At 73.1% G+C, this 55016-nt stretch carries 54 protein-coding genes and 1 pseudogene (2 of these 55 only partly in view); 21 read left to right on the forward strand and 34 right to left on the reverse strand.

From position 1 onward, the window contains the following. Nucleotides 1-348: the 3' portion of an adenosine deaminase gene (gene add / locus CRYAR_RS21500; protein WP_035865682.1), read on the forward strand. It extends 621 nt beyond the left edge of the window; the window shows 348 of its 969 coding nt (coding positions 622-969); its start codon lies off the left edge, out of view; it ends in the stop codon at nt 346-348. A gap of 244 nt (nt 349-592) precedes the next feature. Here the strand turns inward: add and CRYAR_RS21505 are convergent, their stop codons facing one another. Genes CRYAR_RS21505 through CRYAR_RS21520 form a run of 4 tightly spaced genes read right to left on the reverse strand, consistent with a single transcriptional unit; the run spans nt 593 to nt 5307 of the window. After that, nucleotides 593-1930: a phosphotransferase family protein gene (locus CRYAR_RS21505; protein ID WP_035854123.1), complete on the reverse strand. Its 1338-nt coding sequence runs from the start codon at nt 1928-1930 to the stop codon at nt 593-595. Further along, the gene (locus CRYAR_RS21510) at nt 1923-3086 is read right to left on the reverse strand and encodes an acyl-CoA dehydrogenase family protein (protein WP_035854134.1); all 1164 of its coding nucleotides are present in this window, start codon (nt 3084-3086) and stop codon (nt 1923-1925) included. The genes CRYAR_RS21505 and CRYAR_RS21510 overlap by 8 nt, the downstream gene beginning before the upstream one ends. Next, nucleotides 3083-4228, reverse strand: coding sequence for an alpha/beta hydrolase (locus CRYAR_RS21515; protein WP_035854146.1), 1146 nt, complete (start codon nt 4226-4228; stop codon nt 3083-3085). The genes CRYAR_RS21510 and CRYAR_RS21515 overlap by 4 nt, the downstream gene beginning before the upstream one ends. Further along, complete coding sequence (locus CRYAR_RS21520) at nt 4225-5307, reverse strand: homogentisate 1,2-dioxygenase (RefSeq protein ID WP_035854150.1); 1083 nt, start codon at nt 5305-5307, stop codon at nt 4225-4227. The genes CRYAR_RS21515 and CRYAR_RS21520 overlap by 4 nt, the downstream gene beginning before the upstream one ends. Before the next feature lie 156 nt (nt 5308-5463). On the opposite strand from CRYAR_RS21520, the gene CRYAR_RS21525 reads away from it, so the two are divergent. After that, on the forward strand, nt 5464-6027 hold the full coding sequence (locus CRYAR_RS21525) for a dihydrofolate reductase family protein (RefSeq protein WP_035854157.1): 564 nt from the start codon (nt 5464-5466) through the stop codon (nt 6025-6027). 3 nt (nt 6028-6030) lie between these two features. Here the strand turns inward: CRYAR_RS21525 and CRYAR_RS21530 are convergent, their stop codons facing one another. From CRYAR_RS21530 to CRYAR_RS21540, 3 genes are read right to left on the reverse strand one after another with little or no spacing between them, the layout of a single operon-like run. After that, nucleotides 6031-6951, reverse strand: a complete 921-nt coding sequence (locus CRYAR_RS21530) for an RNA polymerase subunit sigma-70 (protein WP_051570758.1) — start codon at nt 6949-6951, stop codon at nt 6031-6033. Nucleotide 6952: 1 nt separating this feature from the next. Beyond that, a complete protein-coding gene (locus CRYAR_RS21535) occupies nt 6953-7669 on the reverse strand; it encodes a VOC family protein (protein ID WP_035854163.1) in 717 nt (238 codons plus the stop codon). 16 nt (nt 7670-7685) lie between these two features. Continuing rightward, entirely contained in the window at nt 7686-8744 is a 1059-nt protein-coding gene (locus CRYAR_RS21540; protein WP_035854170.1) for a site-specific integrase, read from the reverse strand. 174 nt (nt 8745-8918) lie between these two features. Between CRYAR_RS21540 and CRYAR_RS21545 the strand changes: the two genes are divergently transcribed. Together CRYAR_RS21545 and CRYAR_RS21550 are read left to right on the forward strand one after the other, a co-directional pair. Continuing rightward, on the forward strand, nt 8919-9737 hold the full coding sequence (locus tag CRYAR_RS21545; protein ID WP_035854178.1) for a MerR family transcriptional regulator: 819 nt from the start codon (nt 8919-8921) through the stop codon (nt 9735-9737). Further along, the gene (locus tag CRYAR_RS21550; protein ID WP_051570759.1) at nt 9734-10339 is read left to right on the forward strand and encodes a hypothetical protein; all 606 of its coding nucleotides are present in this window, start codon (nt 9734-9736) and stop codon (nt 10337-10339) included. Before CRYAR_RS21545 ends, CRYAR_RS21550 begins: the two co-directional genes overlap by 4 nt. Before the next feature lie 8 nt (nt 10340-10347). Here CRYAR_RS21550 and CRYAR_RS21555 read toward each other — a convergent pair whose 3' ends face one another. After that, nucleotides 10348-10959: a TetR/AcrR family transcriptional regulator gene (locus tag CRYAR_RS21555; protein ID WP_035854189.1), complete on the reverse strand. Its 612-nt coding sequence runs from the start codon at nt 10957-10959 to the stop codon at nt 10348-10350. A gap of 88 nt (nt 10960-11047) precedes the next feature. On the opposite strand from CRYAR_RS21555, the gene CRYAR_RS21560 reads away from it, so the two are divergent. After that, nucleotides 11048-11947, forward strand: coding sequence for an NADP-dependent oxidoreductase (locus CRYAR_RS21560; protein WP_035854204.1), 900 nt, complete (start codon nt 11048-11050; stop codon nt 11945-11947). Here the strand turns inward: CRYAR_RS21560 and CRYAR_RS21565 are convergent, their stop codons facing one another. Next, nucleotides 11948-12616, reverse strand: coding sequence for an FCD domain-containing protein (locus CRYAR_RS21565; RefSeq protein ID WP_035854211.1), 669 nt, complete (start codon nt 12614-12616; stop codon nt 11948-11950). A gap of 25 nt (nt 12617-12641) precedes the next feature. Here CRYAR_RS21565 and CRYAR_RS21570 point away from each other — a divergent pair, with 25 nt between their 5' ends. After that, entirely contained in the window at nt 12642-13928 is a 1287-nt protein-coding gene (locus CRYAR_RS21570; RefSeq protein ID WP_425389398.1) for an MFS transporter, read from the forward strand. Nucleotides 13929-13987: 59 nt separating this feature from the next. On the opposite strand, the gene CRYAR_RS48145 is transcribed toward CRYAR_RS21570, so the two are convergent. Further along, nucleotides 13988-14854 carry a response regulator gene (locus CRYAR_RS48145; RefSeq protein WP_035854226.1) on the reverse strand — a complete coding sequence of 289 codons (867 nt, stop codon included), beginning with the start codon at nt 14852-14854 and terminating at the stop codon, nt 13988-13990. Further along, entirely contained in the window at nt 14851-16338 is a 1488-nt protein-coding gene (locus CRYAR_RS21580; protein ID WP_211247573.1) for a sensor histidine kinase, read from the reverse strand. Before CRYAR_RS21580 ends, CRYAR_RS48145 begins: the two co-directional genes overlap by 4 nt. A 174-nt stretch (nt 16339-16512) precedes the next feature. Between CRYAR_RS21580 and CRYAR_RS21585 the strand changes: the two genes are divergently transcribed. The 3 genes from CRYAR_RS21585 to CRYAR_RS21595 all read left to right on the forward strand — a co-directional run bounded on the left by CRYAR_RS21585 (nt 16513) and on the right by CRYAR_RS21595 (nt 20445). Then, nucleotides 16513-17211 carry an ABC transporter ATP-binding protein gene (locus CRYAR_RS21585; RefSeq protein WP_035854228.1) on the forward strand — a complete coding sequence of 233 codons (699 nt, stop codon included), beginning with the start codon at nt 16513-16515 and terminating at the stop codon, nt 17209-17211. Next, nucleotides 17208-19565 carry an FtsX-like permease family protein gene (locus CRYAR_RS21590; RefSeq protein ID WP_035854246.1) on the forward strand — a complete coding sequence of 786 codons (2358 nt, stop codon included), beginning with the start codon at nt 17208-17210 and terminating at the stop codon, nt 19563-19565. The genes CRYAR_RS21585 and CRYAR_RS21590 overlap by 4 nt, the downstream gene beginning before the upstream one ends. 70 nt (nt 19566-19635) lie before the next feature. Beyond that, nucleotides 19636-20445, forward strand: a complete 810-nt coding sequence (locus CRYAR_RS21595; RefSeq protein ID WP_063725743.1) for an alpha/beta hydrolase family protein — start codon at nt 19636-19638, stop codon at nt 20443-20445. A gap of 4 nt (nt 20446-20449) precedes the next feature. On the opposite strand, the gene CRYAR_RS21600 is transcribed toward CRYAR_RS21595, so the two are convergent. Next, nucleotides 20450-21208 carry a class I SAM-dependent methyltransferase gene (locus tag CRYAR_RS21600; RefSeq protein WP_035854250.1) on the reverse strand — a complete coding sequence of 253 codons (759 nt, stop codon included), beginning with the start codon at nt 21206-21208 and terminating at the stop codon, nt 20450-20452. Beyond that, nucleotides 21205-22878: a bifunctional NAD(P)/FAD-dependent oxidoreductase/class I SAM-dependent methyltransferase gene (locus tag CRYAR_RS21605; RefSeq protein ID WP_035854263.1), complete on the reverse strand. Its 1674-nt coding sequence runs from the start codon at nt 22876-22878 to the stop codon at nt 21205-21207. The genes CRYAR_RS21600 and CRYAR_RS21605 overlap by 4 nt, the downstream gene beginning before the upstream one ends. A gap of 67 nt (nt 22879-22945) precedes the next feature. Between CRYAR_RS21605 and CRYAR_RS21610 the strand changes: the two genes are divergently transcribed. Continuing rightward, a complete protein-coding gene (locus CRYAR_RS21610) occupies nt 22946-23527 on the forward strand; it encodes a helix-turn-helix domain-containing protein (RefSeq protein WP_035854272.1) in 582 nt (193 codons plus the stop codon). Here the strand turns inward: CRYAR_RS21610 and CRYAR_RS21615 are convergent. Next, nucleotides 23524-23883: a winged helix-turn-helix transcriptional regulator gene (locus tag CRYAR_RS21615; protein WP_035854278.1), complete on the reverse strand. Its 360-nt coding sequence runs from the start codon at nt 23881-23883 to the stop codon at nt 23524-23526. The two genes, CRYAR_RS21610 and CRYAR_RS21615, sit on opposite strands and share 4 nt — an antisense overlap. Nucleotides 23884-23938: 55 nt before the next feature. On the opposite strand from CRYAR_RS21615, the gene CRYAR_RS21620 reads away from it, so the two are divergent. Then, entirely contained in the window at nt 23939-24760 is an 822-nt protein-coding gene (locus CRYAR_RS21620) for an NAD(P)H-binding protein (RefSeq protein ID WP_035854280.1), read from the forward strand. Here CRYAR_RS21620 and CRYAR_RS21625 read toward each other — a convergent pair. From CRYAR_RS21625 to CRYAR_RS21640, 4 genes are all read right to left on the reverse strand, one after another. After that, nucleotides 24757-25542: a thioesterase family protein gene (locus tag CRYAR_RS21625; protein WP_211247574.1), complete on the reverse strand. Its 786-nt coding sequence runs from the start codon at nt 25540-25542 to the stop codon at nt 24757-24759. The genes CRYAR_RS21620 and CRYAR_RS21625 overlap by 4 nt on opposite strands. A gap of 7 nt (nt 25543-25549) precedes the next feature. Then, complete coding sequence (gene trpS / locus CRYAR_RS21630) at nt 25550-26563, reverse strand: tryptophan--tRNA ligase (protein WP_051570760.1); 1014 nt, start codon at nt 26561-26563, stop codon at nt 25550-25552. Between the two features lie 102 nt (nt 26564-26665). Then, nucleotides 26666-27766, reverse strand: a complete 1101-nt coding sequence (locus CRYAR_RS21635) for an epoxide hydrolase family protein (RefSeq protein ID WP_035854286.1) — start codon at nt 27764-27766, stop codon at nt 26666-26668. Continuing rightward, nucleotides 27763-28890: an FAD-dependent oxidoreductase gene (locus tag CRYAR_RS21640; RefSeq protein ID WP_035854288.1), complete on the reverse strand. Its 1128-nt coding sequence runs from the start codon at nt 28888-28890 to the stop codon at nt 27763-27765. The genes CRYAR_RS21635 and CRYAR_RS21640 overlap by 4 nt, the downstream gene beginning before the upstream one ends. 65 nt (nt 28891-28955) lie before the next feature. Here CRYAR_RS21640 and CRYAR_RS21645 point away from each other — a divergent pair, with 65 nt between their 5' ends. After that, nucleotides 28956-29450, forward strand: coding sequence for an FBP domain-containing protein (locus tag CRYAR_RS21645; RefSeq protein WP_035854290.1), 495 nt, complete (start codon nt 28956-28958; stop codon nt 29448-29450). A gap of 10 nt (nt 29451-29460) precedes the next feature. Here the strand turns inward: CRYAR_RS21645 and CRYAR_RS21650 are convergent, their stop codons facing one another. Genes CRYAR_RS21650 through CRYAR_RS21660 form a run of 3 tightly spaced genes read right to left on the reverse strand, consistent with a single transcriptional unit; the run spans nt 29461 to nt 30645 of the window. Then, nucleotides 29461-29751: a ribbon-helix-helix domain-containing protein gene (locus CRYAR_RS21650; RefSeq protein WP_035854295.1), complete on the reverse strand. Its 291-nt coding sequence runs from the start codon at nt 29749-29751 to the stop codon at nt 29461-29463. Then, nucleotides 29748-30026, reverse strand: coding sequence for a hypothetical protein (locus CRYAR_RS21655; RefSeq protein ID WP_035854297.1), 279 nt, complete (start codon nt 30024-30026; stop codon nt 29748-29750). The genes CRYAR_RS21650 and CRYAR_RS21655 overlap by 4 nt, the downstream gene beginning before the upstream one ends. A gap of 43 nt (nt 30027-30069) precedes the next feature. Beyond that, a complete protein-coding gene (locus CRYAR_RS21660; protein ID WP_051570761.1) occupies nt 30070-30645 on the reverse strand; it encodes a dihydrofolate reductase family protein in 576 nt (191 codons plus the stop codon). Nucleotides 30646-30732: 87 nt separating this feature from the next. Between CRYAR_RS21660 and CRYAR_RS21665 the strand changes: the two genes are divergently transcribed. Next, the gene (locus tag CRYAR_RS21665) at nt 30733-31692 is read left to right on the forward strand and encodes a GlxA family transcriptional regulator (RefSeq protein WP_035854301.1); all 960 of its coding nucleotides are present in this window, start codon (nt 30733-30735) and stop codon (nt 31690-31692) included. A 14-nt stretch (nt 31693-31706) separates the two neighbouring features. Here CRYAR_RS21665 and CRYAR_RS21670 read toward each other — a convergent pair whose 3' ends face one another. Then, nucleotides 31707-32351, reverse strand: coding sequence for a hypothetical protein (locus tag CRYAR_RS21670; RefSeq protein ID WP_035854306.1), 645 nt, complete (start codon nt 32349-32351; stop codon nt 31707-31709). 1341 nt (nt 32352-33692) lie between these two features. On the opposite strand from CRYAR_RS21670, the gene CRYAR_RS21675 reads away from it, so the two are divergent. Together CRYAR_RS21675 and CRYAR_RS21680 are read left to right on the forward strand one after the other, a co-directional pair. Further along, the gene (locus CRYAR_RS21675; RefSeq protein ID WP_035854312.1) at nt 33693-34211 is read left to right on the forward strand and encodes a DUF6624 domain-containing protein; all 519 of its coding nucleotides are present in this window, start codon (nt 33693-33695) and stop codon (nt 34209-34211) included. Between the two features lie 206 nt (nt 34212-34417). Next, nucleotides 34418-34987 (forward strand): GrpB family protein, encoded by a 570-nt coding sequence (locus CRYAR_RS21680; protein ID WP_051570762.1) that lies wholly within the window; start codon nt 34418-34420, stop codon nt 34985-34987. A gap of 57 nt (nt 34988-35044) precedes the next feature. On the opposite strand, the gene CRYAR_RS21685 is transcribed toward CRYAR_RS21680, so the two are convergent. The 4 genes from CRYAR_RS21685 to CRYAR_RS21700 form a co-directional block, all read right to left on the reverse strand. Next, on the reverse strand, nt 35045-35653 hold the full coding sequence (locus CRYAR_RS21685) for a dihydrofolate reductase family protein (protein WP_084700790.1): 609 nt from the start codon (nt 35651-35653) through the stop codon (nt 35045-35047). A 122-nt stretch (nt 35654-35775) separates the two neighbouring features. Further along, nucleotides 35776-37674 (reverse strand): ABC transporter ATP-binding protein, encoded by a 1899-nt coding sequence (locus CRYAR_RS21690; RefSeq protein ID WP_035854322.1) that lies wholly within the window; start codon nt 37672-37674, stop codon nt 35776-35778. Between the two features lie 204 nt (nt 37675-37878). Then, complete coding sequence (gene rsgA, locus CRYAR_RS21695) at nt 37879-38913, reverse strand: ribosome small subunit-dependent GTPase A (RefSeq protein ID WP_035854327.1); 1035 nt, start codon at nt 38911-38913, stop codon at nt 37879-37881. A 197-nt stretch (nt 38914-39110) separates the two neighbouring features. After that, on the reverse strand, nt 39111-39737 hold the full coding sequence (locus CRYAR_RS21700; protein ID WP_035854328.1) for a TetR/AcrR family transcriptional regulator: 627 nt from the start codon (nt 39735-39737) through the stop codon (nt 39111-39113). Between the two features lie 259 nt (nt 39738-39996). Between CRYAR_RS21700 and CRYAR_RS21705 the strand changes: the two genes are divergently transcribed. From CRYAR_RS21705 to CRYAR_RS21715, 3 genes are all read left to right on the forward strand, one after another. Beyond that, nucleotides 39997-40389, forward strand: coding sequence for a hypothetical protein (locus CRYAR_RS21705; RefSeq protein ID WP_035854331.1), 393 nt, complete (start codon nt 39997-39999; stop codon nt 40387-40389). A gap of 177 nt (nt 40390-40566) precedes the next feature. Continuing rightward, nucleotides 40567-41328 (forward strand): alpha/beta fold hydrolase, encoded by a 762-nt coding sequence (locus CRYAR_RS21710; RefSeq protein WP_035854336.1) that lies wholly within the window; start codon nt 40567-40569, stop codon nt 41326-41328. Between the two features lie 22 nt (nt 41329-41350). Beyond that, nucleotides 41351-41998, forward strand: coding sequence for a LysE family translocator (locus CRYAR_RS21715; protein WP_035854347.1), 648 nt, complete (start codon nt 41351-41353; stop codon nt 41996-41998). 60 nt (nt 41999-42058) lie between these two features. On the opposite strand, the gene CRYAR_RS21720 is transcribed toward CRYAR_RS21715, so the two are convergent. From CRYAR_RS21720 to CRYAR_RS21730, 3 genes are all read right to left on the reverse strand, one after another. After that, nucleotides 42059-43012 (reverse strand): sensor histidine kinase, encoded by a 954-nt coding sequence (locus CRYAR_RS21720; RefSeq protein ID WP_157017947.1) that lies wholly within the window; start codon nt 43010-43012, stop codon nt 42059-42061. Between the two features lie 53 nt (nt 43013-43065). After that, nucleotides 43066-44052 (reverse strand): malate dehydrogenase, encoded by a 987-nt coding sequence (locus tag CRYAR_RS21725; RefSeq protein WP_035854355.1) that lies wholly within the window; start codon nt 44050-44052, stop codon nt 43066-43068. A 136-nt stretch (nt 44053-44188) separates the two neighbouring features. Further along, entirely contained in the window at nt 44189-44578 is a 390-nt protein-coding gene (locus tag CRYAR_RS21730) for an ankyrin repeat domain-containing protein (RefSeq protein ID WP_035854360.1), read from the reverse strand. 132 nt (nt 44579-44710) lie between these two features. Here CRYAR_RS21730 and CRYAR_RS50275 point away from each other — a divergent pair. Continuing rightward, nucleotides 44711-48274, forward strand: a pseudogene (locus CRYAR_RS50275) (AfsR/SARP family transcriptional regulator). Beyond that, nucleotides 48271-49257 carry a pentapeptide repeat-containing protein gene (locus CRYAR_RS21740; RefSeq protein WP_035854364.1) on the forward strand — a complete coding sequence of 329 codons (987 nt, stop codon included), beginning with the start codon at nt 48271-48273 and terminating at the stop codon, nt 49255-49257. The pseudogene CRYAR_RS50275 and the gene CRYAR_RS21740 overlap by 4 nt, the downstream one beginning before the upstream one ends. Before the next feature lie 95 nt (nt 49258-49352). Here CRYAR_RS21740 and CRYAR_RS21745 read toward each other — a convergent pair whose 3' ends face one another. The 4 genes from CRYAR_RS21745 to CRYAR_RS21760 are packed head-to-tail and all read right to left on the reverse strand — an operon-like array spanning nt 49353 to nt 53446. Continuing rightward, complete coding sequence (locus CRYAR_RS21745) at nt 49353-50258, reverse strand: alpha/beta fold hydrolase (protein WP_035854374.1); 906 nt, start codon at nt 50256-50258, stop codon at nt 49353-49355. Between the two features lie 10 nt (nt 50259-50268). Continuing rightward, complete coding sequence (locus CRYAR_RS21750; protein WP_035854377.1) at nt 50269-51189, reverse strand: VOC family protein; 921 nt, start codon at nt 51187-51189, stop codon at nt 50269-50271. After that, nucleotides 51186-52028 carry a fumarylacetoacetate hydrolase family protein gene (locus CRYAR_RS21755; RefSeq protein WP_035854379.1) on the reverse strand — a complete coding sequence of 281 codons (843 nt, stop codon included), beginning with the start codon at nt 52026-52028 and terminating at the stop codon, nt 51186-51188. The genes CRYAR_RS21750 and CRYAR_RS21755 overlap by 4 nt, the downstream gene beginning before the upstream one ends. Beyond that, on the reverse strand, nt 52019-53446 hold the full coding sequence (locus CRYAR_RS21760; RefSeq protein ID WP_211247575.1) for an FAD-dependent monooxygenase: 1428 nt from the start codon (nt 53444-53446) through the stop codon (nt 52019-52021). The genes CRYAR_RS21755 and CRYAR_RS21760 overlap by 10 nt, the downstream gene beginning before the upstream one ends. Nucleotides 53447-53494: 48 nt before the next feature. Between CRYAR_RS21760 and CRYAR_RS21765 the strand changes: the two genes are divergently transcribed. Beyond that, on the forward strand, nt 53495-54256 hold the full coding sequence (locus CRYAR_RS21765) for an IclR family transcriptional regulator (RefSeq protein WP_035865722.1): 762 nt from the start codon (nt 53495-53497) through the stop codon (nt 54254-54256). 39 nt (nt 54257-54295) lie between these two features. Here CRYAR_RS21765 and CRYAR_RS21770 read toward each other — a convergent pair whose 3' ends face one another. Beyond that, on the reverse strand, nt 54296-55016 hold the 3' portion of the coding sequence (locus CRYAR_RS21770; RefSeq protein ID WP_035854384.1) for a response regulator. The gene runs 440 nt beyond the window's last position; the window shows 721 of its 1161 coding nt (coding positions 441-1161); the start codon falls outside the window, past its right edge; its stop codon occupies nt 54296-54298.

The raw sequence follows: 55016 nt of genomic DNA on the forward strand, positions 1-55016 counted from the left end.
GGGTTCCGGGTGGTGGAGGATCCGTCGTTGGTGGCGGCGGTGCGTGATGCGGGTGTGGCGTTGGAGGTGTGTCCGTCGTCGAACGTGGCGTTGGGGTTCGTGGGGTCGTGGGCGGAGCATCCGTTGCCGCGGTTGGTGTCGGCGGGGTTGGCGGTGACGCTGAACACGGATGTGCCGTCGGTAGTCGGTGCGACGTTGACGGGTGAGTTTTCGCGGGTGCGTGCGGTGTTCGGGGCGTCGGATGGGGAGTTGGCGGCGTTGGCGCGTGCGGGGGTGGATGCGTCGTTCGCGCCGGTGGCGGTGAAGGAGCGTCTGCGTGCGGGGATCGAGGGCTGGCTCGCGGGTTAGCCGGGTTCGACGCCCGCGCCTGCCGGTTCTCCACGGGGTTGCCGTACGCCGCGTCCGGAGCAGGCCGAATAGGGTGCCGGTGTCGTGCTCTCCCACCGGCTGGGTCTCGCGGCGTTCTGGACGGCACGGCTCGGGAGGTGGAGCGGCGGCGTCACCAGCCGCCGCCCCGCCCGACGTATTTCCCGTGCCAGGAGCACAGCGGCAGCGACAACGGCTGCCCGGGCGGCTGAGAGTACCGGCTCCCCTAGTCGGCGGGTTGGCCGAGGTAACGGGGGTTGGCGACGAGGAGTTTGTCGCGCAGGGTGTCGGCGATGGCGGTGGTGAGCGCGGGGCTGGTGTCGCCGGCGCGGGCGGCGGCGGCGAGCGCGGCGTCGTCGGGGAGGCCGAGGTGGGTGAGGCGTTGCCTGTGGCGTTCGGCGAGGGTGGGGCCGAGGAGGATTTCGCGGCGGGCGATCTTGAGGGCGTTCGCGGCGACGCGGGTGGTGTAGGTGTCGCCGAACTCCCCCGCGGTGAGCGCGTCGCCGAGGGCGGTGAGGAGGTGGCCGGCGTCGGGGGCGTCGTGCGGTGGGGTGGTGTCGGTGCGTGGCGCGGGGGCGCGGAGCACGTCGTCGGCGGGGTGGGGGGTGGTGTGGCCGAGGGCGAGCAGGAGGTCGTATTCGGCTTCGCAGACGCGGCGGCCGATGACGGCGTGTTCGAGGGTGTCGCGGGTGCGGTGGAGGTAGCCGAGGGCTTGGACGCGGCAGAGCAGCGCCCAGCGCAGGGTGCCGTACACCTCCCACCAGTGCAGTTGGGTGGTGGTGGGGGCCCAGCCGGCGATGCGGTGGTAGCCGGAGAGCAGGTGGTCGCGGGGGCCGAAGCCGCCGACGGGTGGGGCGGCGCCGAATCGCCAGGCTTTGACGCAGAGCCAGCCGAGGTCTTCGGTGGGGTCGCCGCGGTGGACCAGTTCCCAGTCGAGGACGGCGCGTAGTCCTTCGGGGCCGATGAGGACGTTGCCGTTGCGCAGGTCGCCGTGGACGACGGTGGCGGGGCGGGGTTCGGGTCGGTGGTGGGTGAGCCAGGTGAGGGCGAGTTCGACGGCGGGGCGGGGGGTGTCGTCGGCGTCGGCGAGGTCGCGGAGCAGGTCGAGTGGGTCGGGGTGGGTGAGGCCGGGGATGCGGTCGGGGTCGATGGTGTGGATGCGGGCGGCGAGCGCGCCGAGGGTTTCGGCGAGGGTGGTGCGTACGGCGGTGTAGGTGTCGTCGCGCAGGAGGCGTTGCGGGAGGGCTTCGCCGTGGACGTGGCCCATGAGCAGGTAGGGGTGTCCGGCGAGGGTGGGGCCGTCGTCGACGACGGTGGGGACGGGGACGCCGGCGGCTGCGGCGGCGCGGAGGGCTGCGGCTTCGCGGGCGAGGCCGTCGGGGGTGGCGCCGGGCAGGAGGTCGCGGCGGAGGACCAGGTCGCGGGTGTGGTCGCGGGTGTGCACGGTGATGCGGAGGGTTTCGCGGCTGGCGCCTCCGGTGAGGCGTTGGGGTGGGCCGGTGGTGACGCGTGCTCCCCAGAGGTGGGAGAGGCGTGCGCGGAGGGCGTCTTGGACGTCAGTCATCGGTGTCGCGCAGCCAGGGGGCGCGGCGGCCGTCGGCGAGGAGGCGGCGGGCGACGGTCATGCGGTGTACTTCGTCGGGGCCGTCGTAGATGCGTGCGTAGCGTGCTTCGCGGTACATCGCTTCGAGGGGGGTGTCGGCGGTGACGCCGAGGGCGCCGTGGACCTGGATGGCGCGGTCGATGACGTCGTGCAGGACGCGCGCGACCCAGAATTTGGCGATGGCGATCTGGTCGCGGGCGCGTCCGTCGTGGTCATAGGCGTCGGCGGCGTCGAGGACGAGGAGTCGGGCGGCTTGGATTTCGGCGGCGGATTCGGCGATGTAGCGCTGGATTTCGCCTTTCTCGCCGAGGGTGGAGCCGTGGGCGTAGCGGGTGCGGGCGCGGTCGAGCATGAGTTCGAAGGCGCGTTGGGCTTGGCCGAGCCAGCGCATGGCGTGGAAGATGCGGCCGGGGCCGAGGCGGATCTGGGCGACGTGGAATCCGCCGCCGCGTTCGCCGAGGAGGTGGTCGGCGGGGACGCGGACGCCGGTGAGGCGGATTTCGCAGTGGTCGCCGTGGGTGCTGCCCATGGTGGGGACGACGCGGACGAGTTCGAAGCCGGGGGTGCCGGCGGGGACGACGATCGCGGAGAGGGCTTTGTGGGCGTCGGTGCCGTCGGGTTCGGTGCGGGCGAAGATGGTGGTGAACGCGGCTGTGGACGCGCCGGTGGTGAACCATTTGTGGGCGTCGACGATCCAGTCGTCGCCGTCGGGGTGGGCGGTGGCTCGGATGAGGGTGGGGTCGGAGCCGGCGACTTCGGGTTCGGTGAGGCCGACGCTGGGCATGATGTCGCCGGCGACGAGGGGTTCGAGCCAGCGTTTTTTCTGGTCGTCGGTGCCGAAGCGGTGCAGCATGATGGAGTCCTGCATGGACACGGTGCCGAGGGCGAGCTGGCCCCAGGTGGAGCGGCCGATGTGTTCGTTGATGAGGACGAATTCGCCGAAGGAGAGGCCGCCGCCGCCGAGTTCGGCCGGGTGGCCGAGGGCCCACAGGCCGTGGGCTTTGGCGCGGTCTTTGAGTTCGCGGAGTGGTTCGCCGCCGCGGGCGGCGTTGAGTTGGGGTTCGGCGGGGATGACTTCGTCGTTGATGAAGGTTTTGACTGCGGCGCGGATGTTCATGCCAGACCTCGTTCGTTCAGCCAGTCGCTGACGACGCCGACTGCTTCGGCCAGGTGGGGGCGCTGGTCGGGGCCGGCGTAGTAGTGGGTGGCGCCGTGGACGGTGTGGAGGGTCTTGTCGGGGTGGGCGATGGCCTGGTGGAGGCGGTGGGTGTGGCTGGGGGTGCAGGCGTCGTCGGCGCTGTTGCCGATGAGGAGGGTGGGGACGCCGACGTCGGCGGCGGCGCGGATGCCGTCGCCGTGGGCGTGGTCGTAGCTCCATTGCGACAGCCAGGAGCGCAGGGTGGTGAAGCGGGCGAGGCCGACGGGTGAGTTGTTGACGATGCGGGGGTCGCCGAGGTAGCAGGTTCCGGGGCGGCGGTCGTTGGGGTCGATCGTGGGGTCGAGCCAGCGGGGGTCGGCCATGGTGCCGTGGACGACGAAGCCGCGTTCTTCGTCGGGGCCGAGTCGGGTGAGTTGGTCGTGGACCCAGGTGGTGATGCGCCGGTTGCGGGTGATCTGGGCGGTGCGGTAGGTGGCGAGGAAGTCGTCGCTGTACGGGGGTGTGACGTGGTGGCCGTAGAGGTCGAGGTGGGGGTCGCGTGCGGTGGGGTCGGTTTCGTCGAGGACGGAGGCGTCGAGCCATTCGGTGAGGGTGCCGTGGCGGCTGATGTGCGCGGCGAGCAGCAGCACGGCGTCGGCGGGGTGCAGGTCGAGGGTGGTGAGGTCGGGTGGGCCGCCGCCGGGTGGGGCGGTGACGGTGGGCCGGAGTGCTTGTTGCTGGTAGTACAGCGAGAGGGCGCCGCCGCCGGACCAGCCGGCGAGCACGATCCGGGTGTAGCCGAGGCGCCGGGTGGCGTCGCGGACGCACGCGCCGAGGTCTTCGACGACTTTCTCCATGATCAGGGCGGAGTCGACGCCCCGGTAGCGGCTGCCGCAGTAGATGACGTGGTGTCCGGCGCGGGCGAGGGCGGTGACCATGGGCAGGTAGGCGCCGCCGCCGATGGGGTGCATGAAGATCAGCGCGGTGTCGCTGGGGGTGGGGGGTTTGAGCAGATAGCTTTCGAGCGCGACGAGGTGTCCGGGGCCGCCGTAGGTGTCGCGGTGGGTGGCGGTGTCGGGGAACACCACCAGGTACGGGATGCGTTCGTAGTGGCCGTTCATGGGCGTGCGGCCAGCAGCGCGGGTGTGGGGGTGAGGCGCCGGCGGGTGTCGACGGCGATGATCTGCCATTCGACTCGGGTGTAGTCGGCGAAGCGGCGGCGGGCGCGTTCGCGGGCGGCTTCGGGGGCGCCGTGGTGGAGGCCTTGGGGGGTGTGGGTGAGCAGCCCGGGTGGGACGTCGACGCCGAAGACGCTGCCGCCGTGGAAGAACGCGATTTCGTCGTGGTCGGCGTTGCGGTGGTACCAGGGGTAGCGTTCGGTGCCGGGGACGGTTTCGGCTCTGCGGGGCAGGAAGTTGAGCACGGCGACGCCGGTGGCCTGCAGGAACAGGTGCACGGTGGGGGGCAGGTGCACGGCTTCGGCGGTGATGACGGTGTAGTCGGCGATGTTGAACGTGAACGGGAAGTTGTCGCCGCGCCAGCCTTCGGCGTCGCAGGGGTCGTGGGGGTAGAACAGGCTGGTGTGGCCGCCGTGGTGGTAGAGGCGCACTTCGTATTCGTCGCGGCCGTCGTCGTCGAGGGCGCGGGCTTCGGGGATGGTGACCAGCGCGGGGTCGAACGGGAAGTGGCGGCCGAGGGCACCGGCGGGTGGGGTGCGTAGTTCGTCGGTGGTGGTGAGCACGAGCGCGGTGGTGGGTTCGGTGGTGACCTGCCGGTAGGTGGTGGCTTTGGGCAGGTACACGTAGTCGCCGGGCCGGTAGGGCAGGTCACCGAATTCGGTGACGAACGTTCCGGTGCCGGTGTGGACGAAGTGCAGTTCGTCGCCGTCGACGTTGCGTACGTAGAAGGGGTGCGGTCGGGTGCGGGCGCTGACCGCGATGCGCACGTCGGGGTTGGTGAACAGTTCCAGGGGGGTGGCGGTGGGGTCGGTGGCGTCGGCGGGGCGGAGGGCGCCGAGGGGCAGGTCGGTGCCGGCGAGGGGCCCTTCGACGCGGTAGGCGGTGGGGTCGTGGCGCCGGTAGAGGTGCGCGGTGCGGCCGGTGAAGCCGGAGCGGCCGAGTTCGTCGTCTTTGAGGCCGTCGAGGTCGGCGTGGATGCGGCGGGGGGTGGTGCCGCGTCGTAGTTGGACGAAGGACTCCATCGCGGGCTCCTCCTGGCTGCGGGCCGTTCGGGCCGGTTCAGGCAACCACAGCCGACCGCGTGAGTAAACCGCCGTTCACAACTGGATCGGGACCGATGAGGTTTCCGCTCCGCGGCCGTCTATAGGGGTGCGATCGACTCACGAGAGGCTGGCACGATGCGGAAACTGATCTTCGGGATGAACGTGAGCGTGGACGGCTTTGTCGCCGCGCCGGGCGACGACCTGGGCTGGAGCGTGCCGAGCGACGAGCTGTTCGGGTTCTGGTCGGATCGGGTGGCCGCGACCGAGCTGGCGTTGTACGGGCGCCGGCTGTGGGAGGCGATGAACGGGCACTGGCCGACCGCCGATCAGCAGCCCGGTGTCCTTCCGGCGCACGCCGAGTACGCGCGCCGCTGGCGGGCGATGCCGAAGGTGGTGTTCTCCTCGACGCTGAGCGCGGTCGTGGGCAACGCGCGTCTGGTCGGCGGGGACGCGGTCGCTGAGATCTCCCGGCTCAAGGCCGGTGACGGTGGCCCGATGGACATCGGCGGCGCGACGCTGGGCGCGGCGGCCGCGCGGGCCGGTTTGATCGACGAGTACGTGCTGCTGACCGCGCCGGTGTTGCTCGGCGCGGGCCGGCCGATGTTCCCGGCGCTGGGGAGCTGGGTGAACCTGGATTTGGTGGAGACGCGGACGTTCCCCGGTGGGGTGGTGCTGACCCGCTACGAGACCCGGCGGTGACGCTCACAGGGCCGGGGGCAGGCCGAGCCAGGGTTTGCCGGTGGCGTCGAATCCGGTGAGTTCGGTGATCGTGGCGTCGACGACGTGCAGGGCCGCGACCGCGAACAGGCGGTGGCGCGGGTCGTCGGCGGTGCGGGCGTATAGCGCGGCGGCGGGCATGCGGTTGAGCGTCGTGGGTAGGCCGCGCCAGTCGTCGTGGCCGGGCCGGAAGAGCCCGTGGGCGACCCAGCCGTCCACCGCGTCGCGGGCGGTGACGCTCACCGTTGCCGGGTCGGGCAGCATGCTGAACCGCAGGTCGTGACGGAGCAGCGCGGTGAGGGCGTCGAGGTCGTTGCGTTCGTGGGCGTCGATGTAGGCCTTCACCGCGCCGCGCTCGTCGTCGGACAGGTCGTGGGTGGCGGGCCGGCGCCAGTCGAGGCGGCGTGCGGGCAGGTGCCCGCGCACCGTCGCCCGGGCCCGCTGCACGGCGCTGGTGACCGAGGCGACGGTCAGCGCGAGGGCGTCTGCGGTCCGCGGCGCCGGCCAGCCGAGGACGTCGCGCAGGATGAACACGGCCCGCTGCCGCGGCGGGAGGTGCTGGACGGCGACGACGAACGCCAGCTCGATCGTTTCCCGGGCCACGGCGGCGTCCTGCGGGTCCTCGGGGAGCATCCGGTCGGGGTAGGGCTGCAGGTGGGTCAGGTCGAACGGCACGGGGGTGCGTTTGTCGAGGAAGTCCAGGCAGGCGTTGGTCGCGATCCGGTACAGCCAGGTGCGCAGGGCCGCGCGGCCCTGGAACGTGTCGCGTTTGTGCCAGGCGCGCAGGAACGTCTCCTGTGTCAGGTCCTGGGCGTCGTCGTAGTTGGCGAGCATCCGGTAGCAGTGCACCTGCAGTTCCCGCCGGTAGGGCTCGATGCGTCGCGCGAAGGTGGCCTCGTCGGTCATCTCAGGCGGGGCCGAGGACGCAGAACTCGTTGCCTTCGGGGTCGGCGAGGACCGTCCAGGGCACGTCGGCGGGTTGCCCGACGTCCAGCGGGGTCGCGCCGAGGGTGTGCAGGCGGGTGACTTCGGGGGCCTGGCCGTGGAGGGGGTCGGGGAGCAGGTCCAGGTGCAGGCGGTTGGGGGTGTCGCCGACGTGGGAGCGGCGGGTGAACTCCAGGTCGGGGCCGGGGCCGCCGGTGAGCCGGGCGTGGTCGGCGCCGGTGTCGGCGGGCCGGCCGAGGGCTTCGCTCCAGAAGTGGGCCAGCCGGTGGGGGTCGGCGCAGTCGACGACGACGGCGGCGATCGGGCCGGTCCCCGGCCGGGCTCCGGGTCCGCGCACGCAGAACACGTTGCCTTCGGGGTCGGCGAGCACGGTCGCGCCGGGGTGGGTGTGGGCGGTGGGGGTCGCGCCGAGCGTCTGCAGGTGGGCGACGAGGGTGGTGTGGTGCTCCGCGGAGGTGGTGGCGAGCTCGAGGTGCGCGCGGTCGTGCACGGTCGTGGGGTCCTCGACCGGGATCAGGTCGAGGACGACCAGGTCGGGGACGGGCCAGCCGGTGCCGGGCGGGCGGACGCTGGTGCCGTGGCCGCTGAACACCGCCCAGCCGAGCGCGGCGGCCCAGAAGCGGCCGAGTGCGGCGTGGTCGCGTGCTTTGAGGTTGAACTGGACGAGCCGCAGCGCCATGGCGCCACTGTAGTTGTCACAGCACGCCGGACATCGGGTTGTTCTTCCAGCGGTCGACGTCGCGGATGTAGCGCAGCAGCACCGGTGAGCCGTCTTTCCAGCGGCCGCGGCGGGAGATCGACAGCAGGTCGTTGCCGGCGCTGTAGGCGGCGGTGGCGCCGCCGGCGCGCAGCGAGTGCGCGGACAGCGCGTCGGTGCTGACGCCGGCGCGGCGGGCGGCGTCGCGCAGGATGATGCCGACGGCTTTGCCGGTGAGGCGCCCGGTGCCGGGTTTGCCGCAGTAGCCGGGTTGGTGCGGGAGCCGGTCTTTCTTGTCGATCGGTATCCACAGCGGACCTTCGGCGGGGCGGACGGCGGCGAGGCGTTCCCGCCAGGCGCCGAGCAGCCGCACCGGGCAGGTGCGGGGGTGGGCGCCGTAGTGCACGGCGACGAGTTCACCGATGGCGTCCTGGTCGGTTTTGGACCAGCGGATCAGGACGTCGACGCCGTCGCGGGTGTCGGTGAGGTCGCCGAGGGTGTTGAGCGCGACCAGTTCGGAGCGGCGCACCATCATGCTGAAGCCCAGCACGATCAGCGCACGGTCGCGGGTGCCGGCGAGGGTGTCGGGGTCGCACGCGTCGACCATGGCGCGGAGGTCGTCGACGCTGATCGCGGTGGCCTGCCGGTCGCGGATGCCGCGGTCGCTGCGTTCGCGGCGGTGGTCTTTGACGACGCGGCGCGCGCCGAGCAGGTCGGGGGTGTCGGGGTAGCCGTTCTCGCGGTGTTCGGTGCGGATCGCGGAGAGGGCCCGTTCGATGGTGCGGGGCGCGGCGCTGCCTTTGCGGGAGCCGTCGTGCTGGAGGGCGCCGCCGAGCGCGAGGTAGGTGGCGTATTCGGCGGCGGTCTCGGCGGTGGCCGGGAGGGGGGTGCGTCCGGTGAGGGCGCACCAGCGGCGGAACGCGGCCCGGTCGGCGGTGTAGGCGCGGATCGTGTTGGGGGGAGTGGCGTTGGCGATGCGCCGGGCGGTCTCGGGGGAGATCGTGTGGTCGATGCCGGCGGGGACGAGTGTGTTCTCGACGGCCGCTATTTCGTTCACGCGTCGCTCCCCGTGGTGTTTTCCGGCGCCCCGCGAAGGTGCCAATAATTGCAGTCTATCGGAACCTTCATGTCCGTGGCTACGCCGGGATCCTTTTGTTCCGTTTCGACTTAACGTTTATGACGCAACGAATGCGCTTGACCTTGACGTGGCGACAAGGTTTCTACTGGGGGCATGCGGATCGGAGAACTGGCCGGCGTCGCCGGCATCACCACACGCGCGGTGCGCCACTACCACCGCATCGGGCTCCTCCCCGAACCCGCGCGCCAACCCAACGGCTACCGCGAGTACTCCCTGCGCGACGCCGTCGAGCTGTGCCGGATCCGGCGCCTGACCGACCTGGGACTCAGCCTCGACGAGGTCCGTGACGTCCTCGCCGACGACTCCGGGCGCGACCTGGCCGAGATCGTCGCCGAGCTCGACGCCGACCTGGCCCGCCAGCAGGACGAACTGCGGCACCGCCGGGCGCGGCTGGCGCGGTTGCTGCGTGAGGTGACCGAGGACGGGGCGCTCCCCGCGCACGCACCGGTCTCCGACGACCTGGCGGCGCTGTTCGGGCGGATGGCCGGCGTCGCGGCCGCGCACGGCGGGCCCGAGCCGGCGGCCGCCGCCCAGGAACGCGAGTTGCTGGCGCTGCTCGACACCGGCCTGCCGGTCGATCAGCGCGGGCCGCTGGAGGCGGTCATGGCCGCCGCGGAGGCCGACCCGACGCTGGTGGAGCGCGTGTACGCGGTGTACGCGCAGCTCGACGCGCTGGCCGGGGCGGCGGTGGACGACCCGCGGGTCGAACGGACGGCGGCGGCGATGGCCGCGGTCGTACCCGGGGAGGTGCTGGCCGGGGTGGCGCTGCCGGACGAGGACGAATTGGTGGGCCGGGACGGGTTCGTGGCGGCGTTGTTCGCCGAGTTCGCGCCCGCGCAGGCCGAAGCCGTGCGGAGCGCGATCTCCCGGATGCGCGCAGCGGCCGGTGCGGTGGAGAGGGGACCGGAATGAGGGTGGTTCTGCGGTTGGTGCGGCATGAGGCCGTGCTGCTCACCGACGTGGTCCGGTGGGTCGGTCGGCGTGGGCCGCGTGACGTGGGCCCCGGTGATCTCCCGGTGCCCTACGCCGGGGCGCAGGCCGCGCTCATGTACGGGCTGGCGTTCGCCGCGGTGGTGGAGACGTTCGTGCTGGCGCTGATCGTGCCCTGGCCGATCGTCCACGCGATCGTGCTGGTCCTGGACCTGTGGGGCATCTACTTCGTGCTGGCGCTGCAGTTCTCGTGCACGGTGCGGCCGCACGTGGTGGCCGCGGACGGGTCGCTGCGGTTGCGCCACGGCGCGTTCCTCGAGGTGCTCGTGCCCGCGTCGGCCGTCGCGTCGGCGCGGGTGGAACGCCGGTACTCGGGGGCGGCGAGGGGCCGGGTGGACGCCGACGGCGTCGCCGAGCTCCCGACCGGTAGCGAAACGACGGTCACGGTGGAGCTCCACGCGCCGGTGACCTTCGTCCGCCCGCTGGGCCGCCGGGCGCAGGCCCGCACGCTGCGCTTCTACGCCCCGGACCCGTCCGCGGTGGTGACCGCGCTCCGCGCCGGTCAGACGACCCCCACCCCGTGAACGGCGCCTCACGCCGGCGCTACCGCCGTCCTCGGTGACACCGCACCGTGAGCCGGCGCGTCCCCGGGCGCCGCGGCTCGCAGGCCCGCCAGGAGCGTGTCGGTGAGACGCCGGATCGCGGCCGGCAGCGCCTCCGGGGACGACACCCGCAGCGACGCGATCGCGAAGAACACCAGGCGGACGTCGCCGACCGTCACCCCCGCGCGCAGCTGACCGGCGGCGTGGGCCCGCTCGACCAGCCCGGCGACCGCCCCGGCATGCGCCCGCCGCTGCCCCGCGAACGCCGCCCCGGCCGCGTGCGTGCCGAGGATGACCTCGTTGAGGCCCCGATCGCTGACCTGCCGCTCGGCGAAACCCCGCACCACCCGCGAGATCGCCCGCCACGGATCGCGCTCGGCGAGCGCACCGGCCAGGTCGGCCTCGCAGGCGGCGACCTGGTCGGCCAGCACCGCGTCGAGCAGGTCGGCGCGGGCCGGGAAATGCCGATAGACGGTGGCGACGCCGAGGCCGGCGCGGCGGGCGATCTCGCGGGTCGGCAGGTCCAGCCCGTCGGCGGCGAAGGCGCCCCGGGCGACGGTCACCAGGTGCCGCCGGTTGCGCTCGGCGTCGACACGAGACATCGCAGCCGCGCTCCCTCTCACTTCGGACCCGATCCGGATCGGGTGTTCCGGATCGTGCCTACGGTAGTGCCCCGACCAGGAGGTACGAATGTTCGCGGTGCGCTACACCCGCTTCGGCGGTCCCGAGGTGCTGGAACTGGCCGACGCGCCGGAGCCGCACGCCGGCCCCGGCGAGGTGCGGATCCGGGTCGAGGCGGCCGGGGTGTCACCGGTCGACCGGGCGTTGCGGTCCGGGACGTCGCCGGCCGCGGGCGCTCTGGCCCTGCCGCACGTCCCCGGGGTGGACGCCGCGGGTGTGGTCGACGAGGTGGGCGCCGGGGTCACGGGGGTGACCGCCGGGGACGCGGTGTTCGGGATCGTGCCGCTGGCCCGCCTCGGTGGGGCGTCGGCACAGTTCGCGGTGCTGGCGCACTGGGCCGCGAAACCGGAGTCGTGGGCGTGGGCGCAGGCCGGTGGCGCCGGTACCGGGGTGGAGACCGCGACCCGGGCGCTGGACCGGCTCGCCACGCCGAGCGGCGGGACGCTGCTGGTGGACGGCGCCGCGGGGGGCGTCGGCAGCGTGGTGGTGCAGTTGGCGGTGGCCCGGGGCCTGCGGGTGCTGGGCACCGGACGCCCGGACAGCCACGCGTTCCTGGCCGGGCTCGGCGCGGTTCCGGTGACCTACGGTCCGGGGCTGGACGCGCGCGTGTCCGGGCGCGTCGACCGGGCGCTGGACGTGGCCGGGAAAGGCTCGGTGCCGGCGTTGATCGCGCTCACCGGCACCCCGGAACACGTCCTGACGCTCGCCGACACGAGCGGGCGGGTCGCGATCTCCACCGGGGAACTGGGTGGTGAACCCGGCGGTCACCACGGGCTGGCGGCCACGGCCGCGCTCGCCGGGACGGGCCGGTTCGCGGTGCCGCTGCAGGACGTCGTGCCGTTCGCCCGGGCCGCCGACGCCCACGTCGACCGTCCCCGGCGCGGGAAGACCGTGCTCGTCCCGGGCTGATCAGAACGTGAAGCACAGGCTGTCGGTGTGCGACGCGGCCTCGGCGGCGGCCGCGGTCGCGTCGCCGGCGCGGAGGGCGTCGAGGAGCCGGCCGTGGTCCATGTACTCCTCGTCGCGCAGCACCGGGCCGACGTGCCGGCGCAGCGACTCGCGGATGACGGCGCCGAGGTCGGCGTAGAGCTCACCGAGCACCTCGTTGTGGGCCGCGGCCACCACCGCCAGGTGGAACGCGGAGTCGGCGGTGACGAACGCGTCGCGGTCACCCGAGGCCCATGCGCGTTCCCGCTCGGCCAGCAGCGCGTCGAGTTTGCGCAGGTCCTCGTCGGTGCGGCGGGTGGCGGCCAGGCCCGCGGCGGTGGCTTCGAGCGCACCGCGCAGCTCCGTCACGTCGCGCTGGGGTGCGCGTTCGAAGCGGCGGCGCATCACCCCGGCCAGTTCGCTGGTGGCCACGACGTACGTGCCGGAGCCCTGCCGGATGTCCAGCAGCCCGTTGTGCGCGAGCGCCCGGACGGCTTCGCGCACGGTGTTGCGGGCGACGCCGAGCTGGGTGACGAGTTCGGGTTCGGTGGGGATGCGTGACCCCACCGGCCAGGCCCCGGAGGTGATCTGCGCGCGGAGGGTCGCGATCACCTGGTCGGACAGCGAAGTGGGCCGAGACACAGGCGCCATATTCATCCCATGATTCTATGATGGGATTGTGTCATCCACTGTTCTGACGCGTAACACGCCCAAGTCAGGCCCGGCCACGCCGTGGCTGGCGATGACCGCTCTCGTTCTCGTCGCGCTGAACCTGCGCCCGGCCGTCACGAGCCTCGGCCCGGTCCTCGAGGAGGTCCGGGCCGACCTCGGGATGAGCGCCGGCCTGGCCGGGCTGCTCACCTCGGTGCCCGCGGTGTGTTTCGCGGTGGTCGGCGTGACCGCTCCCGCGCTGGCCCGCCGGTTCGGGTCCGACGCGGTGATCCTCGCCGGCATCGTCGCGCTCACCGCCGGGCTGGCGATCCGGCCGCTGATCGGTGGGGTGCCGGAGTTCCTGGCCCTCTCGGCGCTGGCGCTGGCCGGGATCGCGCTCGTCAACGTGCTGCTGCCGGTCGTGGTCAAGCAGCGGTTCGGGACTCGCGTCGGCGCGATGACCGGCGTCTACTCCACCGCGCTGAACGTCGGCGCGACCACCGCGGCCGCGGCGACGGTACCGGTCGCGTCGGTCTTCGGCGACAGCTGGCGCTTCGGCCTCGGCGTCTGGGCCGCGGTCGCCGCCCTCGCGCTCCTGCCCTGGGTGTTCCTGCTCCGCCGCCCCGCCGTGACGTCTCCCGCCGTGTCGTCTCCCGCCGTGTCGTCTCCCGCCGTGTCGTCTCCCGCCGTGAGCTCCCCGGCCGGAGCCACGCCCGGTGCCGACGCTGTCGAGGCTCCCGTCGTGAAGCGGATGAGTTCCAGCACCACCGCCTGGGCGCTCGCGACCTACTTCGGGCTGCAGGCCACCGCGGCGTACGTGATCATGGGCTGGCTCCCGCAGATGTTCCGCGACGCCGGCCTCTCGGCCCAGACCGCCGGCCTGCTGTTCGCCGTCACGTCGCTGCTCGGCGTGCCGCTCTCCTACGGGCTCGGCGCGCTCGCCGGGCGGCTACGCAGCCAGAGCGTCCTCGCGGTGGTGCTCGCCGGGTTCGGCCTGGCCGGCTACACCGGGCTGTTCCTCGCGCCGGCCGGTGCGCCCTGGGTGTGGGCGGTGCTGCTGGGCGTGGCCAACTGCGCGTTCCCGCTGGCGCTGACGATGATCGGGCTGCGCGGCGGCAACGCCGGGTCGGTGGTGCGGCTCTCGGCGTTCGCCCAGAGCGCCGGCTACCTGCTGTCGATCCCCGGCCCGGTCATCGTCGGTGTCCTCTACGACCACACCGGCGGCTGGCGCACCCCGCTGGTGTTCCTCGCCGTCCTGATGAGCGCCCAGCTGGTCGCCGGCCACGTAGCGGGCCGCAACCGACCGCTCTGACCTGCGAAAACGTCCTCAGATCGCGGTAGCGGCCAGAAATCGACCCGACGGTACCCCGGTCATGCCTCACCGGGGGCCACCAGACCGGTTTCGTAGGCCACGACCACCGCCTGCACCCGATCACGCAGTTGCAGCTTGCCGAGGATGCGTGCCACGTGGGTCTTCACCGTCGCCTCCGACAGGTGCAGCTCCGCGGCGAGCTCGGCGTTGCTCATTCCGCGGGCGAGCATCCGCAGCACCTCCCGCTCCCGCGGCGTCAGCGTCGCCAGGTCCCGGTGGACGGTCGCGGTCCCCTCGTCGCGGCGCGCGAACCGCTCCACCAGCCGCCGGGTGATCTGCGGCGCGAGCAACGCGTCCCCGGAGCGCACCAGCCGCACCGCCGCGGTCAGCTGCTCCGGCGTCACGTCCTTGAGCAGGAACCCGCTCGCGCCCGCCGACAGCGCCGCGTACACGTACTGGTCGAGGTCGAACGTCGTCAGCATGAGCACCCGCGGCCCCGACCACGCATCGGATCCGCTCCAAGCCCCGGCCCCGGTCCGGGACTCGGCCGCGGATCGGGACTCGCCCCCGGATCCCAACGTGGCCCCGGATCCTGGCGCGCCTCCGGATCCTGGCGCGGCTCCAGATCCTGGCGCGGCTCCGGAGCCCGGCACGGTCCTGGAGCCCGGCACGGTCCCGGATCCCGGCACGGCTCCGGGCGCGGAGTCGGCGAGGATGCGGCGGGTCGCCTCCAGGCCGTCCAGCTCGGGCATCCGGATGTCCATCAGCACCACGTCGGGACGGGTGCGGCGCACCGCGTCGACGGCTTCGGCGCCGTTGGTGGCCTCGGCGACCACATCGATACCGTCGGCGGAGAGGATCAGCCGGAACCCCGTGCGCACCAGCGCCTGATCGTCGGCCACCACCACCCGCACCGGCTCGCTCACCGCGCCTCCACCGCAGCGCCCGCGCCGGACCCGCCGCGGTCCGGACTGCCGCCGCCCGTACCGCCCGCGCCCGTACCGCCCGCGCCCGGACTGCCGCGGCCCGGGCCGTCGGCGGAAGCAACGGCGGCAGGAGCCGCGGCGGTCAGCGGGATGATCGCCTCCACCCGGTACCCCCCACGCAGACGAGGCCCCGCGGTCAGCGTCCCGGAGTACAGCGCGAGCCGTTCACGCAGGCCGATCAGCCCTTTCCCGCTCCCCGGATCGGCCGTCGCCGGCCGGCGGCCACCGGTGTCGGTGACCTCGATCCACAATCGATCCGTGCCGTAGTCCACGCGGACGATAGCCGACGCCCCCTCGGCGTGTTTCACCGCGTTCGTCAACGCCTCCTGCGCCACCCGGTACCCGGCCAGGTCCACCCCGTCGGGCAGTGACCGGCCCCGGTCGCCGGTGACGATCAGCTCCACCGGCAGCCCGGCGTCGCGCACCCGCCCGACCAGGGCCTCCAGTTGATCCATGCCCGGTTGCGGCGCGAGCTCCAGTGCCTCATCGTCCATCGTCAGCAACCCCATCACGTGACGCAGCTCGGTCATCGCGGCGCGGCCGCTGGCCTCGACCGCCAGCAGCGCCTCACGGGCGTCGCCGGGGGAGACCTCCAGGACCTTGCGGGCCGCCCCGGCCTGGATCACCATCACGCTCACGTTGTGGGTGACCACGTCGTGCAGCTCCCGGGCGATGCGTGAGCGTTCCTGCTCGGCGGCGCGGCGCACCTCCCGTTCCAGCTCGGCGGCGCGTTCCCCCTCGGCGTCGGCGCGGGCCCGCCAGCTGCGCAACCCGTACGCGGCGATCCCGAGCGGCACCAGGATCAGGAACGGCACGGCCTGCTCGGGCACGGACGTGATCGTCTCGCCCAACGCGGGGCGGGCCGCGCCCTGCTGCAGCTCACCGAAGAGCAGCGCCGCGACCGGCAGGCTCGCCAGCGCCGGCAACCGGTACGGGCTGTACACCGCGGCGCTGTACGCGGCGACGACCCCGACGAAGAACGACAGCCGCAGGGTCTGCCGGTCGTCGTCGCCGATGAACGCGGCGGTGGCCAGCACCACCCACAGCACCGACAGCGGGTACCGGCGGCGGAAGATCAGCGGCGCCGCGATGAACACCAGCAGCAACGCGCCCGACGCCCACTCCAGCCCCGACTGGTGGTCGACGGCTTCGGCCCCCGGCGGGAACGGCACCATCGGCCGCGCCGGCCGGGCGACTCCACCGGGGTCCGGCCCACCGGGGCCGGGGTCGCCCGGCTCCGGCGGGATGAACCGGGCGTCGTCGGCGTGGTCGTAGCTGATGATCGCGATCAACGCCAGCGCCGCGGCCAGACCGAGGTCGAACAGCCAGTTGCGGCGGGTCAGGGCCGCGGTCGGCCCGGACCGGCTCAGCACCAGGCCCGGCAGGGCGCGCACGGCCCGGCCCACTTCGCGGCGAACGTTCACCGGCTCATTCTCCGCCGCCCGGAGGCGCCGGGACGTCCGTCCACAGGATCAACCGGAGCCCGGCCCGGACTACCTCTCGAGGATGACACCCGCCGGCGTGATCCTCCCGGACGAGAAGAAAGCCGCAGCGCGGGCGACGCGTGCCCGGGGGCAGCGCCCCTACCTTCCTGGGCCATGACCGCTGAGACCCTCATCGAACTGCAGCACGTCACCCGCCGCTACGACAGCGGCCCACCCGCCCTGGACGACGTGTCGCTCACCGTCCACACCGGCGAAGCCGTCGCGATCCTCGGCCCCTCCGGCTCCGGCAAGTCCACGCTGCTCAACCTCATCGCCGGGCTCGACAAACCCAGCGACGGCACCGTCACGGTCGGCGGCACCCGCGTCGACACGCTCAGCGAAGCCGCCTCCGCGCGCTACCGGCGGGCCCGGATCGGGCTGGTCTTCCAGTTCTTCAACCTGCTCGACGACCTGACCGTGTTCGACAACGTGGTGCTGCCCGCGCAGCTGGCCGGCAACGCGCGCGCCGAGACGACCCGCCGCGCCACCGAGCTGCTCACCTCGCTCGGCATCGCCCGGCACGCCCGCGCCTACCCCGGCCGGTTGTCCGGCGGCGAGCGGCAGCGCGTCGCGGTGGCGCGGTCGCTGATGAACCGGCCCGCGCTGCTGCTCGCCGACGAACCCACCGGCGCGCTGGACACCGCGTCCGGCACCGAGGTGCGCCGGCTGCTGACCGACCTGCACGCCGACGGGCAGACGATCGTGCTGGTCACCCACGACCGGACCCTCGCCGCCGAGTGCGCCACCCGCACGATCGAGGTCGTCGACGGGCGGATCGCCACCGACACGGCCGTGAACGCGGCCCTCCGATGAGCGCCCTGAGCAAGGTCGTGCGCTCCGGGGTGCAGCGCCGCTGGGTGCAGACCGTCGTGATCACGCTCGCCACCGCGGCCGCCGTGACCGCCGGGCTGCTCGGCGTCGGACTGCTGGTCGCGTCCAACGCGCCGTTCGACCACGCGTTCAGCGCCCAGCACGGCGCGCACCTGACCGTGCTCACCGACCCGGCGAAAGCCACCGCCGCGCAACTGGCCGCGACGAAGGACACCGGCGGGATCGCCGAGGCGACCGGCCCGTTCCCCGTCGGGCAGGTCATGATGTTCCCGCCGATGCCGGCGCCACCGGGCGCGCCGCCGGGCACCGAGGAGATCCCCGAGAACGCACGCGGCCCCGTCCTCCGCGTCGCCGCGCGCACCGCGGCAGGCGCCGGCGTCGACCAGGTCACGATCCTCGAAGGCCGGTGGGCGTCGAAGCCCGGCGAGATCGTGCTCGGCCGCGGCAGCGGTTTCCGGGCGCCGCTCGGCACCAGCCTGACGATGGGTCAGGGCAGCGCGCGCACCGACGTCACGATCGTCGGGTTCGCCCGTTCGGTCAGCGACACCGCGGACGCCTGGACCACCACCGCCGGGCTCACCGCCCTGAAACCACCGTCGATCAGCTACCAGATGCTGTACCGGCTCGACGACCCCGACGCGGTGACCGCCGCCCGCGACGCCGTCACCGCCGCGCTGCCCGGCGGCGCCGTGGCCACCACCCAGAACTGGATCGCCGTCAAGAAGCAAGCCAACACCCAGACGTCGCTGTTCGTGCCGTTCCTGCTCGGGTTCGGCGGGCTGAGCCTGCTGCTGTCCGTGCTCGTCGTCGGCACCGTGATCGCCGGCGCCGTCGGCTCCACGACCCGCCGCATCGGCATCCTCAAGGGACTCGGGTTCACCCCCGCCCAGGTGGTCCGCGCGTACGTGGCGCAGGCCCTCGTCCCGGCGACGATCGGTGCCGCGCTGGGCCTGGTCGCCGGGAACCTGATCGCGGTGCCGCTGCTCGCCGACGCCGAAGACCTGTACGGCACGGTGTCGCTGACGATCGCCCCGTGGGTGGACGTCGCCGTGCTGCTGGGCGTGTTGCTGATCGTGACCGTCACCGCGGGCGCGGCCGCGGGGCGCGCCGGGCGGCTCAACGCGGTCGACGCGCTCGCCGTCGGACGTACCCCGGCCGCACGCCGGGGGCAGTACGCGGCGCGGGTCGCGGCCCGGCTGCCGCTGCCGCGGCCGGTGTCGCTGGGGCTGGCGCGGCCGTTCAGCGCCCCGGCCCGCGCGGCCGCGATGGTCGTCGCGATCGCGTTCGGCGCCGCCGCGGTGACGCTCGCGTCCGGGCTGGCCGCCTCGCTCGCCCGGATCCAGGTCGCGGCCGACCACTCCGGCGCCGACGTGGTCATCGACGCGTTCCGCGAGGTCGACGGCGGGCCTCCCGAGCCGACGACCGTGGACGTGGACCCGGCGAAGGTCACCGCCGCGCTCGACGCCCAGCCGGGCACCGCGCACTGGATGGGCGTCGCCGAGTCCGACGCGGTCGTGCCCGGCATCAGCGGCAGCACCACGCTGATGCAGTACACCGCCGACCCCGGGTGGGCCGGGTACGAACTGGTCTCCGGACGCTGGTTCACCCGCCCCGGCGAGGCCGTCGTCCCCACCGAGCTGCTGACCGCCACCGACCGCGAACTGGGCGACACCGTCGCGGTCACCACCGACGGGAAGACCACGACGCTGACGATCGTCGGGGAGGTGTTCGACCCCGGCGACAACGACGGGCTGCTGCTGACGCAGGCCGGCGCCGGGGTCCGTCCGGACCTGTGGCAACTGGCGGTCACCGACGGCACCGACCTCGACGCGTACCGGACGTCGCTGCAGGCCGCCCTGGACCCGCTCGGGCTCACCGCCCACCTCGAGGGCGGTGGAGGCGCCGACGAACTCGTCGTGGTCATCGACGCGCTGGCCGGGCTGCTGACGCTGATGCTGGTCACCGTGGCCGGGCTCGGTGTGCTCAACAGCGTCGTGCTCGACGTCCGCGACCGGGTCCACGACATCGGCATCCACAAGGCCCTCGGGATGACACCCCGGCAGACGGTGCTCTCGGTGCTCTCGTCGGTCGCGCTGATCGGCCTGCTCGGTGGGGTGATCGGGGTGCCGGCCGGGGTGTGGCTGCACGGGATCCTGCTGCCGGCGATGGGGCACGGCGCGGGCGTGGAGTTGCCGCGGGTGGTGCTGACGGTGTTCGGTCCGGTGCAGCTGATCGCGATCGCGCTCGGCGGGCTCGTGCTGGCCGGCGTCGGCGCGCTGCTGCCGGCCGGGTGGGCCGCGAAGACCCGCACGGCGACGGCGCTGCGCACCGAGTAGCCGAACGGCTGGCGGTCGGCCGGGCAAGCATGGCAGCCGCCCGGCGCCGTCGGCCGGTTACGCTCCGGCGGTGACCGACCCGCTGATCACCGACCCGCTGATCACCGACCCCGACCCGGCGCTGCGCCCGCCGGCGGTGACGCAGGTGTTCACCGTGCCCAGCGCCGGGCTGGACCTGCTCGGGGTGCTGCACCGCCCGGCCGGGCCGGGCCCGCACCCGGCCGTGGCCGTCCTGCACGGCTTCCCCGGCAACGAACGCAACTTCGACCTGGCGCACGCGCTGCGCCGCGCCGGGTACGCGTCGCTGGTGTTCCACTACCGCGGCGCGTGGGGCAGCCCGGGCACGTTCTCCTGGGCGCACGTCCAGCAGGACGCGGCCGCCGCGGTGGTGGCGCTGCGCGCCGACCCGGGCCTCGACCCGGACCGGATCGCGCTGGTCGGGCACAGCATGGGTGGTTTCACCGCGTTGCGCGCCGCGGCCGCCGACCCGGGCGTGCGTGCCGTGGCGTCGATCGCCGGGTTCGACTTCGGTGCCGCCGCCGCGGACGTCCGCGCCGATCCGGCGGTGTACGCGGCGTACGTCGACGGGTTCGCCGGGGACATCGCCCCACTGGCCGGCACCGGTTCCGCGGCGCTGGTCGCGGAGATGGCGACGATCGGGGACCGTCTCACCGCCCTCGCGCCCGCGCTGGCCGGCCGCCCGGTGCTGCTCGTCGCCGGTGACCGCGACACCACCGCCCCACCCGCGGTGCACCACGAACCGCTGCTCGCCGCGCTCCCGCACGCGACGCACCGCGAGTGGCCCACCGACCACGCGTTCTCCGACCACCGCGTCGCGCTGGCCCGCGCCGTCGTCGAGTTCCTCGACGCGTCGCTCTGATCCGTCAGACGCGCGGGGTGAAGAGCGCGACGGCTTCGCCGCGGCCCCGAAGCACCCCGCCGGCGGCGTCGATCGCGGTCGTCAGCGTGGCCAGCAACGCGGCCCGCTCGGCGTCGGGGAGCAGCTGGTGGTCGCTGAACGTCGCGATCAGCCCCACCCACTGCGCGGTCGTGAACGACAGCTCCCACCGGTAGACGCGGGTCTCGGTGACCCCGAACCCCCGTCGCGGTGGCTCGGGGCGGTCCTCGTCGACCGCCGCCGACGCGTGCGTGTGCACCCCGGTGTGCGCGGCGTACACGCCGTCCAGCAGCGCCAGCGCGTCGTCGTCGAGCACCGCGTAGGTCCAGGACCGCACCAGTGTTCCGCCGGGTCGCAGCAGCGCGGCGGCCCGCTGCGCGCCGTGCACCGGGTCGATCCAGTGCCACGCGTTGCCCGACGTGACCAGATCGAACCGGCGCCCGGCGTCGTCCCAGGTCTCGAAGCCGGAGACCTCCACCGGGACGCCGTGCGCGCGGGCCACCGCGGCCATCCGCGGGTCGATCTCGACGCCGAGCACGTCCAGCCCGGCGCGCCGCAGCGGCACCGCGAGCTTGCCGGTGCCGCAGCCGACGTCGAGCACGTCCGCCGGGTTCAGGGCGACCAGGTCGGCGAGCAGGTCGTCCGGGCACTCCGGCCGGTACCGGTCGTAGTCCGCGGCGATCGGGCCGAACGACTCGGCGCGGTCCCGGTCGGTGTGGCTGGGGCGGTCCGTGGGGGGTGTCACCCGTTCGACGGTACCCGCCGGCGCATCTTGACCGTGTTGTCGACGTGGTGGATGGTGCGCCCGTCGGGGAAGGTGCGGGTGCGTGCGTGCTCGTCGACGACGAGCACCTCCCACTCGTCCTCGGGCAGGTTCAGGGAGGCGATGACCTCGTCGGGTGAGGGCAGCGGGTGCTCCCCGTGGCCGTGCTGCTCCCCGTGGCCGTGCGGCTCCTGGTGCTGGTGCTCGGGGGCGTCTTCCCAGTGCGGTGTGCCGGAGTGCCCTTCGATCAGCAGCACCCCGCCCGGGGCCACCGCCGCCGCGGCGCGCCGCAGGATCTCCTCCCGGGGCATGTCGCCCCACGAGTGCAGGAACTGCGCCGACACCAGGTCGAACTCGCCGTCGGGGAACGACACCGCGAAGTTGTGCCGCTGGAAGTCGATCCGGTCGGCGACCCCGGCGTCGGTGGCGTGCCGCGCGGCCCGCTCCAGCGCGACCTGCGAGATGTCGGCCGCGGTGACCGTCCAGCCCTGCCGGGCGAACCACACCGCGTCCCCGCCCTCGCCGCAGCCCAGGTCCAGCACCCGGCCCGGGGTCAGGTCGGTGACTTCCTTGACCAGCGCGACGTTGGGTTCGCCGCTCCAGATCTTGTCGTCCTCGCGGTACCGCTCGTCCCAGGTGCGTGCCAGCTCGTCGTCCATGGCCCCCTCCACGTCGTGCCGGTGCCCGGACGCCACGTTACGGTCGCCGCCCGCCGCCGACGCCTCCACCGCGGCCCGCGTGTCCCGCGCGACCAGGTCGAAGTTGATCATCGCGCCGGCCATCGTGCCGGCCGCCGCGGCCGCGATCACCTGCCCGGGGGGCATCGTCAGGTTCCCGGCCGCGTAGACGCCCGGCACGTCGGTCTTGCCGGTGGGGTCGGCCTTGAGGAACGTCCCGATCGTGACGCCGTCGCGTTGCAGGTCCTCGAGGACCAGCCCCAGGCCCTCCAGTCCGGCCAGCGTCGCGTGCATCGTCGTCGCGGCGACCAGCGCGTCGCGTGCGATGACCCGGTCCCCGAGGCGCACCCCGATCAGCCGGTCGTCCTCGGTGGCGATCCCGGTGATCTCTCCGTCGACGACCGCGATGCCGCGCGCGGCCAGCTGCGCGTACTGCTCGTCGGTGGGTTCGGGGCCGGTGTGCAGGAACAGCGTCACGTCGGCGCTCCACTGCCGCCACAGCAGCGCCTGCTCGACGGCGAACGGCCCGGTCGAGAGGATGCCCAGCGCCCGGTCGCGGACCTCCCAGCCGTGGCAGTACGGGCAGTGCAGCAGGTCCCGGCCCCAGCGGCCGGCCAGGCCGGGGATCGGGGGGAGCTCGTCGGTGACCCCGGTGGCCAGCAGCAGCCGGGCCGCGCCGATCACGGTGCCGTCGTCGAGCGTGACCCGGAACGCGTCGCCGTCGGGTTCGGCCGCCTCGACCCGGCCCGCTACCACGTGCACGCCGTAGGACTCGGCTTCCTTGCGGCCGGCCGCGGCCAGCTCGGCCGGCGGCATGCCGTCGCGGGTCAGGAAGTTGTGGACGCCCTCCGCGGGCAGGTTGCGCTGTTCACCGGCGTCGACCACCAGAACCGTCCGGCGGGCCCGGCCCAGGGCCACCGCACCGGCCAGTCCGGCCGCGCCGCCACCCACCACCACTGCGTCGTATGTCGTCATGCCCGGAATGATGCACACCACGTCGCCGAAATGACAAACATTCTTGCTGAAGTGGCAAACTGGGGTGATGAGCGACGACTTCGATCCCGTCCTGACCGCCGTCGGACCGCGGCTGCGTGCCCTGCGCGCCCAGCGCGGCACGACGCTCACCGACCTGTCGGAAGCCACCGGCATCTCGGTGAGCACGCTCTCGCGCCTGGAGTCCGGGCAGCGCAAACCCACCCTCGAACTGCTGCTGCCGCTCGCCCGGGTGCACCAGGTGCAGCTCGACGAACTCGTCGGCGCCCCCACCACCGGTGACCCGCGCGTCCACCTGCGGCCCTACACCGTGCACGGGCGCACCACGATCCCGCTCTCCCAGCACCTCGGGGGGCTGCGCGCGTACAAACAGATCATTCCGCCGACGCCGGCCGGGGTGGACGTCACCGAGCAGCGCGTCCACGAGGGCTACGAATGGCTCTACGTGCTGTCCGGGACGCTGCGGCTCATCCTCGGCGAACACGACCTGACCCTCGGCGTCGGCGAGGTCGTGGAGTTCGACTGCCGCACCCCGCACGCGATCAGCAACCCCGGCCCGGCCGCCGCGGAGATCCTCGCCTTGTTCGGCCCGCAGGGTGAACGCCTGCACGTGCGGGCCCGCCCGGCTTAACGCGCGTCGAACGCCGCCCGCGCCTCGTGCACCTTCGGCAGGTTCGCCTCCGACCAGTCGGCCAGGCCCGCGAACAGCGGCGCGAGGCTCTGCCCGAGCGGCGTGATCTCGTACTCCACCCGCGGCGGCACCTCCGGGTGGTAGGTGCGGGTCACCAGCCCGTCGCGTTCGAGCTGACGCAGCCGCTGCGTCAGCACCTTCGGCGTGATCGAGCTCAGCCGCCGTTCCAGGTGCACGAAGCGTTGCCGCCCGTAGGTGTGCAACGCCCACAGGATCGGCGTCGTCCACCGGCTGAACACCAGATCCACCACCGGCGCGACCGGGCACGCCAACTCCGGGTCGTCGGTCTCACGCATCGGATAGCCACTTTCCTCTAGGTACCTACTGTCCTCAGGGTATTAGCGTCCTCGCATGATCGTGATCACCGGGGCGACCGGCACCGTCGGACGCCCGCTCGTACAGACCCTGATCGACGCCGGGCACGCCGTCACCGCCGTCGCCCGCACCGTCCCCACGGGAGTCGCCGCGGACCTCGCGCGCCCCGAGACCCTCCGCCCGGCCCTCGACGGCGCCGACGCGATATTCCTGCTGATCGCCGGTGACCTGCTCGTCGACGCCGGCGAGCCCGACGCTCTGCTCGAGACCATCACGGCCGCCGGGGTGCGCCGGGTCGTGCTCCTCTCCTCGCAGGCGGCACGCACCCGCCCGTCCGCGCCGTCACACTCCCGGCTACGGGCCTATGAGGACGCCCTGCGCCGCACCGCGGCGGAGTGGACGGTGCTGCGGCCCGGCGGGTTCGCGTCGAACACGTTCGCGTGGGTGCCGTCGGTGCGGGCCGCGCGCGCGGTCGCGGCCCCGTTCGCCGACGTGGCACTGCCGGTCGTCGACCCGGCCGACATCACCGCCGTCGCCGCGGCGGTCCTCACCGGCGACGGGCACGCGGGCCGGGCCTACGAGCTCACCGGCCCGGCCGCGATCAGCCCGCGGGAGCAGACCGCGGCCCTGGCCGCCGCGCTCGGCGAACCGGTGGCGTTCACCGAACTGACCCGCGCCGACGCCCGCGCCGCGATGCTGGCGTTCATGCCCGGACCGGTCGTCGAGGGCACCCTCGACATCCTCGGCCGCCCGGCCCCCGACGAGCAGCGGGTCAGCCCGGACGTCGAACGGGTCCTCGGCCGACCGCCCCGCTCCTACGCCGAGTGGGCCGCCGCCGCCATCGACGCGTTCCGCTAGGTCCGGTCGGCCACCAGCAGCGTCTGCAGGATCCGCCCGCAGTCACCGGACCGGTCGTCCAGCCGGCCGGTCGCCAGCCCGGACCCACCCGGGCTGGCGACCGTCTCGGCCCGCAGGCACAGCCACTCACCGACCGGGTCGCGGTGCAACGCCACCGTCACGTCGGTGTTGATCACCAGCCGCCCCACGAAATCCAGTTCGGAGCCGACCGCCCAGTTCGTGTCGGCGATCGTCAGTGCCCGGGTCAGCGGCGAATCCTCCGCGTCGGCGATCAGCGGGATCCGCTGCCGTCCCCACGCCTCCCCGGGGCCGGCCTCGGTGAACCCACCCCCGGACACGAACCGCCACTCCATCGCCGAGAGGTACCCGGCGACGTGCGCGCCGGCGGCCATCGGCGCCGGCGTCGCCACGTCCGGAAGCGGCGACGCCGGCGGCCCGTGACGCAGCGGCGGCGTGTCGGCGGGCGCGGCCAGCACCCGCCACGCGCGCGCCCGCATCACCGTGCGCCCGGCCGCACTGATCTGCGCGTCGAGCAGCTCGGTGCGCGCCGTCGAGCTGATCGTGGTGACCTCCACCGACAGTTCCGCGACCGGCACCGGCCGCGGGATGTCGAGCGTCACCCGCGCGATCCGGAACCCCTCCCGCGGCGCGTGCCGCTCCATCACCGCACCGATCAGCCCCGACGGCGGCCCGGCGTGCTGGAGAGCAGCGCTCCACGGCCCCGCCGTCGCCGTGCTGCTCTCGAACCGGCCGTCACCCAGATCCCGGTAGAACGCGTCCACAGCAGTATCAATACGCCATCCCCATGGCGGTGCGCACCTCCGCCAGCGTGGCCTCGGCCACCGCACCGGCCCGCTGCGCCCCGGCCCGCAGGATCTCGCGCACGAAACCCCGGTCGGCCGCATAGGACGCGCGGCGGGCCCGGATCGGCGCGAAGTAGTCGTTGACCGCGTCGATCACGACGTTCTTCAACGCCGCGGCGCCGCCCGGCCCGACGTCGGCCGCCACCGCGTCCGGGTCGCGGTCGAGGCACAACGCGGCCAGCAGCACCAGGCTCGACACCTCCGGCCGGGTGTCCGGCCGGTAGGTGATGTGCCGGTCGGCGTCGGTCTTCGTGCCGCGGATCAGCCGCGCGGTCTCGTCCGCGCTCGCGCCGATCGCGATCGCGTTGCCCCGGCTCTTGCTCATCTTCGTCCCGTCGGTGCCCAGCAGCAGCGGCGCCGCCGAGAGCAGCGCCTCCGGCACCGGGAACACCGGCGCGTACCGGTCGTTGAACCGGCGCGCGATCGTGCGGGTCAGCTCCAGGTGCGGCAACTGGTCCTGCCCGACCGGAACCAGCGTCGACTTGCCGAACAGGATGTCGGCGGCCTGGTGCGCGGGGTAGGTGAACATCAACCCGTTCACCGCCCGCCGCGACTGGGCGATCTCGTCCTTGACGGTGGGGTTGCGTTCCAGCTCGGACACCGAGATCAGGCTCAGGAACGGCAGCAGCAGCTGGTTGAGCGCCGGCAGCGCGCTGTGGGCGACGATCGTCGTCGACGGGTCGATACCGGCCGCCAGGTAGTCCAGCACCAGCCCGTCGACGTGCCCGGGCAGGTCACGGGCGGCGTCGCGGTCGGTGAGCACCTGATAGTCGGCGATCAGCACGGTCAGCTCGGCGCCGCCGCGTTGCAGGAGCACACGGTTGTGCAGCGTGCCGAAGTAGTGCCCGAGGTGCAGCGCCCCGGTCGGCCGGTCACCGCTCATCACACGGTCCACGGGAAAGGGTCCTCTCGGAGAAGAGGACCGTCCGATGGACAGCAAACAGGGCCGTTCGCACCGAACGGCCCTGTTTGTTGATTCGTGCGTGACGAGGCGCCGCTCCTATCCGGAGCGCCACCAGCTCAGACGCGCACTACGCATGTCTCACAGCGTAGCGAAGAACGCGCGGATGTCCGCCACCAATAACTCCGGCACCTCGAGCGCGGCGAAGTGCCCGCCGGTGTCGAAATCGGTCCAGTGGGTGATCGTGTTGACCTGCTCGGCGAACCGGCGGATCGCCATGTCCTCGGCGAACACCGCCACCCCCGTCGGCACCGGGGACCTCCCGGCCGGCCGCAGGCCCGCGGTGTGCAGCACCTCGTAGTACAGGTTCGCCGACGAGGCGGCGGTGCCGGTCACCCAGTACACCATCACGTTGGTGAGCAGCCGGTCGCGGCCGACGGGGATGCCCTCGCCGTGCGTCCACTCGTAGAACTTCTCCACGATCCACGCGAGCTGCCCGACCGGGGAGTCGTGCAGCCCGAAGGCGAGCGTCTGCGGTTTCGTGGCCTGCTGTTTGAAGTAGCCGTTGCCTTCGCGCCGGTAGTGCCGCGACAACGCCAGCCGCTGCTTCTCCACCGCCGTGAACGTGTCGTCGGGCTCGACGCGCCCGGGCGCCATGAACCCGCCGGTGGCCGCGTTGACGTGCACCCCGACGACGTTGCCGGGGTGCCGGCGGCCCATCGCCGGGGTGATCACCGCCCCGAAGTCGCCGCCCTGCACGCCGTAGCGTTCGTAACCCAGGCGCCCCATGAGCTCGGCGAACGCGTCGGCGATCCGCTCGATGCCCCAGCCGGGCTCCGACAGCGGCCCGGAGAACCCGAACCCCGGTAACGACGGGATCACCAGGTGGAAGTCCTCGCGGAGCGGTCCGATGACGTCGAGGAACTCCACCACCGACCCGGGCCAGCCGTGCACCAGCAGCAGCGGCAGCGCGTCGGCCCGCGGCGAGCGCACGTGCAGGAAATGCAGGCGCTGCCCGTCGACGTCGGTCGTGTACTGCGGATGGGCGTTGAGCTCGGCTTCGGCGGCCCGCCAGTCGTAGCCGCGGGCCCAGTAGCCGGCCAGGTCACGCAGATAGTCGACGGGGACGCCCCGCTGCCAGCCGGGGCCGGGCAGCGACGGGGTCCAGCGGGTGCGGGCCAGGCGGTCGGCGAGGTCGTCGAGGTCGGTTCGGGGAACGTCGATCCGGAACTCCGCGATCATGCGTCGACGGTAACGAGCTGCTCCGAGGACGTCAGCAGATCGACCAGACCCCGCGGGGCGTCCGCACGGAAGCACACCGCGAACATCGCCGCCGCCTCGGCCGCGGCCGCGGAGGCCCGCGGGAACAGCAGCTCCTCGTAGGCGCCGAGCGCGGCCTCGGGGTCGTTCGGGTGGCCCACCAGCGCCGCGGCGAGCTCGGCGCCGTCGAGCATCGCCTGGTTCGCGCCGTCGCACGCGAACGGCGCCATCAGGTGCGCGGCATCGCCGAGCAGCGTCACCCCGGGGGTGCGGGGCCAGCGGTGCCCGGCCGGCAGCGTGTGGATGCCACGCGCCACCAGCGGGCCGCCGGCCTCCGCGACCAGCGCGCGCAGACCCTCGTGCCAGCCGTCGAACGCCGCCAGCAGCGCGGCCCGCAGGTCCGCGGGCGCCCACCGGTCGGGGACGGCCAGCGCCGCGTACACCTGCAGGCTCCCGTCGGCGTCGCGATGGCAGATCAGGCCCCGGCCGTCGCCGAGGGCGAGTGTCAGCCCGGGCCCGGCGACGGCCGCGGCCACCGGGTGGCGGGCGTCGGCGTCGAACAGCGTCAGCTCGACGTACGTCGAGCCGGTGGAGGTGGGTTCGGCCGCCGACACCAGCGGGCGGATCCGTGACCAGCCGCCGTCCGCCCCGACCAGCACACCGCTGCTCACCGGTGGGGCACCGGCGATACGCACCTCGTGCCGGCCGCCGTCCAGCGGCCGGACCCCGGTGACCTCCGCGCCCCACCGGACGGTGCCCGGCGGCAACGACCCGACGAGCAGGGCACGCAGTGCGCGGCGGTCGACCTCGGGACGGTCGGGGACGGCGTCGGCGTGCTGCTCGTAGTGCCGGGCGCCGGCGGCGTCGAGGATGCGCAGCGCACCACCGCCGGGCGTGGTGATCGCCGCGACCTCCCGCTGCAGCCCGGCCGCCCGCAGCGCGGCCCCGCCCGAGGCCGGGTGCAGGTCGAGCACACCGCGGCGGCGATCGTCGGGATGAGGGGCCCGGTCGTAGACCACGGCGGGCACACCGTGGTGGTGCAGGACGCGGGCGGCGGTCAGCCCACCGAGCCCCGCACCGACGATCACGATCGGATGATGCTCCATTTGCACACTTTGCACCGTTTACCGCGTCGGGTAAAGCAATTGCCCGTTCGCGTAGCGTCCGTTGTATGAAACAACTCGCCGAACCCGAGATCCGGGGCGCGTTCGTCAACTGCTCCAAGGGCGAGGCCAAACGGATCCCGATGGCCCGGGACCTCGACACCCGGCCGTGGGACGACCTGGACTACCTGGGATGGACCGACCTGTCGGCCCCCGACCGCAGCTACCTGGCCACCGAACACGACGGCACGCTCGTCGCCGTGGTGCTGCGCGCCGCCACCGGGCCCCGCGGCTACACCCGGCGCAGCCTCTGCTCGCTGTGCCTCACCCAGCATCCCGGCCGCGGCGTCGCGCTGATGACCGCACGCAAGACCGGCGCGGCCGGACGGCAGGGCAACTCCGTCGGCACCTACGTGTGCAGCGACCTCGCGTGCTCGCTCTACGTCCGGGGCCTCCGGAAACCCGCCGTCGGCGGACGCCTCGAGGAGACCCTCACGGTCGACGACCAGATCACCCGCCTCCGGCTGCACCTCGACGGTTTCCTGCGCAACCTGGAGAGCTAGGCGGCGCCGCTCAGGCGACGTCGCGGGCCAGCTGATCGATCGCGCGGTGCAGATCGGCCAGACGCAGCGTCACGGTGGCGTCCCCGGTGGCCGCCAGCTGCGTGAGGCCGGCCTCCACGTACTCGCGGACCAGCGCCGAGGGCGTCACCCCGCGCCGCGCGGCCTCGGCCTCCAGCTGCGTGGACAACGCGGCGGGCAACCGGGTGGAGTGCACCACGGTCGCGCCCCGCCCGGGCGTCTCGGCCACCGCGCCCGACCAGTCGGTGCCGGCCAGGACCTCCATCGCCTCGTCGCGGCTCATGCCTCGCCCCTCTCCAGCACGTCAGCGATCTGACGGGCCTCGTCGCGCTGCAGCTCGCGGGCCGACACGACCAGGTACTGATCGGGGTCCTCCTCGATCAGAACCACGGCCACCCACCGGCCGTCGGCGGTCACCGACGCCACCCGCAGCACCGCCCCGATGTGCTGGCGAACCCGCCGCGGTGCGCGCAACACCTGCAGCGCGGCCTGCCAGCCCACCCCGGCGGCGTCGAGGGCGTCGTAGGACCGCTCGTCGAACCGGTAGGTCTCGTCCACGAACCGAACGTAGACGAGTGTAAACAGGGCGGTTGATCGGGGGCTAGACCTCGGTGTCTGATTCGTTCCCGCCGGTCGTGGTCGCGGGGGCGTACGTGACGGCGATCGCACCGCCCGGGAACGGCTCGGAGCTGATGAGCGTCAACTCGGTCGGGGCGGTGAACAGCGGCAGGCCACTGCCCAGCGCCACCGGGTGGACGACCAGCCGGTACTCGTCCACCAGGCCCCGCGCGATCAGCGCACGGGCGAACCCCGCGCCGCCGTGCGCCAGCAGGTCGTCGCCGTCCTCGGCTTTGAGGCGGCCGACCTCGGCGGTCAGGTCACCGGAGAGCACCGTCGTGTGCGGCCACGTGCCCTCGGCGAGGGTGCGGGAGAACACGATCTTCGGGATGTCGTTCATCGGCGCCGCGTAGGGCTCGTCGGAGTCCGGCCAGTGCGTGGCCATGTCGCCGTAGGTGACACGGCCCATCAGGTGCGCGCCGGCCCGCCCCAGCAGATCGACCATCCACTCCTGCAGTTCCTCGTCGACGCTCGGGAAGATCCACCCGACGTCACCGTCGTTCCTCCCCACGAAACCGTCCAGCGAGACCGACATCTTCACGACGAGCTTTCGCGGCATGAGTCGTGCGTAGCGGCGACGGCGGGTGGACGCAAGCCGGTTCCCTCAGCTCGTGGCCAGAACCCGGCGCTCGGTACAGTTCCGGTCATGCTGACGATCGCGGTGCTGGCCCTCCCGCACGTGGTGCCGTTCGACCTGGCGGTGCCGGTCGAGGTGTTCGGACGCAGCCGCCGCACCGACGGGACACCCGCCTACCGGGTGATCGTGTGCGGCCCGCCCGGCGACGTCGACGCCGGGCTGTTCACGATCCGCGTCCGGCACCCCCTGGCCGCCCTGGACACGCTCACCGCCGCCGACACGATCGTCGTACCGGGCGTCGACGACGTGGACGTCCCCGCCGCCCCCGAGATCCTCGACGCCCTGCGCACCGCCGCCGCACGCGGTGTGCGCATCGCGTCGGTGTGCTCGGGGGCGTTCGTGCTCGCCGCCACCGGCCTGCTCGACGGGCTGCGCGCCACCACCCACTGGCTCGGCACCGCCGCACTGGCCGCCCGGCACCCGGCGATCGACGTCGACCCCGACGTGTTGTTCGTCGACAACGGCCAGCTGCTCACCTCCGCCGGCGCCGCCGCCGGCCTCGACCTGTGCCTGCACCTGGTACGCCGCGACCACGGCGCGGCCGTGGCCGCCGACGCCGCCCGCCACTCGGTGATGCCGCTGGAACGCGACGGCGGCCAGGCCCAGTTCATCGCCCACGAGCCACCGGTACCCGACGGTGTGTCCCTGCGGCCCCTGCTGACGTGGCTGGAGGAACACCTCGACGAGGAACTCACCCTCGACCGGATCGCCCGGCAGGCCGCGCTCTCCACCCGCACGCTGTCACGCCGGTTCCGCGAACAGACGTCGTCGACGCCGCTGCAGTGGCTCAACCGGGCGAGGCTGCGGCGGGCGCAACACCTGCTGGAGACCACCGACCATCCGGTCGAGCGGGTGGGCGGCCTGGTGGGGTTCGCGGCGGCGAGCACGTTCCGTGACCGGTTCGCGCGGTTGGTGGGGGTGAGCCCGGCGGTGTACCGGGCGAGGTTCCGCCAGGCGCCAGCGGCGTAGCGCGGTAGTAGGGGTTACACGCCGGTAGTGGAGCCGGGACGCACGATCATCAGCACGACGACGACGGCCCAGAGCAGGTTGAAGATGCCGGTGGCCATGCCCAGCCGGGCCGCCGAGCGCGCTGCCTCCGGACGGTCGCCGGTGGAAACGGCTTCACCTGGGGTGGAGGGTGAGTCTTCCGGTGTGGTTCCGGTAGGGGCGAGTGCGGGGCCGGTAGCCGTGACCGTGCCGCCGTCCGAGGCGGCTGTGGTTGGGGTGGCTGTGGTGCGGGTGGCTTTGGTGCGGGCGGCCGTGGTGCCGGTCAGGGTGGTCGGCGTCGTGGGCGCGTCTAGCGCGGCCAGGGCCTGGGACTGCTGGGGGAGCACCGCGAGCAGCAACACCGCGGCGGCGATGGCGGTGAGCACGATCGAGCTGAGCAACCACGCATCGGTCAGCACGCCGAGCGCCGCCGCGGTCGCCAACCCGAACGCCGGCACGGTCAACCCGACGACCGTGTAGACCCGGCAGATGCGGTGCAACACGGCGAGGATCGTCGGCGCCTTCGGATCCTGCGCGGCCGTGCGCACGTACCGCGGAAACATACTGGCCGCGACGGCGACCGGCCCGATCGTGAGAATCGCGGCCAGAACATGGAGGCTGAGGAAGAACGCGGCATTCACGCGCCCCGACGTTAGGGCGACGGCACGCTCCCCGGCAGCGGCAAGAACGCCATCCTCCGCCGACTTCCCGCCATCACTTCTCCGCGCCGCACCTCCCTCCACCGCACCGTTGCGCCCAGCCGCCATCCGTGGTCGCGCTGTCCGCCCACATCAAAGACCGCGCCCGCCGCACCCCGGCGCTAGTGGCCTGCGCTCACCTGGCCCTCCGGCGGCTGCGCGGGCACATCGACGCGCACACCCGCGTTGTTCGGCTGCGCTCACTCGGCCTTCCGCGGCTGCGCTCACCCGGGGTACTCGCCAGTTGCGACCTCTCTGCCCGGCCCAGCCGCCACTCACTTCGGCCCTCCGCGTCCGCGCGTTCACCCCGGCTACCCCAGCCTCCTGGGCCGTACGAAGGCAGTGGCATCTATGCGGCACCGAGGCGCACACCGTTCGAACGCGGGCCTTTCCGTGAGGCAATTCAGAGGTGGGCGTTCGGGTGCGGGCCGCCCAGTTGTGAGCGTTCGCATGTGGGGCCGCCCGTACGCGAACCGGTCGGGCGCAAAGCATTCGGACATAACGCATTTGGGCGCGAGGCGCAGTGCACGCGGCAGCCGCGCGCCGACATCTGCGCCTCCGGTATTCGTGCCCCGGGTATTCGTGCCCCGGGTATCTCGGCCTCCGGTATCTCGGCCTCCGGTGCGATGCGACCGGAGAGATGGGCGCCCGAGTGGTCTGCGCATGGCCCGCATGAAGCGCGCGGAAGACAGCCGGTATGCCGCCGTCCGCGCCCCACGCTTGGAGCCCCACGCTTGGAGACCCACGCGCCTGACCTACCGCGCGCCTGACTTCCCGCGCGCTGCGCATGAGACGTCCTACCGCCCAGACTCTTGCGCACCAGTGGCGAGATGCCGCGGTGGCGGGGGCCGCGGTGGCGGGGGCCGCGGTGGCGGGGGCCCGGTGGCGGGGGCCCGGTGGCGGGGGCCCGGTGGCGGGCCAAGGTGGCGGGTGGCGGAGTCGCGAGTGGCGACCGTGAACCGACTCTCCGATGAGCTGAGTCGCCCGGTCCTGGCACGCGGGAGGGGGCCCTGTCGCCGGCCGGGGCCGACCTGCCCGGCGCTCGCGGGGTGAGGCGCCGCGCACCCCGGAGATTTCCGGTGCCTGTCCAGTATCTCCCGCGGAGCGGCCCCAGGGCATCGTTCTGGGAGAGGACGCCCCGGGTAACGGGCCCGATCTACGGTTGCGGCGCCGACCCGGCCAGCTGTGCACGCGGCTCCCGTGTGCCACGACATCGCGCGGGCCGGGCATCGAGCAGCGAGGCGCGCCGACCGGTCGGCGCCCCGGACCAGACAGGAGAACAGCGTGGCCGAGCAGGTGCGCGAACTGGCCGCCGAACTGATCGCGATGGCGGCGGCCGACACGCAAGCGACCCCGTACGGCCTGGACACCGCGACCCCGGCCCACCAGCTGGCCTGGCGCCGGCTGACCACCGAACACGCCGACCGGCTCGCCACCCTGATGGCCCGGCACGGCTGGCCGACCCCCGGGCTGGTCGGCGCGGAAGCGTCCCGGTGCGCGTGGAAGATCGCGATGCACGCCGACCGGCAACTGGACGTCCAGCGCCGCGCGCTTGCGCTCCTCGACGAGGCGGTCGCCGCCGGCGAAGGAACCCCGCGCGAGGTGGCGATGCTGCGTGACCGGGTGCTCGTCAACGAGGGCCACCCGCAGATCTACGGCACCCAGATCGCCGCCGTGCAGGACGGCCGGCCCGTACCCTGGCCCGTGGCCGATCCCGACCGCATGGAGGAGCTCCGCGCCTCCGTGGGCCTCCCGTCCTTCGCCGACCACATCGCCGCCAATCCGCTACCCGCCCCTCACTAACGCGGCTCTACCGCCGGCGTGTCGGCGATCCACCGTCGATACCGCGACGGCACCCGCGTCGAAGGTGCGACGCACCCGGGCGCTCGGCCCGCCGAAAGCACGACGCACTCACCACCTCGTCGATCGCGATCCCGGGCAGGTGCGACAGCACCTCCTGCGCGGCTTCACGCCGCAGGACAACGAGCCACGGACCGTACGATCGCCCGATGGACGGCCGAACCGACCAAGCCGGCAAGCGCGTGATCCACATCGCGGACTACGACCCGTCGTGGCCGGCGCGCTTCGCGGAGATCGGCGCCGCGCTTCGCCGAGCACTCGGGGACGTGGCCCTGCGCATCGACCACATCGGTTCCACCTCGGTGCCCGGACTCGCCGCGAAGGCGATCATCGATGTCCAGATATCGGTCATCCGTCTGGAGCCGGTGGAGCCGTTCCGTGATCGTCTGCGCGGCATGGGGCTGGTCTACCGGGCGGACAACCCCGAACGAACCAAACGCTACTTCCGGGAAGCGCCGGGCCGTCCGCGTTCACACATCCACGTCCGCCGCGCCGGCAGCTTCTCCGAGCAGTTCTCCCTGCTGTTCCGCGACTTCCTCCGCGTGGACCGGCGGGCGGCCGCCGATTACGTCTCGGTCAAGCGGGATCTCGCCCGGCGGCATCCCCACGACGGGCAGGCATACACCGACGCCAAGGCAGCGATCTGCTGGGCGATCATCCACCGAGCCGACGAGTGGGCACAACAGAACGGATGGGAGCCGGGCCCGTCCGACGCCTGAGCCGGGTGGGACGTCGTCATCGCGTCTCGGCCGAGGAGCGGATGCAGGGACGCGCGGTCATGTGATGACCCGGTAGCGCAGATGGGTGACGCCGTCGGATTCGACCACTCGGGTGCATTCGAGGCCCACGGGCTCCGGCAGGTTCGCGAAGAGCGCGACGCCGCTACCGAGGAGGACCGGGATCAGATTGAGGTTGATCTCGTCGACCAGTCCCGCCGCCATGTACTGCTGCGCGACGTTCGCGCTGGTGATGCCGATGGGGCGGTCACCAGCCACGTGGCGGGCCTGGTCCAGGGCGCTGCGGATGCCGTCGGTCACGGCCGTCCCGCCGGTGCCCGGCCCCACCCAGTGAGGCGGAGCGCTGTGGGTGAGGACGAAGAACGGTGCGCCGGCCGGGTGGTGGCCGCCCCAGCCGCGGGCGATGTCGAAGGTGCGTCGGCCGGTGAGCACAGCGCCGCAGTCGAAGAGTTCGGTGGCGACCTGGCGGCTGCGGGTCGGCGGGGCGAATCGAGGGTCGTTCGCGAGTGGCTCCGTACCGGCGGTCCACCAGTCGAACAGGCTGCTGCCGCCGTCGCCCAGCGGGTTGTCCGGCCCGTCGTGCGGTCCGGCGATGTAGCCGTCCAGAGAGATCGACAGGCTGATGGAGGTGATCGTCATGCCAGGCATTCAACCATATGGTTTAAAGGCTTCGGGGCGGCTGCACGGACGACGAAGGCCCGCTGCCGCGGTCCTGGGGGACCGGGGCGGCGGGCCAGCGTAGGGCCGGGGCGGTGGGCCCGCGCCGACGGTCAGGCCAGCGGCGCGGCCAGGTCTTCGGGAGCGGTGGGGTCGTCGGCGAACTGGGTGCGGTGCAGTTCGGCGTAACGCCCGCCCAGGGCCAGCAACTGCGGGTGCGTGCCGCGTTCGACGATGCGGCCGCCCTCGACCACGAGGATCTGGTCGGCGGCGCGGATCGTCGACAAGCGGTGCGCGATGACCACCGCGGTGCGCCCGGCGAGCGCCTCGGCGAGCGCGGCCTGCACGGCGGCCTCCGACGTGGAGTCCAGGTGCGCGGTCGCCTCGTCCAGGATCACCACCCGCGGCCGGGCCAGCAGGAGCCGCGCGATCGTCAGCCGCTGCCGTTCCCCGCCCGACAACCGGTACCCACGTTCCCCGACCACCGTGTCGAGCCCGTCCGGGAGCGCGGCGACCAGATCGGCCAGCCGGGCCCGCCCGAGCGCGTCCCACACCTCGGCGTCGGTGGCACCGGGGCGGGCCAGCAGCAGGTTCTCGCGGATCGACTCGTGGAACAGGTGACCGTCCTGCGTGACCAGCCCCAGCGCGTCGCGCACGGAGTCGGTGGTCAGGTCACGCACGTCCACCCCGGAGAGCCGCACCGCGCCGGAGTCGACGTCGTAGAGACGCGGGATGAGCTGCGCGACCGTGGACTTCCCGGCCCCGGACGAACCGACGAGCGCCACCATCTGCCCGGCGCCGACGGTGAACGACAGGTCGTGCAGCACCTCCACCCCGCCGCGGGTGTCGAGCGCGGCGACCTCCTCGAGCGAGGCGAGCGACACCTTGTCGGCCGAGGGGTAGCTGAACCGGACGTGGTCGAACTCCACCGACACCGGCCCGTCGGGAACCGGCCGCGCGCCGGGCTTCTCGGTGATCAGCGGCGGCAGGTCGAGCACCTCGAAGACCCGCTCGAAGCTCACCAACGCGGTCATGACCTCCATCCGGGCGCTGGCCAGCGCGGTCAGCGGCGCGTAAAGACGGGTCAGCAGCAACGCCATCGCCACCACCGCACCGGCCTCCAGCTGCCCGCGCAGCGCGTAGAACCCGCCCAGCCCGTACACCAGCGCGAGCGCCAGCGCCGAGACGAGGGTGAGCGCGGTGATGAACACGAACTGCACCATCGCGGTGCGGACCCCGATGTCACGGACCCGCCCGGCGCGCTCGGCGAACGCCGCGGACTCCCGGCGCGGCCGCCCGTAGAGCTTCACCAGCGTGGCGCCGGGCGCGGAGAACCGCTCGGTCATCTGCGTGCTCATCGTCGCGTTGTGGTCGGCCGCCTCGCGTTCCAGCCGCGCCAGCCGGTTACCCATCCGCCGCGCCGGCAGGACGAACACCGGCAGGAGCAGCAACGCCAGCAGCGTGATCTGCCACGAGATGCCGAGCATCACCACGAGAGTGAGCACGAGCGTCACCACGTTGCCGACGACCCCGGACAGGGTGTCGCTGAACGCGCGCTGCGCCCCGATCACGTCGTTGTTCAGGCGGCTGACCAGCGCACCGGTGCGGGTGCGGGTGAAGAACGCGATCGGCATCCGCTGCACGTGATCGAACACCGCGGTACGCAGGTCGAGGATGAGGCCCTCACCGATGCCCGCCGACAGGCGCCGGGTGGCCAGGCCGATACCGGCCTCGGCGACCGCGATCACCGCGATCAGCACCGCCAGGCGCACCACCACCCCGGTGGCCTCGGAGCCGACGATCGCGTCGACCACCCGGCCGGCCAGCACCGGGGTGGCCACGGCCAGCAGCGCCCCGGCCACCGACAACCCGATGAACAGCATCAGCTCCCGCCGGTGGGGCCGGGCGAAGCCACCGATGCGCCGCAGCGTCGCCCGGGAGAACGGCCGCCGTTCCTCACTGGCGTGCATCGCGTGGTACAGCGAATTCCACGCGGTCATTTCCATACTCATGGCGTAGTCCTCCGGTCCGACGTCACCGGAACCGTAAGAGTTGAAGTGAGCTTCAGGTCAAGCGTGCAGATGCCGCCTCCTCGACGGCACCTGCACGCTCTGCTTCGCGGAAGCATCCAGAACGTAGCGGCACCCTCCGACAAAACCGCGTGGCGCTCACCGCAACGCGGAGCCGCGACCGCCCACCGGATCCTCGACAGCATCTCAGCGCCGCCCGTGACCAGGGCGGTTGAACTGATTACGGAACTGGCGATGCAACGAACGTTCCTTCGCGCGGCGCTCGGCACGCAGCCGGGCGTCGGTGCGCGCGGCCGCCCACTCGTTCTCACGCACGAGCTTGCGGTAGCTCTCCAGCCGCCGCGCCGGCACCAGCCCCGCGTCGATCGCCGCCTGCACCGCGCAGCCGGGTTCACCACCGTGGGCGCAGTCGCCGAACCGGCAGTCCGCGGCCAGCGCGTCGATGTCGGCGAAGACCCGCGCGACACCGTCCTCGGCGTCGAACAACCCCACACCACGCAGCCCCGGGGTGTCGATGAGCACCCCGGACCCGCCGCGCAGGGCCAGGAGTTCCCGGCGGACGGTGGTGTGCCGCCCCTTGCCGTCGCCGGCACGCACCTCACGCACCGCCAGCTCCACACCGGTCAGCGCCGAGGCCAGCGTGGACTTGCCGACCCCCGACCGCCCGACGAGCACCACGGTGCCGGTCAGCTCGGCGGCCAGCGCGTCCAGACCGGCTCCCGACCGGGCGCTGGTGGGGATCACGTCCACCCCGATCGCCACACCGGTGAGCAGATCGAGCGCGCGATCGACGTCGGCACCGGAATCGGTTTTGGTGAGCACCACGACGGGCCGGGCGCCGCTCTCCCACGCCAGCGCCAGCAGCCGCTCGGCGCGACCGAGGTCCAGCTCGCCCTCACAGGGGATCACGACCGCGACGACGTCGACGTTGGCCGCCAGGACCTGCCCGGACGACACCCCCGACGCCGACGCGCGCACCAGCGCCGTCCGCCGCGGCAGCACGGCGTGGATGGAGAGGCCGGAGAGCGCGACCCAGTCGCCGGTACACACGTCCAGCCGCGAGTACTCGGCGTGCAGCACCTCGGTGCCGGTCGCGACCTCGCACCGGCCGCGGTCGACCCGCACCACGCGCCCGGGGATCAGCCCACCGGCGGCGTGCGGAGCGAACGAATCAGCCCAGGCGGAGTCCCACCCGAGCACGTCAAACGACAGAGAAGACAATGCAGGAACCCTTTACGGGGAATGGCCCCGGCGAGAAGGCTCAGCCGGCGGCCGGAAGGACGAGGGACGGTCGGATGCTGCGCGCGGCAGCGTCAACCACACCGGCGGCCATGCGCACACCTCCGTCCCGTCCGAAGTCCCTGAATCCCTGCGAGAACGCACGCTAGCGGCCGCTGGCCGCGACCGCTAGCGAATATTCACCAGCCGCTGGCCCGCGCGATCGCCGGGCGCGCCGCAGCGCTGGGCAGCAACCGGTCGAGGTGATGACGCAACGCGCCCACCGCCTCGTCCACACTGCGCCCGCCGCCGAGCACGGTGGTGGCCAGCCCGTTGGACATCGCCAGCAACGCCACCGCCTCGGCCCGCGCGTCCGCCGGTGGACGCAGCACCACCCGCAGCTGCTCGGTGAGCAGCTCCTCGCGCGCGTCCGGGCCGGCGAGCACCGCCTGCGCGGCGATCGTCGAGTCGGTCATCGCCAGTACCGCGAACGCGGCGTGCGCGAGATGGAACCGCTTGGTGTCCGGGTCGGTCGGCAACATCGCGACGAGCGTCGCCTCGATGACCGTCCGCGGCGACGCGGCCGGACCCACCGCCTCGACCCGGTTGGTGACCTCGTCGGTCAGCCGCCGGGTCAGGTAGCTGGCGGTGAACAGCAGCAGCTGCTCCTTGCTCGGGAAGTAGTACTGCACCAGACGCAGCGAGACGCCGGCCTCCGCGGCCACCTCCCGCAGGCTCATGCCGTGGAGGCCCTGGACACCCACCACGCGCAGCAACGCCTCGGCGATCTCACGCCGCCGTTGCTGATGGTCCACCCGTTTCGGCATGTCTCTCGTGCCTCCGTCCGGTTCGGCCCCTCCGTTTACAGATGCACGTGTGATCACTCCAATTCGGTTCGACCACAGGAGAAACAAAAGTGCGGGAAGTGCTTGGCCGAACGGTGGGCAGCGCGCCTCACCCGTACGGGCATTACTCGGGCGTGCCGCTCGCCGCGCCCGCGAACCGCGCGCCCTTTCCTCACAAAACTCACATCTGGCGTGCTTTCGTACTCCCTGCCCGAAACAACTCATGGAGGGACGTACTCGTATGGCAAGCACAACGGCACGACGAGCCGCACTGGTCCTGGCCGGACTCGCGGTCACCGGAGGCATCGCCGGTGTCGCCGGCACCGCCCAGGCCGCCGCCCCCGCCACCCAGCCCGCCACCACCGCCAGCAACGGCGGCGGCCACGGCTGGTACGGCTGGAACGGCGACGAAGACCAGGTCGTCGCCGTGTTCCGGTCCTACCGCCAGTGCGCGTGGGCCGCCCGCGTCGGCGAACGCCGCGGCTACTGGGAAGACGCCGACTGCGACTTCGTCCGCACCGGCTACCGCGGCAACTGGCGCCACCAGTGGGGCAGCGACTTCAGCCGCTTCCACGACGGCGGCGGCTGGCGTTACCGCGGCGTGTGGGTCCTGCGCGCCGAAGTCTGCGACTGACCCACCCGCACCACCCAGGTCGGTCTACCAACCCCCACCGACCTCGCCCGCCGGCCCCACCGGACGCGCCCCCCAGCGCAGCCGGTGGGGCCGGCGCATTCTCCACAGGCACCCCCGAACCACCCACGACCTGTGGACAACCCCCCACCGCCCAGACCCTGCGGTAAGACAGAACCCATGAGCTACGCCACCGTCAACGGCCTCCGCACCTACTACGAAACCCACGGCACCGGAGACCCACTCGTCCTCCTGCACGGCGGCCTCGGCAACGCCGAACACTTCGCCGCCCAGATCCCCACCCTCGCCCAGCACTACCAACTCGTCATCCCCGAACGCCGCGGCCACGGACGCACCCCCGACGTCGACGGCCGCCTCACCTACCGCCTCATGGCCGCCGACACCACCGCGTTCCTCGACACCCTCGGCATCACCGCCGCCCACCTCGCCGGCTGGAGCGACGGAGCCCTCGTCGCCGCCCACGTCGCCGTCGACCGCCCCGAACTCGTCGACAAACTCGTCCTCATCGGCCAATACCTCCAACCCGCAGGTGCCCGCCCCGAAGCCTGGGCCCTCCTCCAGGACGACCACGCCATGGGCGCCTGGGCCCGCGACGAATACGCCAAACTCTCACCCGACGGCGCCGACCACTTCGACACCTTCCTCGCCAAATGCCTCCGCATGTGGCGCGAAGACACCGGCATCCCCGACGAGCAGCTCGCCACCATCACCGCACCCACACTGCTCATGCAGGGCGACGACGACATGGTCCGCATCGAACACAGCGCCACGCTGCTCACCACCCTGCCCGAAGCCCAGCTCGCCGTCGTCCCCGGCACCTCACACGGCCTCCCCATGGAGAAACCCGCCCTGGTCAACCAGCTCATCCTCGACTTCCTCGGCGGCGAACACCCCCCGAAAATCATGTCGCTCAACGGGTAGGGGAGTGGGTTAGCTGACCGCCATGACCACCACCACCGGCGCGCTCCTCGGCATCACCGCCGTCGCACTCGGCCTCGTCCTCACCCCCGGGCCCAACATGATCTACCTCGTCTCACGCACCCTCACCCAAGGACGCCGCGCCGGGCTGATCTCCCTCACCGGCGTCGCCGCCGGCTTCCTCGTCTACCTCACCGCCGCCACCGCCGGGCTCGTCACGCTCTTCACCGTCGTACCCGCCCTCTACACCGCCATCAAACTCGCCGGCGCCGCCTACCTGCTCCACCTCGCCTGGACCACCCTGCGCCCCGGGGGAGCAGCAGTCTTCGACCCCCAGCCGCTCCCACCCGACACCACCCGCCGGCTGTTCACCATGGGCCTGGTCACCAACCTGCTCAACCCCAAAATCGCCATCCTGTACGTCTCACTGCTGCCGCAGTTCGTCGAACCGGCACGTGGCCACGTCGCACTCCAGAGCCTGACGCTCGGCAGCGTCCAGATCCTCGTCGCGCTCACCGTCAACGCACTCATCGTGCTCAGCGCCGGCGCGATCGCCACGTTCCTCGCCACCCGCCCCGGCTGGCTGAAAATCCAGCGCTGGCTGATGGGAACAGTCCTCGCCGCACTTGCGGTCACACTTGCCACCGACCGCTCCAAAGCCGCCGTCGCCTGACCCGGCAGGGAAGGGTCGCTCAGCCTCTACTTGACATAATGCACATTATCGGGGAACCGATCAGGGGTGCAGACGAGGGAGCACCACCCGAAAGGTCGAACCCTCACCAGGCGCCGAAACGACCTCGATCGACCCCCCGTGCGTCCCCACCACACACCGCCACGCCATCGCCAAACCCTGACCCGTCCCACGACCCACACCCTTCGTCGTGAAAAACGGATCGAACACCCGCAGCCGCGTCTCCTCATCCATCCCGACCCCCGAATCCGACACGGAAATCTCCACCGCGTCCGGCCGGCCCCGCGTCGCCACCGTGATCACACCCGTCGACCCGGTCGCAGCCACCGCATGCGCCGCGTTCACCACCAGGTTCAGCACCACCTGCTTGAGCTCACCCTCATAACAGGCCACCAACCCCACCGACGGATCCAGCTCCAACCCCAGACGAGCCACGTACTTCCACTCGTTACGGCACACCGCCACCGTCGACTCGACCGCCCGATTCAGATCCGCCTGCGTCAAACCCTCACCCGGATGCGCGAACTCGTTCATCGCCCGCACGATCCCCGCCACCCGCTCCACCCCTTCGAGCGTCTGCTCCAACGCCGCCGGAACCTCCACCCGCAGATACTCGTCCGACACCGCAGGCAACACCGACTCGAACGCCTCCCGCAGAAACACCACGTTGTGCGACACGTACTGCACCGGCGTGTTGATCTCGTGCGCCAACCCCGCCGCCAACGCACCGATCGACTCCAGCCGCGCCGCGTGCGCCGCCTCGTGCTCGGACGCCACCACACCCGAGACGTCCACCACCACACCCAGTTCCGCGCCCGCCCGCACCAGGTACGTCACCCCGCCGATCCGCACCACCCGCTCCGCGCCCGGGCCGACCGACCTGACCACGGCATCCAGCTCCGGCGTCCGCAGTGCCTCGTACGCCACGTTCCCCCGAACGCCCGCGCGATCAGCGTCGGCATAAAAGACCGCAAGCGGGAGCAAATCGACCGTCACCAGACACACAATAGGGGGCGGCCCGAAGGCCGCCCCCTAAACGGAGAACCAACTCAGATCAGGCCGAGACCGCGAACCGCGTCGCGCTCCTCACCCAACTCCGCCACCGACGCGTCGATCCGCTCCCGCGAGAACGCATCGATCTCCAGCCCCGGCACGATCGAGAACTTCCCGTCCTTCGCCGTCACCGGGAACGACGAGATCAGACCCTCCGGCACACCGTAGGAACCGTCCGACGGAATCGCCGCCGACGTCCAGTCACCCTCGGCCGTCCCGTTCACCCACGTGTAGACGTGGTCGATCGCCGCCGACGCGGCCGACGCCGCCGAGCTCGCGCCCCGCGCCTCGATGATCGCCGCACCACGCTTGGCCACCGTCGGGATGAACGTGTCTCGCAGCCACGCCTCGTCCACCTGCTCGGCCGCGACCTTCCCGTTCACCTCCGCGTGGAACAGGTCCGGGTACTGCGTCGCCGAGTGGTTGCCCCAGATCGTCAGCTTCTTGATCGCCGTGACCGGCACGCTCAGCTTCGCCGCCAGCTGCGACATCGCCCGGTTGTGGTCCAGCCGCGTCATCGCCGTGAACCGCTCCGCCGGCACGTCCGGCGCGTGCGCCTGCGCGATCAACGCGTTCGTGTTCGCCGGGTTACCGACCACCAGCACACGGATGTCGTCGGCCGCGACCTCGTTGATCGCCGCGCCCTGCGGCTTGAAGATCCCGCCGTTGGCCTCGAGCAGGTCGCCGCGCTCCATGCCCTTGGTGCGGGGGCGGGCACCCACCAGCAGCGCCACGTTCGCGCCGTCGAACGCCACCCGCGGGTCGTCGGAGATGTCGACGCTCTGCAGCAGCGGGAAGGCGCCGTCCGCCAGCTCCATCGCGGTGCCCTCGGCCGCCTTCAGAGCGGGGGTGATCTCCAGCAGCCGCAGCTTCACCGGAACGTCCGCACCGAGCAGCTGCCCGGACGCGATCCGGAACAGCAGCGCGTAGCCGATCTGGCCCGCTGCACCGGTGACCGTGACCGTCACTGGTCCCTGCACCATTACGCCTCCCACTGTCGTCAATATCAGTGTTTGACGCTACCGCTCCTCCCCTGCGCGGGGGCGGACCGGTCCCTCCGGTGTGAGCTGTTGCGCTTTGGAGGCGCGTGTTCGGGCGTATGGGCTTGTTACTACGGACCTAGGATTCGAGCAGTTCCAGCATCTCGGGGATGTCGAAGAAGCGGGCCGTGTCCAGGGCCGAGGGCGCACCGGCCTGGGGGTCGGCGCCGGCGTCCAGGAGCGTCCTGACGTTGGCCTTCGAGCGGCGGAACACCGCCGCCGCGAGCGGGGTCTGGCCTTTGTCGTTGGCCCGGTTGACGTCCGCGCCGCGGCTGACCAGCGCCGAGACCGTCGACGGGTGGTCGTAGTACGCCGCGAGGATCAGCAGCGTGTCGCCCTTGTCGTTGGTCAGGTTGGCCGGCAGGCCCGCGTCGACGTTCGCCGCCAGCACGTCGGTGTTGCCGTCCCGGGCCGCGTCGAACATGCGGTGGGCGAACGCGAGCGTTTCCGCGTCGATTTCCTCGGCCATGCCGCACACCCTAGCGCCGCCGCGGGCGGCCCTCCCCCGCTCGGGTGCGTTTGGGCAGTGGGGTTGGGGCGTGTTCGAGTGTATGGGCTTGTTATTACTAGTCCTGTCGGTGGGATGGTCCAGACTCGCCGTATGAACATCGGGCTGTTGGGCCCGCTGGAGGTGCGCGACTCCGCGGGTCGTTCGGTGGCCGTCACCGGCGTACGTCAGCGCGCACTGCTGTGCCGGCTGGCACTGGATCCGGGGCGGCTGGTGACCGTGGACCGGCTCGTCGACGACGTGTGGGACGCGGACCCGCCGGCGGCGCCGGGCAACACGTTGCAGTCGGCGATCTCGCGCCTGCGCCGTGATCTGCACCGGGCCGGGCCACCGGGGCGTGACGCGATCGGGTCGCACCCGGCGGGGTACCGGCTGGCCCTCCCCCCGTCCCGGGTGGACCTGCACGAGTTCGGGCGGCTGGTCGCGGCGGGCACGTCCGCGCTGCGCTCCGGGGACGCCGCGCTGGCGGCCCAGTTGTTGCGCGACGCGCTGGGGTTGTGGCGGGGGCCCGCGCTGGCCGACGCCGGCGACGCCGCGTTCGTGGTCGCCGCCGCCGCGCAGGCCGAGGAGCTGCGTCTCACCGCGCTGGAGGGCCGGATCTCCGCGGACCTGGAGCTGGGCGCCGATCCGGGGGCGCTGGTCACCGAGCTGAGCGCGGCGTGCGCCGCCCATCCCCTGCGCTAAGGGCTCGCCGCGCGGCTGGTGCGGGCGCTGGTCGCGGCGGGGCGGCGGGCGGAGGCGCTGGAACGGTTCGCGGTCGTCCGCCGGGAGCTCGCCGACCGGCTCGGCGTCGACCCGGGGCCGGAACTGCGCAGCGCCCACCTGGCGGCGCTGCGCGAGGAGGCACCACCGGTGCCCGAGGGGCGCGGGAACCTCCCGGCGGCGCTGACGAGTTTCCTGGGGCGCACGGAGGAACTGGCGCGGATCGGCTCGTTGCTGGATTCGGGCCGGTTGGTGACGCTCACCGGGCCCGGTGGGGTGGGCAAGACCCGGCTGGCGCTCGAGGCCGCGTCGGCGGCGACACCCGGCGGGGCGTGGCTGGTGGAGCTGGCCGGGGCCGGGGCGTCGCCGGGGGCGCTCGCATCGGCGGTCCTGGCGGTGCTGGCCCGGCCCACGGTGGTGCTCTCGTCCACGGTCGGTGCACCGGAGGAACAGCTCCTCGAGGTCCTGCGCACCCGCCGGGTCCTGCTGGTGCTCGACAACGCCGAGCCGGTGGTGGAGCCGCTGGCCGTGCTCCTGACGCGGGTCCTGCGGGCGGCGCCGGGCGTGCGTGCGCTGGTGACCAGCCGGGAGCCGCTGGGGGTGACGGGTGAGGCACTGTGCCCGGTGGCGCCGTTACCGGATTCGCCGTCGGTCGCGTTGTTCGCGGCCCGCGCCGCGGCGGTGCGGCCGGGGTTCGAGGTCACCGCGGAGAACGCGGCCGAGGTCGCGCGGATCTGCCGGGCGCTCGACGGGCTGCCGCTGGCCATCGAGCTGGCCGCGGCGCGGCTGCGGTCACTGAGCCTGGCCGAGGTCGCGTCCCGCCTCGACGACCGGTTCGCGCTGCTCGGTCGCGGAAGCCGCGGTGGGGCGGCGCGGCACCGCACGCTGCGCGCGGTGATGGACGGCAGCTGGGAGCTGCTGTCGGGCCCGGAGCGGGCGTTGCTGCGGCGGCTCGCGGTGTTCGCCGGTGCGGCGTCGCCGGCCGCGATCGACGCCGTCTGCGGTTTCGGGCCCGACGTGGTCGCCGACCTGGTCGACCGGTCGCTGGTGGTGCCGGTCGACGGCCCGGACGGGCGCCGGTACCGGCTGCTGGAGACCGTCCGCGCGTACGCCGCGGAGCGGCTCGCGGAGGCCGGCGAGGGTGCACTGGTCTCCGCGTCCCACACCACGTTCTTCCTCGACGTCGCCGAGCGCGACGAGCCGGTGCTGCGGAGCGGCGAGCAGCTCGGGGCGATCGCGCGGTTCCAGGCCGGGTACGCGGATCTGGATGCGGCGACGGTGCGGGCGCTCGAGGTGGGCGAGGTCGCCGTGGCGCGGCGGCTGGTGGCGGCGCGGCTGTGGTTCTGGTGGCTGACCGGCCAGCGGCGGGCCGCGGCGACGTGGGCGGAACGGGCTTTGGGGGAGGTTACTGGTCCGCTCGACACCGCGACCGGGTTGTGTCTGCTGGCAGCGTCCGCGGTTCCGGCCGGGTCGGCCGGGGCCGCCGGGGCTGCCGGGGCTGCCGGGGCTGCCGGGGCTGCGGAGGAGACGGCCGGGGCGTGGTTCGCCCGGGCGGCGGAGCTGGCCGGGGGTCGGGCGGAGCTGTGGGAGGCCGTGTCCGGGCTCGATCATCCGGCGAGCATGGTCGCGGCGGCGTGGCTGGGGGGTGGCGACCCGTCCTGGATGGCGGCGGCCGCGGCCCGGTTCGCGCACCACCCCGACCCGTGGTGCCGCGCGGCGAGCCGGGTGCTGGCCGGTCACGCGGCCTGGGACGCCGGTGACGCCGACCGGGCGCACGCCGCGTTCGCCGCCGCCCGGGCGCTGTTCACGCCGCTGGGCGAGCGGTGGGGGTTGCTGCTGGCCGCGTCCAGCATCGCGATGGTGACCGCGGCCGAGGAACCGGCCGCGGCCCTGGCCGCGCTCCGGGAGGCCGAGGCACTGGCCGAGGAGCTCGACGGGCTCAGCGAGGTACCGGAGCTCCTGGTCCAGATCGCGACGCTCGCGGGTCGCCTCGGTGACCAGGAGGGAGCGGCCGGCTCGCTCCGGCGGGCCGAGGAGTTCGCGGCCCGCGCGGAGGATCCCCTGCTGGGGGCCCGGATCGCCCACGCCCGCGGCGAGATCGCCCGGTACGGCGGCGACCTCGAGGCCGCGTACGCCCACCACCGGTCGGCGCTGGCTCTCCTCCCGGGAGCGGGCGCCGATCAGGCCCGTGGGGGGCCGGCGGCGGGGCGGTTCGCGGCGCAGTTGCACTCGTGTGTGGCTCGAGTGGAGGCGGAGCGGGGTTCTCCGGAGGCCGGTGGCCGGCACGGACGTGCGCTGCTGCTCTCGGCGCGCACGGGGGATGCTCCGCTGCGCGCTGACGTGCTCGAGCGGTTCGCCGCCTGGTGCGCCGGTCCCGCCGTCGCTGCGACTGCCGGCCAGCGGGTCGGCGGAAGGACAGCGGTCGGGGCCGGTGGTTTCGAGGCCGGCCAGGCCGCGTCCGACACGAGGGTGGACACGACAGATGGGGACGCGGTGAGGGCCGACACCGCGGGAAACGGCTCGATCGGGGTGCCGCGCGAGTTGGATGAGGCGTTCGGCGGGACGGTCGGTTCGGCGGTCGCGGGAGACGGGGCCGCGAGGACCGGTGGCCACGCGTCGGGCGCGCCGGGCGAGCAGGGGCGCGTGGCCGAGGCACGCGCTCGGCGGGGCGCGCGGGCGCTGGGAGCCGCATGGGCACTGCGCCACGGCGGCACGCGGAGGGGCGGTGAGCCGGCGGCGGGTGGAGCGGCTACCTCGGCACCTGGGGCCGAGCAGCTCCTCCACGCGGAGGACTCTCCGCGGGCGGTGGAGGAACCGGTGGTGCCGCGGGGTGGGGTACCAGAGGCGGCGTGGGCCTGGGAGACACTTCGGGGTGTGCTCGAGGCAGAGACGTTCGCCGCGGAGTGGCGCGCCGGGTCGACGTTGACGGATCCGGAACGGACGCTGGGAGAGTGACCACACCCCCGCCGACCGCGACCACGCTTCCGGCCGAGCTCCGCCCTGATTGCGCGAACTGCGCCGCGCTCTGCTGCGTGGCGCTGCCGTTCGCACGGTCCGCGGACTTCGCCGTCGACAAGCCCGGCGGCCGACCCTGCACGAACCTCACCAGCGACGACCGCTGCTCCATCCACGCGCGCCTCCGCCCCTCCGGGTACACCGGCTGCACGGTGTTCGATTGTCTCGGCGCCGGGCAGCACGTCACCCAGCACACGTTCGGTGGCCGCTCCTGGCGCGACGCACCGGACGTCGCGGTGGGCATGTTCGAGGTGTTTCCCGTGGTGCGGCGGTTGCACGAGCTGCGCTGGTACGTGGCGGAGGCACTGGGGCTGGCCGCGTCCGCGGAACTCCACCCGCAGCTGGGTGACGCCGCCGAGCGTCTCCGCGTGCTCGCCGACGGCTCCCCCGATCAGCTCCGCGACTGCGACACCGATGCGCTGCGGGCCGAGTTCACTCCCCTCCTCCGCGCCGCGAGCGCCCTCGCCCGCTCCGCAGCCGTGCGCACCAACTCACCCGGTGCCGGCACACCCGACGCGGTCGCACCCGGCGCAGGCGACGGTGCCGCAGCCGGGCGGCGCGGCGCTCGCGCGAGGCAGGCCCGGCGAGGACGGGACGGGGGGCGACCACGGCCGCCCGGTGGCCGGGGCACGGAGCACGGGCCCGTCGAGTGGGCGGGAGCCGATCGGATCGGAGCCCGGCTGGGTGGGGCGAAGCTGCGGGGAGCCAACCTCCGCGGCACCTATCTCATCGCCGCGGACCTGCGGGGGGCGGACCTGCGCGACGCCGACCTCACCGGCGCCGACCTGCGCGACGCCGACCTGCGCGGAGCAGACCTCACCACCGCGCTGTTCCTCACCCCGTCCCAGCTGGCCGCCGCCCGTGGCGACCACACCACCGTGATCCCCGCCCGCCTGCCGCGCCCAGGGCACTGGGGCACCTGATCGCGTATCCGCCCCGATGACTCCCACCGAGCCCCCACGGCCGCCGCAGGCCTCAACATCCCCACGACGGCAGGCACGACCCGAATTGGTTCCGGCTACAGGGTCGCCGCCCACTCAGTGAGGATCTTCGCGTACCGGGCCGGTTCGAACTGGTGCATCATATGCAGCGCGTCGGGCACCGACTCGTAGGCGACGGGCACCCCCGCCGACTCCATCAACCGCCGCGCCTGCGCCGCCTGTTCGTCGGAGAGGGCGCCGATCAACGATCCCGTCTCCGGATCGACGGACCGGGCGTGGTGCGTGAGGAGAACCGGCGTCTTGACCTGCGTCAGCATGAGTTCGTGCGGGCAGTGCAGCGCGACGGTGCCCTCGTAGAAGACGCGAGCCCACTCCGGGTCGTATTCCTTGAGGTGCTGCGGGATCTCGTCGGCGCGGAAGAAGCCGGCCATCGGCGACGAGGACGTGTTGGCGGCGTCGCAGTAGCCGACCCAGTCCCCGATGCTCCACTGGTCGCCCAGGTGGTCGCGGAGCAGCGCGAACAGTGGCCCGGCGGCCTGACGGATCGAGTGCCCGTACGCGGGGACGAGTTCGGACGCGAAGAACGGCGGGTCCTCGCACAGCGCGCCGCGGACCTGTCCGGGCATCGCGTACGCCGAGAGCCACGAGGCCAGCACGCCCCCGGACGAGTTGCCGGCCACGACGGCCGGGCGCCCCACCACCAGCGCGAGGAACCGCACCAGGTCGTTGCCGAAGTTGTCGAGGCTGTAACGCTTCGGAGTCCAGGTGCTGCGGCCCTGACCGCGCAGGTCAACAGCGTAGACGTGGAAGTTCTCGGCGAGGATGCCCATCGCGTCCTCGTAGACCCACCAGGAGCCGGTCTGCTCGGGGATCAGCAGTAGCGCCGGGTTGTCCGGCGAGCCGGCGGTCGCGTAGTTCAGCCGCACCTCACCGAGGTCGGCCTGCTGTTCGGGGTAGGAGTGGGGAACGAAAGTAGGCGTCATTGCGTACTCCTCACACGGAGTGGGCCCCGGTCATCAGGGCCGCGAGGTCGTCGGGGGCGAGGAACGACGGTGGGGGCGGTGGTCCCCACTGGTAGAGCGAGCGGACGCCCTCCCAGACCTCGGGTGTCCACAGCGCGTCGTCGACGATGCAGTCGAGGTCGGAGTGGTACTCGGCGAAGTTGCCCGCCGGATCTTTGAGGTACCAGAAGAAGTTCGAGCCGATCGCGTGCCGGCCGAGCCCCCACACGTGACGGGCCGGGTCGGCCTCGAGCATCGCCGAGGCGCCGCGCCCCACCTCGTCGACGTCGTCGACCTGCCACGAGGTGTGATGCAGGAAGCTCACCGGGGCGCGCTGGACCAGCACGTTGTGATGGTCGGTCGAGCAGCGCAGGAACGCCGCGACCCCGGGCACCGTGTCGCTGACCCGGAAGCCGAGGCCGTCGGTGAAGAACCGGTGGGAGGTGTCGTGGTCGGTGGAGCCGAGGACGACGTGCCCGAGTTTGCGGGGCCGGACGGGACCGTCGCGGAGCACGGCGTCGGCGCGGGCATCGGGGCGGGCCACGTCGCCGGGGCGGTTGACCGCCGGTGGCGGCGTCGGTGTCGCCGACAGCCGCGGGGCGAGCGAGACGGTGACCACCACCTGGGTGCCGCGGTCCGTGGCCCGCACCGTGGTCGCCGTCCGCTCCGCGGCGATTCCCAGGCGGCTCAGACCGTGGGCGGCCCGGTCCAGGTCGTCGGGGTGGTCGGCGCCGACGCCGAGCGCGATCAGCCGGCGCCGGGCGGAGGAGGTGACGGTCAGCTGTTCTCCCCCGTCCGCGGTGGCGAACCGCCCGCCGCCCAGCGGGGTGAGCCCGAACTCGGTGTAGAAGGTTGCCGCCGCGGCCACGTCGGGCACCCCGAGCGTGACGCCGGTGAGGCGGTGCAGGCTCATGAGGTTGCCACGCAGCGCTGACGCAGCGTTCCGATGCCCTCGACGGAGGTCTCGACGACGTCGCCGGGGCGTAGGAACCGCGGTGGGGTGCGGGTGCCGCCGACACCGGCGGGGGTTCCGGTGAAGATCACGTCACCCGGGTACAGCGGCACGACCGCGGACAGCCGCTCGACCAGCTCGGGGATCCCGAAGATCAATTGCGACGTGGTGCCGCGCTGGACGGTCTCGCCGTTGATCGTGCACGTGATGGTGAGCGAGTCGGGGAGTTCGTCCGGGCTGACCAGCCACGGGCCCTGGGGCGCGAACCCGCGGTAGGACTTGCCCAGGGAGAACTGCGGGGGCACCCCGGCCAGTTGCAGGGTCCGCTCGGAGTAGTCCTGGCCGACGGTCAGACCGGCCACCCGCGACCAGCCGTCACCGGCCGGGACCCGGTCGGCGCGCCGGCCGATGATCACGACGAGTTCGGCTTCCCAGTCGACGGTGTCCGCGGGGAGGGCCAGTTCGCCGACCGGGCCGGCGAAACTGCCGACGAATTTGGTGAACACCGACGGCGACGCCGGGATCTGCAGGCCGGACTCGAGCACGTGGTCGCGGTAGTTCAGGCCGATCGCGAACACCTGGCGCGGATCGGGTGACGGGGGGCCGAGTTCGTCGGGGCGCAACGGATCCCCCGCCACCCCGGCGACCGAGGCGGCCCAGGCCACGAACTCGGGCCAGGCGTCGTACACCGACCGCGGATCGGGTCCGAACGCCCCGTCGCTGGCCTTCGCGACGTCCACCGCCGTGGCGCCGTCCGGGGAGACCAGGACGGTCCGGCCGGCGCGAGTGGCTATCCGCATGACAGCAGTCCTTTCAGATCGACGGCAGTGAGGTCGTGGCCGCGCCAGGCGATGTGCTGGTCGGGCCGGACGAGCAGGTAGGGGCCCTCGCCGGGTAGCACGGTGAGCGGGACCGCCGCGGCGAGGGCCGCGACGTCCGGCCCGGGCGGACCGATCAGCGTGAACCCGCGGCCCAGGTCGTCGTAGAGGGCGTGGCCGGGCGCCACCCAGGTGTGGGGCAGGCGCGCGCCCGGCCGGGTCGACGGCACGTACCGGCGCACGTCGAGGGGGGCCGGGTCTCCGTAGGAGTACCCGAGCACCAGGCCGAGGGAGTGGAACTCCTCGGCCTTGGTCTCCTGCAGCGTGGTGGGCGTCAGATCGGCGCGCAGGTTGCGGACCGCGGACGCGATGGTCTGCTCCGCGACGCCGCGCCGCTCGGGCTCGTAGGTGGCCAGCAGGCCGGGACCGGCCCAGCCCTGGAGTACCGCGGCGACCTTCCAGCCGATGTTCACCGCGTCGCCGACGCACGTGTTGAAGCCGTGCCCGCCGTAGGGCGGGTTGACGTGGGCGGCTTCACCGACCAGGAACACCCGGTCGGTGGCGAACCGGTCGGCCAGCAGCATCCGCGGTGTCCACGGATCGGTCGACAGCAACTCGATGTCCGGGGTGAGCGAACCGAGCAGACCCGCGATCAGCGACCCGAAGTCGCCGACCCCGGCGAAGCTCGCCCACCACGTGCCGTCGCGATCGAGCGGCCCCACCGCGCCGGGCACCGTGGCGCCCAGCACCCAGTAGTGCAGCGCGTCGCCCAGGGCCGGTCGCAGGTCCTTCGACCGGAACACCGCGTTGAGGTTGGCCCGCGGCGCCGAGTCACCCACGAGTTCCACGCCGAGCCCCGCCCGCACGGTGCTGCGCCCGCCGTCGCAGCCGAGCAGGTACTCCACGTCGACCCGGTAACGCGACCCGTCGGCGCGCTCGATCTCGCCGGTCACCTGCTCACCGGACGCGGTGAAGCCCACGAGCCGGGAGCCGAGGCGCAGGTCGGCCAGTCCCCCGGCCCGCAGGTGGTCACGCAGCACGGTTTCGACGACCGGCTGCGCCACCTGCTGGCCCGACTCGGCGGCCAGCCCGTCCTCGGCCGCGGTCAGGCCGAACACGTCGTCGAACTCGGTGAGCACGGACCCGGACAGCGAGTCGCAGAACACCACCCGCCGGCACCAGCCGGCCGACAGCGGCGCGGCCCGGCGTACCGCCTCGGCCACACCCCAGCGGCGGAACAGCTCCATCGTCCGGGCACTCGTGGTCTTCGCGCGCGGCCGGGCCCAGCTGATCTCCGCGCGCGGCTCGACGACGATCGACGCCACCCCGTGGTGGGCGAGTTCAGCCGCCGCGGCCAGCCCGGACGGGCCTCCACCGGCGATCAGTACGTGGTGTGTCACGCCGATTAAGGTGCGCGAGGTGACCCGTGACTCGCAGCAGGCGTTCCGATGAGTGGTACGCCGCCCCGCCGCTCGGGGCGGCCGGCCCAGGGCGAACCGATCCTCGAGAGGGCGTTCCGCATCCTCGGCGCTTTCACCGAAGCCGGGCAGGCCCTGCCGCTGGGCGCGCTGGCCGCGCGCGCCGCGCTCCCGAAGTCCACGACGTCGCGGATCGCCACGCAACTGGTCGCCGTGGGTGCCCTCGAACGCCGCGGCGACGGCGATTTCGTCGTGGGGCTGCAGTTGCTGGAGATCGCCTCGCTCGCGCCCCGTGGCCACGGGTTGCGGGCCGCGGCCCTGCCGTTCCTCGAGGACCTGCACCAGGTCACCCGCCAGCACATCCTGCTCGGCGTCCGCGACGGCCGGCAGGCCGTGCTGGTCGAGCGCCTGTCGGCGCGGGACGCGACCGCGGTGAAGTACCGCGTCGGCGGGCGGCTCCCGCTCACCGAGACCGGCATCGGCATCGCGCTGCTCGCGTACGCCCCCGACGACGTGCGCGACGAAGCGCTGGCGGCGGCGGCCGACCCGCCCCGCATCCGTCAGCTGCTCGCGACCGTGCGCTCCGCCGGGGTCTGCGCCGTGACCGGCCCCAACCCGGTCGGCCGCGGCCCGGTCACGGTGTCGAGCGTCGCCGCCCCGATCCTGAGCCGCACCGGCGATCTGCTGGGGGCCATCTCGCTGGTCGCCCCCGACGACGAGGGCGTGCAGGTCGCCGCCCGCGTCGCCGTGCGCACGGCGAGCCTCGCGATCGCCCGCGCGGCCGAGAGCTGAACGTCGTGGTCGCCGACCGGCCACCGAAACGTTCAGCCCTCAGAGCGTGTCCTTGATCGGCGTCACCCGCAGCGGCTCGACCACCCCGACATACGTTTTGAAGTTCTGCAGCCGCACCCGCACCGTGTCGGTCACCCGGTCGCCCTTGCGCACCAGGATCGCGCCGTTCGTGGCCTTCACGTCACGGACGAAGCGCATGCCGACCTTGAGCTGGTTGATCGACACCGAGATCGCGTCCGGGGCCGCGTCACGTTCCAGTGCGGTCTTCAACACCGCCTGGATCGCATCCGTCCGGTACCGGCCGCCGCCGGTCAGCCGGGCCGCGCACTCCGGTGGCCACTCCCCGATGTCCTTCGCCGCCAGGAACTCGCAGGCCACCAGGAAGATCTGCCGCTGCAGCTCGGCCCGGTCGTCCGGGTCCGGGTTGCCGCGCGGGGGCGGCGCGGTCGCGTCCGCGGTCTGCTGCCCGATCCAGTCCGCCACCCGCTCCAGCCGGGGAATCCCCGCCAGCAGGTTGCGCGCCACGTCCGGGTGCGCGCGGTACATGGCCTTCTCCCCCGCGCTGCCCTCGATGCCGCCCTCGACCCGCTGCAGCACCTCGGCCGGGATCGACACCAGCCCCAGCTGGGAGAGGCGCGCGGCCATCCGCAGCTCCCAGCTGTGCGACTGCCCGAGCTGACGCGCGGCGCCGCCGACCAGTTCGGTGATCGTCGTGATCCGGCTGCCGGTCTCGGGGCTGGCCATCGCGAGGGCCTGCGCG

The sequence above is a fragment of the Cryptosporangium arvum DSM 44712 genome, from assembly GCF_000585375.1.
Classification (GTDB): domain Bacteria; phylum Actinomycetota; class Actinomycetes; order Mycobacteriales; family Cryptosporangiaceae; genus Cryptosporangium; species Cryptosporangium arvum.

Bases quoted from the DNA above. Each gene is read 5' to 3' on its own strand.
- CRYAR_RS21555 (WP_035854189.1), bottom strand. From the start codon at position 10,959: ATGTCTCGTGTCGACGCCGAGCGCAACCGGCGGCACCTGGTGACCGTC.
- CRYAR_RS21615 (WP_035854278.1), bottom strand. From the start codon at position 23,883: ATGCGTGAGACCGACGACCCGGAGTTGGCGTGCCCGGTCGCGCCGGTG.
- CRYAR_RS21715 (WP_035854347.1), top strand. From the start codon at position 41,351: ATGACCACCACCACCGGCGCGCTCCTCGGCATCACCGCCGTCGCACTC.
- CRYAR_RS21550 (WP_051570759.1), top strand. From the start codon at position 9,734: ATGAGGGTGGTTCTGCGGTTGGTGCGGCATGAGGCCGTGCTGCTCACC.
- CRYAR_RS21645 (WP_035854290.1), top strand. From the start codon at position 28,956: ATGAAACAACTCGCCGAACCCGAGATCCGGGGCGCGTTCGTCAACTGC.
- CRYAR_RS21525 (WP_035854157.1), top strand. From the start codon at position 5,464: ATGCGGAAACTGATCTTCGGGATGAACGTGAGCGTGGACGGCTTTGTC.
- CRYAR_RS21590 (WP_035854246.1), top strand. From the start codon at position 17,208: ATGAGCGCCCTGAGCAAGGTCGTGCGCTCCGGGGTGCAGCGCCGCTGG.
- CRYAR_RS21520 (WP_035854150.1), bottom strand. From the start codon at position 5,307: ATGGAGTCCTTCGTCCAACTACGACGCGGCACCACCCCCCGCCGCATC.
- CRYAR_RS21730 (WP_035854360.1), bottom strand. From the start codon at position 44,578: ATGGCCGAGGAAATCGACGCGGAAACGCTCGCGTTCGCCCACCGCATG.
- CRYAR_RS21660 (WP_051570761.1), bottom strand. From the start codon at position 30,645: ATGCCGCGAAAGCTCGTCGTGAAGATGTCGGTCTCGCTGGACGGTTTC.
- CRYAR_RS21640 (WP_035854288.1), bottom strand. From the start codon at position 28,890: ATGGAGCATCATCCGATCGTGATCGTCGGTGCGGGGCTCGGTGGGCTG.
- CRYAR_RS21680 (WP_051570762.1), top strand. From the start codon at position 34,418: ATGGACGGCCGAACCGACCAAGCCGGCAAGCGCGTGATCCACATCGCG.
- CRYAR_RS21765 (WP_035865722.1), top strand. From the start codon at position 53,495: ATGAGTGGTACGCCGCCCCGCCGCTCGGGGCGGCCGGCCCAGGGCGAA.
- CRYAR_RS21515 (WP_035854146.1), bottom strand. From the start codon at position 4,228: ATGAACGGCCACTACGAACGCATCCCGTACCTGGTGGTGTTCCCCGAC.
- CRYAR_RS21690 (WP_035854322.1), bottom strand. From the start codon at position 37,674: ATGAGTATGGAAATGACCGCGTGGAATTCGCTGTACCACGCGATGCAC.
- CRYAR_RS21545 (WP_035854178.1), top strand. From the start codon at position 8,919: ATGCGGATCGGAGAACTGGCCGGCGTCGCCGGCATCACCACACGCGCG.
- CRYAR_RS21665 (WP_035854301.1), top strand. From the start codon at position 30,733: ATGCTGACGATCGCGGTGCTGGCCCTCCCGCACGTGGTGCCGTTCGAC.
- CRYAR_RS21530 (WP_051570758.1), bottom strand. From the start codon at position 6,951: ATGACCGACGAGGCCACCTTCGCGCGACGCATCGAGCCCTACCGGCGG.
- CRYAR_RS21650 (WP_035854295.1), bottom strand. From the start codon at position 29,751: ATGAGCCGCGACGAGGCGATGGAGGTCCTGGCCGGCACCGACTGGTCG.
- CRYAR_RS21535 (WP_035854163.1), bottom strand. From the start codon at position 7,669: ATGGCGCTGCGGCTCGTCCAGTTCAACCTCAAAGCACGCGACCACGCC.
- CRYAR_RS21560 (WP_035854204.1), top strand. From the start codon at position 11,048: ATGTTCGCGGTGCGCTACACCCGCTTCGGCGGTCCCGAGGTGCTGGAA.
- CRYAR_RS21725 (WP_035854355.1), bottom strand. From the start codon at position 44,052: ATGGTGCAGGGACCAGTGACGGTCACGGTCACCGGTGCAGCGGGCCAG.
- CRYAR_RS21510 (WP_035854134.1), bottom strand. From the start codon at position 3,086: ATGAACATCCGCGCCGCAGTCAAAACCTTCATCAACGACGAAGTCATC.
- CRYAR_RS21705 (WP_035854331.1), top strand. From the start codon at position 39,997: ATGGCAAGCACAACGGCACGACGAGCCGCACTGGTCCTGGCCGGACTC.
- CRYAR_RS21710 (WP_035854336.1), top strand. From the start codon at position 40,567: ATGAGCTACGCCACCGTCAACGGCCTCCGCACCTACTACGAAACCCAC.
- CRYAR_RS21610 (WP_035854272.1), top strand. From the start codon at position 22,946: ATGAGCGACGACTTCGATCCCGTCCTGACCGCCGTCGGACCGCGGCTG.
- CRYAR_RS21605 (WP_035854263.1), bottom strand. From the start codon at position 22,878: ATGACGACATACGACGCAGTGGTGGTGGGTGGCGGCGCGGCCGGACTG.
- CRYAR_RS21755 (WP_035854379.1), bottom strand. From the start codon at position 52,028: ATGCGGATAGCCACTCGCGCCGGCCGGACCGTCCTGGTCTCCCCGGAC.
- CRYAR_RS21635 (WP_035854286.1), bottom strand. From the start codon at position 27,766: ATGATCGCGGAGTTCCGGATCGACGTTCCCCGAACCGACCTCGACGAC.
- CRYAR_RS21700 (WP_035854328.1), bottom strand. From the start codon at position 39,737: ATGCCGAAACGGGTGGACCATCAGCAACGGCGGCGTGAGATCGCCGAG.
- CRYAR_RS21565 (WP_035854211.1), bottom strand. From the start codon at position 12,616: ATGGCGCCTGTGTCTCGGCCCACTTCGCTGTCCGACCAGGTGATCGCG.
- CRYAR_RS21505 (WP_035854123.1), bottom strand. From the start codon at position 1,930: ATGACTGACGTCCAAGACGCCCTCCGCGCACGCCTCTCCCACCTCTGG.
- CRYAR_RS21620 (WP_035854280.1), top strand. From the start codon at position 23,939: ATGATCGTGATCACCGGGGCGACCGGCACCGTCGGACGCCCGCTCGTA.
- CRYAR_RS21745 (WP_035854374.1), bottom strand. From the start codon at position 50,258: ATGACGCCTACTTTCGTTCCCCACTCCTACCCCGAACAGCAGGCCGAC.
- CRYAR_RS21750 (WP_035854377.1), bottom strand. From the start codon at position 51,189: ATGAGCCTGCACCGCCTCACCGGCGTCACGCTCGGGGTGCCCGACGTG.
- CRYAR_RS21585 (WP_035854228.1), top strand. From the start codon at position 16,513: ATGACCGCTGAGACCCTCATCGAACTGCAGCACGTCACCCGCCGCTAC.
- CRYAR_RS21685 (WP_084700790.1), bottom strand. From the start codon at position 35,653: ATGCCTGGCATGACGATCACCTCCATCAGCCTGTCGATCTCTCTGGAC.